Source organism: Variovorax sp. 10L421 (assembly GCF_056395365.1).
The window spans coordinates 56,006-112,126 of the sequence record NZ_JBFTJJ010000014.1 but is presented as its reverse complement, the minus strand read 5'-3'; the positions used below and the strand labels follow the sequence as shown (position 1 = coordinate 112,126).

Sequence of the window (56,121 nt, the reverse complement as noted above, 5' to 3'; positions counted from 1 at the left end):
CGATGCCTGCCGGCGCCCCGGCGCGGGCGATATAGCTCGGTGCGGCGATCAGGCACATGGCTGCGTCCTCGAGCTTGCGCGCGACCAGTCCGCTGTCCGGCAGGCTGCCCATCCGGATGGCCAGGTCGTAGCCCTCTGCCACGAGGTCTACGTTGCGGTTGGTGATGTTCAACTCGATGCGCACCTGTGGATGCTGTGCCGAGAAGTGCTGCAGCAACGCAGGCAATCGATGATGGGCATAGGTGGTGGGGGCGCTCAACCGTACGCTGCCCTTCAACTCATCGCCCTGTCCCTGCACCGTGCGCTCGGCCTCGTCGATCAGCGCGAAGGCCGCGCGCGAGTGCTCCAGGTACAGCCGCCCCTGCTCGGTCAGGCTCAGGCGCCGGGTGGTTCGCCGCAGCAATTGCACGCCCAAGCGCGCCTCGAGGCGCGTGATCGCCCGGCTGAGCACTGATGGCGTCGTGGCCAGCGCAACCGCGGCCGTCGTCATCGATCCCTTCTCGACCACCGTGACGAAGGCCTCCACATCACCGAGGTGATCGAATCTGCGACTCATTTGGTCCTTTCAAGAATAAATATTTTCCTCGAAGGCCAGTTTATCCCCGCGAATGCAATCAATACATTCAAGTCATCGCTGCGACCGCGAGCTCGCCACGGGCCAGAACCCTGCCTCGGCGGTTGGCGTGGCCAACGAAATGCCCAAGCGCCTCAAGTAATAGCCAACAGGAACCCCACCATGGACATGCAACTCAAGGGCAAGACCGCCATCCCGAGATCACCGACGAAGACTGGCTTCGGATGCTCGACGTCAACGTGATGTCGGGCGTGCGCCTGTCGCGCCACTATTTCCCGCGCATGCTCCAGAAGAACTGGGGCCGGGTGATCTTCATGTCGAGCGAGGTCGGCGCTTTCACGCCGCCGGACATGGTGCACTACGGCGTCAGCAAGTCGGCACAGCTCGCGGTGTCGCGCGGCATGGCCGAACTGACAAAGGGCACCGGCGTCACCGTCAACAGCGTGCTGCCTTCCGCCACCCGCTCGGAAGGCATCGTGGATTACCTGCGGCAGACAGCGCCGCGGGCCGGCATGACCGACACCGAGATCGAGGCCCACTTCTTCCAGACCTATCGGCCCAGTTCCCTGATCGCACGAATGATCGAAGCCGACGAGATCGCGGCCATGGTGACACTGCTTGCGAGCCCCTTGGGCGCGGCGTCGAACGGCGCCGCCGTGCGCGTCGAAGGCGGAACCTTCCGCTCGATCCTTTGAACAGGAAGCCCAGCATGCCCAACGATCTCGTCATCGTCGCACTCGTTCAAGCCAAGCCAGGTCACGAAAGAGCGCTCGTCCAGGCCCAGGCGAAGTTGGTTCAGGTCGTACGCGAGCAGCCGGGCTGCATCAGCTACGAACTCCATGAGGCCATCGATCAACCTGGAAGGGTCGTGTTCTTCGAACGGTGGCTCGACCGGACATCCTGGGAGCGCCATATGCGCGGGGGCCACATGGACGCGTTCCGCGCCAATGCGGGTCCTTTGATCGGGGCCTTTGAACTTCTGCAGCTGCGCCAGGTGGCTTGACAGCGGCTTGCCCAGCCATTTCTTTTCACATCAGGTTTCATCATGCGCCATCATTCATTTCGATTCGCGGCCCTCGCGCTGGCCGCCCTCCTCCATCACCAGCAAGCCGCCCACGCGGCGGACGGCCTTCCGCTCGAGCGCTGGCGCAGCTACGCCGGCGTGAGCTGGGAGCCCTCGAAGGATGGCAAGGACCCGGCCCCGTTCGCCACCTCGGTCAGCGCGCCCATCGCCGGCCTGCACTTCGATGCAAGAGGCACCGCCTACGTGAGCACGCCACGCCTCGTGTCGGCGTCTGCGCCTGCAACACTCAGCAGGCTCGACACCCGGGCGGAGACCGGTCCCGCACGGCTGACCGCATTTCCTTCGATTTCGGGCAATGCCGTGGCTGCTGCGCCGCAGGACAGCCTGCGCAACGTGCTCGGTTTCCATGTCGACCGCAGGAACGGCTGGCTGTGGGCGCTCGACATGGGTTTCGTCGCCGGTGAGGCCGAGGCTCCCGCAGGTGCCCAGAAAGTGCTGGTGCTTGACCTGAAGTCGGGGCGCACCGTGAAGCGCATCGCGCTGGACGGCGTGGCCGACCGCAAGGGCAGCTTCCTCAACGACATCGCCGTGGACGAGCGCCGCCGCATCGCCTACATCTCCGACAGCGGCATGCGCAGCGCACCCGCCAACATGGTGGGCCTGATCGTCGTGGACTTCGCCTCAGGCGAGGCCCGACGCGTGCTCGACAGGCACCCGAGCCTGCAGATCGAACCCGGCGTCAAGGTCGTCTCCCACGGCGCGGAAGTCTGGCCGGGCAACCCGCTGCTGCTCGGCATCAATGGCATCACGCTGTCGCCCGATGCGCGCACGCTGTACTGGACAGTGACGACGGGAACGCGCGCGCGCTCGGTCCCGACATCGGTCTTGCGCGATGCGGCGTCGAGCGATGAACAGATCGCCTCAGCCATCCGCGATCTCGGCGCAGTAGGCGGCAACACCGACGGGATCGTGACCGACACCAAGGGCAGGCTCTACATCACGGACGTCACCCGCAACGGCATCGTGAAGTACGACCCACGCAGCCGCACGATGTCGCTGATCGCATCCGACGACGGCGTTCAGTGGCCGGATACGCCCGCGATCCTTCCGGATGGAGACCTGGTCTTCACTTCGAGCGCACTGAACAATCACTTCGCCGGTTCGGTCAAGAGCGGCGAGGAGCGCTATGAGTTGTGGCGTCTACCGCTCAACGGCCGGAAGACCAAGGCCAACTGAAAGTACGGCGGCTTGGAGGTGCCGGATGCGAGGCGCCTGCGTGAAGGCTGCCCATGAGGAACGAACTACTGGACCAGAAGACGCGTAAGTCGTTGATCACACAGTGCGGCAAAGAGCGGGCAAAAAAACAAAGTCGTGGACTTGCCCCCTCCAGGTGTGGAGCGACAAGTCCGTCGGCAGGCGCTTCACGGTGATGCCCAAGCGCGCGTAATAAGCCACCGCATTGCGCAGGAACAGGACCGCCTGCGCCTGTTTCTCGTCTCAGTGCGTGTGTCGATGATGAACATCGGGATAGTGCGTATGAGCGTGCACCACCGGCTCATGCCGGTGCCAGTGCGCGTGCTTCGCCGCAACCGGTGTGCCGTCGGCATGGGCGTGCTGGTGGTGCTCATCGTGCTCGTGCTCGTGAGCGTGCTCCAGTGGCTCATGCATGTGGAGGTGGCCATGGCTTTCGGTCAGATGCAGCCAGACACCGATTGCCATCAGTACGCCGGCCAGCGCGAGCTGAAGGGTGAACGGTTCGCCCAGCAGCCCGATCGCCACAACGGCGCCGAAGAAAGGTGCCACCGAGAAGTACGCGCCGGTCCGCGCGGTTCCAAGGTGTCGCAGTGCGATCACGAACAGGACCAGACTCGTGCCGTAGCTCAGCAGGCCCAGGACGCCGGCGCTTGCGAGAACAACTGCAGAGGGCCAACTGGCCCCGGTGGCCACTGCGAGCGCGAGGTTCGTAGCTCCCGCCACCAGTCCTTTGGTCATGGCGATGAACGAGGCGTCGGTCACCGACACCTTGCGCGTCAGGTTGTTGTCCAAGGCCCAGGCAAGGCAGGCGCCGAGCACCGCCAGCGATGGCCAGAGGGCGCCCGCACGGGCTTCGCTCGGCCAACTGAGGACCATGGCCCCAGCGACGATGGCGACCATGCCCCAGGCAATGCGACGATCAAAGTTCTCCTTGAAAGCAAACCAGGCGATCAGCGCGGTCAGCACCCCTTCGGCGTTGAGCAGCAGGGATGCATCGGCGGCCGCCATGCCTGCCAGGCCCGTCATGAGCAGCAGCGGCCCCAGCATGCCGCCTGCAATCATGGCGCCGGCAAGCCAGCCCGCTTCCGCACGCTGGAGCCGCACGGCCGGGGCACGCGACGCAAGCCGCCAGATCAACAGACCGATACCCGAGCCCAAATAGAGCACCCCGGCGAGCAGCCAAGGGCTGGCATGCGCTAGCAACAGCTTCGCGAAAGGTGTACCGGCGCCAAAGAGCGCTGCCGCGCCAAGGGCGGCGCTGACGCCGCGGTGAAACAGGATGCTCATGCTGCGTTTGTAGCGGATTGAGGGGCCTCGTGGCCATTCAGTCCAGAGATTGCTGTAGCCCAGCACGATGCCAGACGGTGGCGCCCAAGGCGCAGATGCATCGCCCGCCGTATCGAACCACGCCACCATACCACCGCCAAACGGCCTCGGTGGCTACCTCACGATGCTGGGGTCGGGTGTGGCAAAGCCCCCGGTTAGATGCCTCCCGCGCCTGCAGTCCACCGCTTTCCCCCGTCCAGCACTTTGTTCCCCGGTCCACGACTTAATTCCCCGTGGGCAAAGGCTTGTGCCCGGGAATACCCTCTGTCCCCCCGAAGTCTTCTTGCCTACATTTCTTGTATGCAAGAAATGGCATTGCTTGCATGCAAATCTTGACAAAACAGACAGGAGACTTCCATGCCCCGCTTCGCCAAATCGCTTTTCGGTCAGGTGGTCATCGCGCTGGTGCTCGGCGTGCTCGCGGGGCTCCTGGCGCCCGAGTACGCCGTCAAGCTCAAGCCGCTCGGTGACGGTTTCATCAAGCTGATCAAGATGATCATCCCGGTGCTGGTGTTCTGCGTGGTGGTGCATGGCATCGCCGGCGCGGGAGACCTCAAGCGCGTGGGCCGGGTGGGCGTGAAGTCGCTCATCTACTTCGAGGTGCTAACCACCATCGCGCTGGCCATGGGCCTGGTGCTGGCCTTCGTGTTCCAGCCCGGCGCGGGCATGAACGTCGATCCCTCCAAGCTCGATGCGACCGCGATGAGCGCCTATGCGTCGAACGCCGACAAGCTCACGAGCGGCGGCACGGTCGACTTCCTGATGAAGCTCATTCCGACCACGGTGGTCAATGCCTTCGCCACGGGCGACGTGCTGCAGGTGCTGCTGTTCGCGGTGCTGTTCGGCTGCGCGCTCACGCTGCTGGGCGATCGCGGCAAGCCGGTGGCGGTGGTGGTCGATGCGCTTTCGCTGGTGCTGTTCAAGATCATGGGGATCATCATCAAGCTGGCGCCGCTGGGCGTGCTGGGCGCCATCGCGTTCACCGTGGGGCAGTACGGCATCGGCTCGCTCAAGCAGCTGGGCATGCTGGTCGCGCTCTTCTACGGCGCGGTGCTGATCTTCGTGTTCGTGGTGCTCGGGCTCGTGATGCGCATGTCGGGCTTCAGCCTGATCAAGCTGCTGCGCTACCTGCGCGAGGAACTCACCATCGTCTTCGCCACCACCTCGTCGGACAGCGTGCTGCCGCAGATCATGGCCAAGCTGCGCCGCATGGGCATCCGCGATTCGACCGTCGGCCTCGTGATCCCGACCGGCTACTCGTTCAACCTCGACGCTTTCTCGATCTACATCACGCTGGCGGCCGTGTTCATCGCGCAGGCCACCAACACGCCGATCTCGATGGCCGACCTGCTGACCATTTTGGCGATCGCGCTGGTCACCTCCAAGGGCGCGCACGGCGTGCCGGGTTCGGCCATCGTGGTGCTGGCGGCCACGCTGCACGCGATTCCTGCCATTCCCGCCATCGGTCTGGTGCTGGTGCTGTCGGTCGACTGGTTCATGGGCATCGCCCGCGCGCTGGGCAACCTGATCGGCAACTGCGTGGCGACCGTGGCCATCGCCGCCTGGGAAGGCGACATCGACCGCGAACGCGCCCATGCGGTGCTCAACGGCAGCTATTCGCCTGATGACGAGCCGCTGGCTGAAGCAGAGGCGGCGCCCGTGGTAAATACCGCGAGCCACTGAAAAAAGAGACAACGAGAAAGATCAGGACCACCGACATGCCCGCCCCCGACGTCAGCCCCACCGTCATCGCCGAACGCGTCGTCGAGGCCATCCTCGCGCAGAAGCTCGCGCCGGGCGAGCGGCTCGGCGAGCAGGCGCTGGCGGAGAACTTCTCGGTGAGCCGCACCATGGTGCGCGAGGCGCTGATGCAGCTGCAGGCGCGCGGTTTTGTCGAGGTGCAATCGCGCCGCGGCTGGTACGTGGTGGAGCCTTCGGCCGAAGAGGCACGCGACGCCTTCTCGGCGCGGCGCATCGTCGAAGCCGGCATCCTTGAGGCCAGCGAGGGCCGGCCGCTCGCGAAGGTGATCCGCAAGCTGCGCGACCACATCGCCGACGAACAGCGCGCCATTGAAGGCGCCGACGCCGCAACACGCGCCTTCCTGCTGGCCGATTTCCACGTCTGCCTCGCCGAGCAGATGGGGCACCAGCTGCTGGTCGACGTGCTGCGCGACCTTACGGCGCGCACCACCCTGGCGGCCACGCTCTACCAGTCGAAGCACGAGGCCGGGCAGTCCTGTGCGGAGCACGGGGCGATCGTCGCGGCGCTCGAGGCCGGGGATACGGCCGGGGCGCGGCGACTGATGCTGGAGCACATCGGCAATGTCGAGCGGGCGCTGGAGGTGGATGCGGCGGCGGAGCCGGATGCGACGAGCAGGCTGAAGGCTACGCTGGCGCCGGTGGCGTTGCCGCGGGCGCGGCGGTGAGTCGCGGGGGCTTGCGCCTCGCAATGCGGGTGCAGTTGATACCGCCGCTTGGCGTGCAGTGATCCGTGAGCCGCCAGGCAATGCGCATTCGATGATTCGTCGCTCCATGGGAGCAGCAATCAGATCCACGCTCGCCGAAGAGATTCGGTGGTGATGGCCTGGGCTTCCGCTAAACGCAATTGGACATCGGGTCTCTATTGCCTGACGCAGGCCCTATGTGCCCCGACGGTATCGACAAACTTCACATCCGAACCGAGTCTCGCGCCTGGGGGCTACTCGCATAAGTCGATGCCAGGCGGGTTGATGGTGGAGACTACCTACACATCAGAGCCGAAGTCGTACATCGGCGGCACCTGACCCGACAGGCTCTCGCACAGAACGCGGAGGTAAGCAGGCTTATCTTCGACATCGTCCAAAGATACTGACTTTGAGACCACGTAGTCCAGAACTGTTCGAATTGGCCGGACGACAAGATGAGCCCGATGGCTTCCAGCCCCCTCTGCTTGCTCACTGGACCAAACCGATCATAGTCTGCCTTCATTGCCTGGAAGAGTCCGGAACGACAGTTCTCTTCGTTTATATAAAACTCATCCAGATCGTCATCGCTCATCGTCAAAAAAAAGGCAAACCAATTCAGACATGTATTTGAGCGAGAATTTTCTTTTTCATCAGGGTCGAATTTCAGTAGGCAGCATCGCTGAAAATGAAATCTTCAGTCAAATTTCAACCCTGAAACGCCACTTTAAAAGAAATACCATCCTTCATAATTTGAAGATCGGAAATCGCACGCGCAGGGCCTTCATGACCCACGGGAACCACAAAAAATCCCAAGCCTGCAATATTCAACTCCATCTTATCAATCGCAGAAAATTGCTGAGATTCAACAAGCATTTCATACTCTAAAAATATATTCTTATATTTTTCAAATAGACTGCTTGGTGAAAATTTTCCTCTACATACCTCATTCTCCAGCGACTCGATCGACACCACCCCCAAGTTGGTGAAACTAGAATCCAAGAGATCAAAAATCATTTCTTTAAAAGACATGATATTTGACTCCAAGTGCGAAATAAGATGTTGAAGATTTTTTGCCATTAAACCCCTCGCCCCCATTCGGATGCACAATTCGCGCAGATTCTGGAATTTTTCTGTTGAACCGGAGATCACATTGAAATTGGAATTTTTATTTGATCTGAATTTCCAGGGACTTCGATGCCGGTAGATTGCTGCAACCGTGTTGCGTTGAAAAAGGATTCTCTTATCTGAGTTGGCGCCGTGCACGGGAAGCAGTTCTGGAGCAGCAAAGTTTCTGGTGGGTTAGCTTTTTTCACCTACCTCTAGCCGTGCACTCGTGCATTCGGCGCGAGAAATCAATCAAGTTTTCCATCTTCGAAATGCATGTGTTCTTGCGCTGCGCTCGAGAACTTTCCTATCAACTCTGGCGTTGAATCCCTATCCGATTTGATTTTGAAATTACCACTTTCAATCACCCAATCATAAACCGAAATACCTAGTGGATATTTGATTAAAACTCCAGTCAATTGATGGTTTTCTATCCAGCCCAAAGCATCTTCTTTGCTCGCGAATACTGCCGAAGGAAACTTTTCATTAGCTCCATTGAAAATCCAAACTTCCTTAATGTCAGTCATTCACATTCCTCAGGTAAATTTCCATATCGATGCCATCACTGGATTTTATCGACAGAAGACCTTAATTTAGGTTTGTTGTTTTGAATAGAATCCCGCTGCACAGCGGTCAACTCTTCGGATCGATTAATCGGCTTTCCATTTTGGCCGATCCGAATGTTCAAACCTCCCTCGCCTCTCAAATGAAAATGAGCAGGCGCATGATCACCGCTTCAAAAATAGTGCTCCAAACGTAGTACGCCATCTTGCGCAATGACTTTTTCAGGCAACTTCGGTTCAGTAGAACTTTTTTTGCTTTGACGTGATGTTTGGATTTTTTGATCATTTCGGGCTAGGCCGAGCGGATCCACCCATTGACAGGGGTTTGGCGCATATTGGTAAATATTATTCCCGCCATCAAGCCCGATCGGGTCTCGACTAAGGTATCTAGCGCTGAAGGGGTCGTAGTAACGGTAACGGTTGTAATGCAGCCCCGTCTCTTCATCCCAATACTGCCCCTGGAACCGAATCGGATTCCGAAACCCCGCTTCCCTCCCCGTCTCACTGATCGCCTGCCTAGCTTCCCCCCAAGCCCTGGAGCTCGCCGACCACGCCACGCGCCCCTCATGATCCGTCAGCTCCTGCGGCGTGCCCAGATGGTCACACTGGTAGAGGGCGACCTCTTCCTTGAAGAATAGCGCAGACGTTCGGCTTTGTTCTCCGTTTCATAGCAGGTCTTGCTCGATGCTGTAGCACCCGCCGTTATTGGCCATCAACGCCTTCACATCCGTGATCTCGCTCAATCTGACGGCTTGGCTGATGCTGCGGGGAAACTGATTTGTGCACTCGATCTTTGGTTTGTAATGCCGCCGACTTGTCCAGCCTTTGCCAATCCCAGCAGACGGCCCATTCATTCCAGCAAATTTGGCGCGTGCCATTTCTTATTGATCTTGCCAGCCATGAAATCGGAACGCTCCTGGCAAAGCGACTACTCACAGGCAGAAATACCAACACTGACTGCTGCACCTTTTTTCTTAACTCATCATTGGGCTCGAAATCCAATATCTCCGAGAATTCATAACATTTTCCGTTTGAATTAAATTTGCCTCCCACCTTTAATGCGAAACACCTCCTTCAAACTCACTTCGTCATTTACATCCCCGTCCTCGTAGCACTTTACGCCCCCTCCGCCCAACGCTTTTTGAAATAAATCATATAACCCCATTGATCTGAAGTTCACCTCCAACCATACGGACAAATTGCCTTCCAAAGTCAACTTGACGTCATATTGAGCCACAGACTGCAGCAATTGGTCTTTTAGATAAATTTCCCGTCCTTCAACTTTAATGCAAGCCTCACTGGACTTCAGCGAACCTATGACACACTGCATCAAATATGAATCATCAAACACCAACCTATATTCATAGCTCATGATCCATGCGGCCTTCCTCGAACAAATGGTAAGTCAATAGGATTGCGAATCCCAATATGTGTCTCCTTGGGATCCAGCGAAACAATTCCGCGATCATTTAATTGATTTCCGACAGAATCTTCCTTGTGGACATGCGCATTATTTCCAGATTTATACGGGCAAACGCATTTGTTTCCATATTTATGAATCCGAACTTCGGACCCATCCGCATGCGTCCAAGTTTCATTAACACCGTTGTCTTTCTTTTTGGAAAAGCCCGAACTATTCAGCGTCGACCCAACATTCGGCACGCTTAACCCCTTCATCCGAGGCAAATCAGATGCAGCCGAAAGTCCCAATGGGTCAACCCATTCAATCGCGTTGCTTGCGTACTCGAATACATTGATGCCGCCAGCTAGCCCGATCGGATCCTTTGATGCGAAGCGCCCCGTCTGCGGGTCGTAGTACCGATACCGGTTGTAGTGCAGTCCCGTCTCTTCATCCCAATACTGACCTTGGAAGCGAATCGGATTCCTGAAGCCAGCCTTTCGTCCCACCTCACTGATCGCCTGCTTCGCCTCTCCCCAAGCCTTGTAGCTCGCAGACCACGCCACACGCCCCGCATGATCCGTCAGCTCTTGCGGCGTGCCCAGATGGTCGCACTGGTAGAAGGCGACCTCTTCCCTGGCGAACGGCGCAGGCGTTCGACTTTGTTCACCGTTCCATAGCGGATCAAGTTCGATGTCGTAGCGACCGCCGTTGTCGGCCATCAGTGCCTTCACATCTGTCGTCCGGCTCAACACGACTGCCTGTGCCTGCCGGATCTGTACCAGCGGCACGAACGACCCGGGTTCATGGATGTAGTGAACGCTGTCACCACGCCAAGCGTGCTCCCGCCAACCCTCTGTGCTTTGCGTGCTCTCGAACGCCAGCGTGTCCCCGTCCCAGCCGAACAAGGTGCAGGCGTGCCTCGTGCGCTTGGCGATGCGCCGGCCAAGCGGGTCGTAGCTAAAGGTCGTGGTTTCGCCGAAGGTCTCGGCGCTGCGCATTCGGTTGTGGCCGTCCCAGGTGAACACCGTCTTTTCGCCGTTACGGCTGCGCTCGATGAGGTTGCCGCGCTCGTCCCACTTGTAGCGGGTGCCGGCGTAGTCCTTCAGGAGGTTGTCCATCAGCTTGCCGACCGAGCCGCGACCGTCAGCGCCCGCGCGAACGGCGACGCGATTGGTGATGCGGCCTGCCGGCTCCGCTGTGCCTTCCGCTTCTGAAGAAGGGTTGCCGATGTTCCCTGCCGGATCGAACGCGAACGTCTCCCGTCCCAAGCGGCCGTTGGCTTCGAGCAGTCGCCCTACCGGGTCATAGCGGTAGCTGAGGTTGCCACGCCGGCTGTCGCCGATGGCGATCAACTGGCCAGCCTTGTCGTATTGGTAGCTGCGGCGAATGCCGGTGGCTCCGAGGGCGCCGCGCCCGGTCTGGGATATCTGCTGCTCCAGCAATCGGCCGGCCGGATCGTAGTGCTGCTCCTGTGTGAGTCCGTTGCCCTGCTCGCGCGCAATCTCGCGGTGCAGGTCGTCGCGCTCGAAGCCCAGGATGTCCTGCCCGTCGACAACCAATCCGTGCACGTGGCCAGAGCCATAGGTGAGCCATCGAGTGACGTGACCGTCTGGGCGGATGGTCGCGATGCGCTGGTTGAGTTCGTCGTAGCCGTGCTGCCAGACCGCGGTGCGAGCGCCCTCCAGGTAGTGCTGATGCTCGCGTGTCAGGTTGCCCGCGGGGTCGTAGAACCATTGCAGCTTGGCGTCGCTGTTGCCGGCCTCGACCAATCGGCCGTTTCGATCGTAGGCAAAGCTCTCGGCAACGCCGCCGGCGCTGCGCTCGGTCAGGCGGCCGATAGGGTCGAATTGCAGCAGCGTGTTGTGTTCGCCCTCGACCACTTCCGACAGCACGCCCGTGGATTCGTCATAGCGGTACCGTGTGGTCTTGCGGTCGAAGCCGGTTTCTTCCAGCAACCGGCCCACGGGGTCGTAGCGGAAGTCGTAACTGCTGCCGTTCTCGTTATGCAGTTCGCTCAAGCGTCCCAGCAGGTCCCAGCGGTATTTGAGCGTGTGCCCGGCCGCATCGGTGCGCCTGGACACGAGACCGGAGCGCGTGTAGTCATAGCTCGTCCTGCGCCCCAGCGCATCGGTGTGCGCAAGCAGGCGTCCCTCGGCGTCGTGCACGAAATGCTCGCTGCTGTTGTCTGGCAGGGTGATTTCCTCGAGTTGGCCCGGACGGTTGGCGTTCGCTGCGGCGGTGGCCTTCCCCGGTTCGTCCGCCGTCGTGTAGCGATACCGCGTGCTCTGGCCCATGGCATCGGTCGCCTTGACCAGGCGTCCCTGCTCGTCGTATTCCCACCGCGTGGTCTTGCCCGAGCAATCGGTGTGGCTGGCAAGTTGACCAGCGTGCGTGTAAGTCAGCAACTTGATGCCGCCCTTCGCATCGGTGATGCGCACGGGCCGGCCGGCCTTGTCGTAGGCGTATTCGGTCTTGTGCCCCAGGGGGTCGATCTCTTCGACGAGGTTGCCGTCGGCGTCGTAGTCGCGCTTCCAGACACCGCCCTCGGCGTCGCGCAGGCCCGTCATGCGTCCGCGCTTGTCGTGCGCGAAGTGCACCTGAGTGCCATCGGCCCGCGTGTGGGTCCGCAGGTTGCCGTCGGCGTCGTAGCTGAAGTCGTCCGTGCCGCCGTCGGTGTGGACATGGCGGGTGATGTTCTTTGCTTCATCGCGAAAGAACCACTCCTGGCGCTTGTCGGGATGGATGATCCGGTAGGTGTAGCCGAGGATGTCGTAGTAGTACCAGGTCTCGCCGCCGAGCGCGTCGGTCGCATAGGTCAACCGGATGTTCCTGTCCCACTCCAGCCTGAGGGCAAAGCTTCCGTCGTCGCTCCACTCACGCAAGGCCTTGGCATCGACACCGGTGCCGTCGTATTCAAGGTTCATGCTGCGGCCCGTGCGGTCGGTGTATCGGGTCACGAGGTGGTGGCTGTACCTGTAGTTCCAGCTCTCGCCGTTCTCGTCCTGGGCCGAGACCAGGTCGCCTTCGGCATCGTGGACATAGGCGGCGAGCTGGCGGACGACCTGTCCGCCCTTGATCTCCCACAGGCTGGTGATCAATCCGCTTTGCGCATCGGGGCGGGTGCCCACATGGGCAATCGTGAGATCGCCTTGCTTGCTGATGATGTCGCTCAAGACCTGTTCGCCCGTCGTTGCGATCACATGGTCGTAACGCAGGCCGATGCTGGCGTCCTTGCCGGCATGCAACGCAACGAGACGAAAGTGCTGCCTGCCCTGCGTAGAGACCTTGCGAGCCGCGGTATCCACGAGCTCGTAGACCTCTCGCCAGTCGCTGGCCTCGCCGGCCGACACGGCCTTGCCGAAATCCACGGTCAACAGCGTCTCGCTCAGCCGTGTGAGCGTCGCTTCTTCGATGGCATCGCGGTAGCTCTGGCCCACGGCCAGCGGCGGGTAGGCATGGCTGCGGCCGTCCGCGCCGTGATAGATCAGGCTGAGCTGGCCGGTCCGCGGCCCCTGGGCCGGCGTGGCGATGTCCACGCGAGTGCTGTAGGGCGTGAGCCATCTCGCACCGAGGCTGCCCTGATCGAACGCGCCAAGATTGCTGCGGTAGGTGCGCGCCCAGGTGATGGGCAATGGTGCGACCAGCGTGAAATCGATGTGAGTGAAGCTTTCGCAGCCGGTGGCAAGACTGATGGCGAACTTGCTTGTCGAGGGGACCGGTGCGCCGGAAATCGGACAGTTCTTGCATCCGGGGTCGCCGTTGACCGGAGCCTGCACACGGAGGTGCTCGACCCGCGTGTCTGGCCTGCTTTTTGTTGCTTCGGCACCGGCACCTGGCGACACGATTGCCGCGCGCGGGCTCTTCTTCCGCGTCATGGCCGACAGCAGCTTGCGCAGCAGCCACATGATGCTGCCCTCCAGTTCCTGGTTGGCGAGATCCGTCAGTTGCTTGCGGAAATCCGCCTTCAAGGTGCTCAGACTCGCGATCACCTCGTTGACCTTTGCCTTTACGCTTTCAGGCAGGTAGCCGGCTGCCTTCCTGGCGGCGTAGTTGGCGGCCCGTTTGGCAGTGCCCTCGGAGTACTTCAGCGCCCGGCGCCACATGCCGCTCCATGTGCTTTGGGTCTTGGGGTCGTAGTCGTTGGCCTCCGCGGCACCCGGCCTGGCGACGGTGAAGAGGTCCTGCCCGCCGAGCGCGCGCTGCAGGATGCCGATCAGGTTGTCCAGGATGCTGTCGGAGAGCTTTGCGCAGTCCTCCAGAATGCCCGAGAGCCTGGCGATGGCCCCGTCGATGAAGGTCTCCAGCTCACCGACGATGGACGCATTCAGGTGTCCCACGAGCGTGGTGACGATGGTCTCGCCAAGATTCCTGGCCCCATGCATGAGTTCCTGCTTCACCAGGTGCAGCGTGGGCCGCAGGCTCATGCGCGCTGCGGCCATGGTGGGTGGTGCAGGAATCAGGCCGATGAGATTGATGCCCAGGCTGGCCCAGTTCAGGAACCTGGTGACGGCATCGGTCGACTTCTTCTCGAGGATGGTGACGATGTCGAGAAACACATCCACCAGCGCCATGATGTTGCCCACGATGGGGATGCTGCCCAGCACCGTGGTCAGCCGATCGAGCGTGACGTAGCCGCCGGTGAAGGACCGTAGCCATTCGTCCACCACCTTGCTCGCGGCGGCGATATCTTCCTTGGCGATGGTGTTCAGCGGGGCGACGGCCGTCTGAGGCTCGCGCTCGGCAATCGATGTCGGTGCGGGCTGGCCTTGATGTGTGCCCGATGGTGGCCGCTGCGGCGTGCCTGGTCCCATTGTCCAGTCTCCCTGACTGCGTCTGTTTATGTCGTGAAAATCAATTGGGAAAGAAAAGAGGCTCGGCCGCGCCTGCGCGGAACCGGCTGTGCAATCGGGCTGCCGGCTTGCGGAGTTACGGCGCCTCTGCCGACGGGATCGGAGTCCGGACGTGCAGGACCATTGCCGAATCAATGCATGCAGACGCGACAAAGATCCAGGGGCAATTCGTTCTGCACGAATAGCAATTGCAAATTGAGCTCACGCTCACCTCCCTCTCTTATTCCTTGCAGGCAATCCTAGAACTCAAGCCGACGCGAATGCGGCCATCTGAAATAAACGAGCGAGCTTTGGTGCGATTTATCTCGATATTCCCAACGCAAGAAAGCAGATCCTCGATGGATCGAGCGAGCCGCAGCTGGCGGACGGCTTCTGCCGCCGCTGCGCTCGGCTACAGTCCGAGACACCTATGAACTCACCCCAACTCCAGCGCGGCGTGTTCCTCGCCCTGCTCGCCGCCGTGACCGTCGCCTTCCTCTGGGTGCTGATGCCGTTCTTCGGCGCGGTGCTGTGGGGCGTGGCGCTGGCGATCCTGTTCACGCCGCTCTACAAATGGCTGCTGAAGAAGATGCGCGGCAAACCCAATTTCGCGGCGCTGTCGACGCTGGCCATCTGCCTGTTCATCGTGATCCTGCCGCTGGCCATGGTGGGCGTTTCGCTGGTGCAGGAGATCGCGCTGGTCACGCAAAGCATCCGTTCCGGGCAGCTCAACTTCGCGGCCTACTTCCAGCAGATCCTGGACGCCTCGCCGCAGTGGCTGCTGAACCTGGTCGAACGCTTCAACCTCGGCGACATGGCGGCCTGGCAGGCGCGCATCTCGGCCGCCGCCGGGCAGGCCAGCCAGGTCATCGCGAGCCAGGCGCTCGCCATCGGCCAGAACACCTTCGACTTCATCGTCAGCTTCTTCGTGATGCTGTACCTGCTGTACTTCCTGGTGCGCGACGGCACAACGCTGTCGAAGACGATGCGCGACGCGGTGCCGCTGGCCAAGCCGCACACGCACTACCTGCTCAACAAGTTCACCACCGTGATCCGCGCCACCGTGAAGGGCAACGTGGCGGTGGCCGTCGCGCAGGGCGCGCTCGGCGGGCTGGCGTTCTGGTTCCTCGGCGTGCAGGGTGCACTGCTGTGGGCGGTGCTGATGGCCTTCCTGTCGCTGCTGCCCGCCGTGGGCGCGGCGCTGATCTGGGGGCCGGTGGCCATCTACTTCCTGGCCACGGGCCATTTCTGGCAGGGCGGCGTGCTGATCTTCGTGGGCGTGTTCGTAATCGGCCTGGTCGACAATATCCTGCGCCCCGTGCTGGTGGGCAAGGACACGCAGATGCCCGACTACATCGTGCTGATGTCGACCATCGGCGGCATGGCGATCTTCGGCATCAACGGCTTCGTGATCGGGCCGGTGATCGCGGCGCTGTTCATGGCGGCGTGGAGCCTGTTCGCCGATTCGGGGCACGTGGGCAACGGCCACGAGGCGGCCGAAGGCGCGGAAGGCGCCGAAAACAGCGGCAAGAAGAAGGGCTGAGGCAGGCGCGGGCACCCGCCCGCTCCTCCGTTCGGCCCCGTTCCGCTCCCGTTTCATCCTCACCGCGCGCATTTCGCGCGCGCAATCCTGCGTTTCGTCACATGGCGCTGGGCACCGTGCCCGGCCTGCGAGATCGTCGGACCTCCAACTTCCAACGAGGCCCGCCATGCAACTTCCCGCATTCATGTCCCGCCCGGCCGTGCACTCCCTGTGCGCCGTCGCGATCCTCCTGCCCGCCGCCGCCGTCGCCGCCGACCTGAGCCTGAGCGTCGCCGACGGCCCCACTGCCAACGCCACGCTCTACGTCGCGCTGTACAGCGACGCCGCCAGCTACGCCGACAGCAAGGCCGTGGCTTCGCAGACCGCGCCGATGCAGGACGGCAAGGCCCGCCTCGTGTTCGCGGGGCTGGCGCCCGGACGCTACGCGCTGCGCGCATTCGCCGACGAGAACGGCAACGGCAAGCTCGACACCAACCTCATGGGCATGCCGATCGAGCGCTACGGCTTCTCGAACGACGCCAAGGGCAACCGCGCCGCGCCCGACTTCGAGGCCGCCGCGATCGCTGTCGACGCGGACCTGCAGGCCGTCATCCACCTGCGCTGAGGAGCAGGACGCCATGGAACGACGCGAACTCCTGCGCCTGCTGGTTTCGGCCGGTGCCCTGCCCCTGCTGGCACCGCTGGCGCGCGCAGCCGGCACGGACGATTGGCAGACTCAGTTCGAAGCTGCCGGCGCCCCCTGGAAGACAGGCTTCGCCACGCCTGCCGACGACTTCCCGCTCACCCGCGCCACGGTGCGCGGACGCTTCCCCGATGCCGTGGCGGGCACGCTGTTCCGTATCGGCCCGGCCGGCCACGACCTGGGCGGCGAGCGCTACCACCACTGGTTCGACGGCGACGGCATGGTGCACCGCTTCGTGATCGAGGGTGCCGACGTGCGGCACCAGGGCCGCTATGTCGCCACGCCCAAGCGCGTGGCCGAAGTGAAGGCCGGCCGCCGCCTGTTCGAGGCCTTCGGCACCATGCCGCCGGGCGTGGAGCCGCCGACCTCTGCCGACAGCATCAACGTCGCCAACACCAGCGTGCTGCCGATGCGCGGCGAGGTGCTGGCGCTATGGGAAGGCGGTTCGGCCACGCGCATCGACGCGCTCACGCTCGACACGCTGGGCGTGAAGACCTGGCGCGCCGACCTCGCGGGCATGCCGTTCTCGGCCCACCCCAAGGTCGATCCGGACGGCACGGTGTGGAATTTCGGCGTGAGTTCGGGCCAGGGCCTGCTGGCGCTGTACGAGATCGCACCCGAAGGCGCGCTGCGGCGCGCGGCCGTGGTGCCGGTGGCCGACATGCCGATGGTCCACGACTTCGCCGTCACCGAGCGGCACCTGGTGTTCCTGCTGCCGCCGCTGGTCTACGACAGCAAACGCAAGGCCGCCGGCGCGAGCTTTCTCGACGCCCACGTCTGGCGGCCGGAGCTCGGCATGCGCGCGCTGGTCATCGACAAGCGGAACTGGGAGCGCCGCCAGGTGCTCGCGCTGCCGGCCGGCTTCCTGTTCCACGTCGGCAACGCCTGGGAGGAAGACACGCCGCGCGGCACGCATATCCACATCGACTACGTGCGCTCGGACAATGCCGGCTCGGTGTTCGTCACCAGCCGCGAACTGATGCGCGCTCGCCGCGTGAAGACCACCGAGCCGCACCTGACCGTGGCCACGCTGAACCTGTCCACGGAGCGCGCCACGCAGGAGACGCTGGCGCAGGAAGCCGAGTTCCCGCGCATCGACCCGCGCCGCGTCGGCCTGCGCCATCGCCAGGTGGTGCACGCCACGCAGATCCGGCGCGACCTGCCCGGCTTCGGCTCGATCGCGCGCACCGACGTCGAGACCGGCCGCAGCCAGCGCTACAGCTACGGCGCGCAGGCCATGGTGGAAGAACACGTCTTCGTACCCGACGGCTCGAAGCCGGGTTGGGTGCTGGGCACAGTGCTCGACTTCGGCAGGCAGAAGACGGTGCTGTCGTGCTTCGCGGCCGACAACCTCGCGGCGGGACCGGTGGCGCAGGCCACGCTGCCCTACGCCCTGCCGCTGGGCCTGCACGGTGCCTTCGTGGCGACGTGAAGCGTGCCGGTGGGCCTGGTGCTCAGGCCGCCGCCCACCAGCCTTCGTCGAAGCGCCCCTGCAGGAAGGCCACGAAGCCCGACACCTTGCCCGGCACCAGCTTGGGCGACGGGAAGACGGCGTGTATCTCCTGCTCGGGCAGCGCATGGTCGCCGAGCACCTCGCGCACCTTGCCGGCGGCCAGCGAGTCGCTGGCCACGTAGCGCGGCATCAGCGCGATGCCCAGGCCGTCGCGCGCCGCCGCCAGCACGGCCGAGAGGTTGTTCGAGCGGAAGCGGCCCGATACCGGCACCGTGACCGGCTCGCCCCTGGGCGTGTGCATGCGCCAGAACTCGTCGCCCACCACGCTGCTGTAGATGAGAGCCACGTGCGCGCTGAGGTCCTGCGCGCGCTTCGGCGTGCCGTGCTTCTTCAGGTAGGCGGGCGAGGCGACCATCACCCACGGATTGGCGCCCAGGTAGCGTGCGCCCAATGACGAGTCGGCCAGCTTGCCCATGCGGATGGCCACGTCGATGCCCTGCGCGATGAGGTCGACGTAGCGGTCCTCGAAGCTCAGGTCGAGCTGCACCTGCGGATGCCGGCGCATGTACTCGAGCGCCAGCGGCACCACCACGCGCCGCCCGAACGCCACCGAGGTGCCCACGCGCAGCAGCCCCTGCGCCTGGTTCTGCCGCAGCTGCACGATGCTGTCGGCCTCCTCGGCCTCGCGCACGATGGTCTTGCACTTCTCGTAGTAGAGCGCGCCCGGCTCGGTGAGGCTCACGCCGCGCGTGTTGCGGTTGAGCAGGCGCACCTTCAGCCGCTCCTCGGTGGCCGCGATCTGCTTGGTCACCGTGGGCTGCGTGGTGTTGAACTCGCGCGCGGCCTTCGAGAAGCTGCCCGTCTCGACAACGCGCACGAACATTTCCATTGCAAGCAATCTGTCCATGGGCCGGATGGTAGTCACTTATTCCAGCCTGGAATAGGTTTTATGGTCCGCAGCCGTCTTCTTGGAAACAGCCCCGCTTCCTACAGTCAGCCTACCGATCCGAGAACACCGAGGAACCGGCTCCGCCGGGCCTCCGGTGTTGCCCCCAGCAAGGGGGTTGGCGAAGCGACACGAAGTGCGCGAAGCCTGGGGGTTTATTCATTCTGGAGACTCAAATGGCAAAGATGACAGCGGTGCAAGCCGCGGTTCTGGTGATGGAGAAGGAAGGCGTGACGCAGGCCTTCGGCGTGCCGGGCGCGGCGATCAACCCGATGTATTCGGCCCTGCGCCAGCGCGGCAGCATCGCGCACATCCTCGCGCGGCACGTGGAAGGCGCCTCGCACATGGCCGAGGGCTACACCCGTGCGGTGGCCGGCAACATCGGCGTGTGCATCGGCACCTCGGGCCCGGCGGGCACGGACATGATCACGGGCCTGTACTCGGCCTGGGCCGATTCGATTCCCATCCTCTGCATCACCGGCCAGGCGCCGCGCGCACGGCTCTACAAGGAAGACTTCCAGGCGGTCGACATCGAGTCGATCTCCAAGCCCGTCACCAAGTGGTCGGTCACGGTGCGCGAGCCCGGCCAGGTGCCGCAGGTGTTCCAGCAGGCCTTCCACCTGATGCGCTCGGGCCGCCCGGGCCCGGTGCTGATCGACCTGCCCTTCGACGTGCAGATGGCGCAGATCGAGTTCGATATCGACAGCTACGAACCGCTCAAGCCCTACAAGCCGGCCGCCACGCGTGCCCAGATCGAGAAGGCCATCGGCATGCTCAACGCGGCCGAGCGCCCGCTGATCGTGGCCGGCGGCGGCGTCATCAACGCCGATGCGGCCGACCTGCTGGTGCGCTTTGCCGAAGCCACCGGCGTGCCGGTGATTCCCACGCTGATGGCCTGGGGGGCAATTCCCGACGACCATCCACTGATGGCCGGCATGTGCGGCCTGCAGACCAGCCACCGCTACGGCAACGCGACGATGCTCGCGAGCGACTTCGTGCTCGGCATCGGCAACCGCTGGGCCAACCGCCACACCGGGTCGGTCGATGTCTACACCAAGGGGCGCAAGTTCGTGCACGTGGACATCGAGCCCACGCAGATCGGCCGCGTGTTCACGCCCGACTTCGGCATCGTCTCCGACGCCAAGGCCGCGCTGCAGCTCTTTGTCGAAGTGGCCGAGGAAATGAAGGCCGCCGACCGCCTGCCCGACCGCCGCGACTGGGCCAGGCAATGCATCGAGCGCAAGAAGACCATGCTGCGCAAGACCAACTTCGACGAAGTGCCGATGAAGCCGCAGCGCGTGTACCAGTGCATGAACAACAACTTCAGCAACGACACCTGCTACGTGAGCACCATCGGGCTCTCGCAGATCGCCGCCGCGCAGTTCCTGCACGTGTACAACCCGCGCCACTGGATCAACTGCGGCCAGGCCGGCCCGCTGGGCTGGACCATTCCGGCCGCGCTGGGCGTGCGCGCCGCCGACCCGGCGCGCAAGATCGTCGCGCTCTCGGGCGACTACGACTTCCAGTTCATGATCGAAGAGCTGGCCGTGGGTGCGCAGTTCAAGCTGCCGTACATCCACATCGTGGTCAACAACTCCTACCTCGGCCTGATCCGCCAGGCGCAGCGCGGCTTCGAGATGGACTACTGCGTGCAGCTCGCGTTCGACAACATCAACGCCGGCCCTGACGCCGGCATCGAGAGCACCTACGGCGTGGACCACCTGAAGGTGGTCGAAGGCCTGGGCTGCAAGGCGATCCGCGTGAACCGGCAGGAAGAGATCGCACCGGCCATCCGCCGCGCCGAAGCGCTGATGGCGGAGTTCAGCGTGCCGGTGGTGATCGAGGTGATGCTGGAGCGCGTGACCAACATCGCGATGGGCACCGAGATCGACAACATCACCGAGTTCGAGCCGCTGGCCGAGACGCTGGCCGATGCGCCGACCGCCGTCGCGGCCCTGCTCGACTGAAAAGAAGGAAGAGAAAAGACATGCCCAAGTTCGCAGCCAACCTCACGATGCTCTTCACCGAGCTGCCTTTCATGCAACGCTTCGAGGCCGCCGCCAAGGCGGGTTTCGAAGGCGTGGAGTACCTCTTCCCCTACCCCTTCGAGAAGAAGGAACTCGCTGCCGCCCTGCGCGACAACGGCCTGCAGCAGGTGCTGCACAACCTGCCGGCCGGCGACTGGGACAAGGGCGAGCGCGGCATCGCCTGCCACCCCGACCGCACCGGCGAGTTCGCCGAGGGCATCGCCATGGCGATCGACTACGCGACCGCGCTCGGCTGCCCGCAGGTCAACTGCCTCGTCGGCAAGGTGCCCGCGGGCGTGACCACCGAGGCCGCGCACAAGACGGTGGTCGCGAACCTGCGCCTCGCCGCACGCGAACTCGAAGCGGCCAGCCTGCGCCTGCTGATCGAGCCCATCAACACCTTCGATATTCCGGGCTTCTTCCTCACGCGCACCGACCAGGCGCTGGCGCTGATCGACGAAGTCGGTTCGTCCAACCTGCGCGTGCAGTACGACATCTACCACGCGCAGCGCATGGAAGGCGAACTGGGCAACACGCTCACGAAGAATTTGCCGCGCATCGGCCATATCCAGCTGGCCGACAACCCGGGCCGCGGCGAGCCGGGCACGGGCGAGATCAACTACCCGTGGCTCTTCCGGCACATCGATTCGCTCGGCTACGACGGCTGGATCGGGTGCGAATACAAGCCCCGCGCCACTACCGTCGAAGGCCTCGGATGGCGCCAGGCACTCACCCAACAGCAATAAGCATCGGACAAGGAAACAGAGACATGACAACCCAGCAAAAAATCGGATTCATCGGCCTCGGCATCATGGGCGCGCCCATGGCGGGGCACCTGCTCGACGCGGGCCACCAGCTCTTCGTGAACACGCATGGCAACACGCCCGAGCCCTTCATCTCGAAGGCCACGATCTGCGCCTCGGCCGCCGAGGTGGCGCGCCAGGCCGACGTCATCTTCATCATGGTGCCCGACACGCCCGACGTGGAGAAAGTGCTGTTCGGCGAGCCGGGAACACACGGCGTGGCCGAAGGCCTGAAGGATTCGCGCGGCAAGATCGTGGTGGACTGCAGCTCCATCGACCCGATCGCCACCAAGGACTTCGCTAGGCGCATCGTCGCGCTCGGCGCCGGCTACATCGACGCGCCGGTCTCGGGCGGCGAAGTGGGCGCCAAGGCCGCGAGCCTCACGATCATGTGCGGCGGCGACGAAGGCACCTTCGAGCGCGTGAAGCCGCTGCTCGACAGGATGGGCAAGAACGTGACGCTGGTGGGCGGCGCGGGCGACGGCCAGGTCTGCAAGGTGGCCAACCAGATCATCGTGGCGCTGAACATCGCGGCCGTGGGCGAGGCGCTGGTGTTCGCCTCCAAGGCCGGCGCCGATCCGGCCAAGGTTCGCCAGGCGCTGATGGGCGGCTTCGCCAGCTCGCGCATCCTCGAAGTGCACGGCGAGCGGATGATCAAGCGCACCTTCGCCCCGGGCTTTCGCATCGCGCTGCACCAGAAGGACCTGAACCTCGCGATGCAGAGCGCGCGCTCGCTGGGCGTGGCGCTGCCGCAGACGGCCGGCGCGGCGCAGCTCATGAACGCCTGCGCTGCACTGGGCTACGGCCAGCTCGACCACTCGGCGCTGGTGCGCGCGCTGGAGGCGCTGGCGCAGCACACGGTGACCCCGGACTGACCAGGCTCTCCCCCAGGCTTCGCGCACTTCGTGTCGCTTCGCCAACCCCCTCGCCGGGGGCAACACCTGCGGCCCGGCAAAGCCGGTTCCGCGGTGTTCCTGGAAAGAATCAGGTCTTTGCGGCTTCCAGCGACTCCTTCAGGTTGCGCCGGCGCCATGCCCAGGTCTTCACGGCCTGCGGCAGGATGCCGAGGCACGACGCGTAGTAGGTCACCTTGAAGCCCCAGAAGCGCGGCCCGATGGGCGTGTCTCGGAACAGGTCGCCGGCCAGGATGGACAGCATCGCCTCCTGCATGCGCCAGACGTTGCGCGGGTTCATGAACAGGCGGCGGATGGCCGGCGAGGTGATGCGGTAGATGAACCACGAGAACATCCTGGGTCCGCGCTTCATCACTTTCTCGTAGTGGCGGAAGGCCTTCTCGGCCTCCTTCGCCTCGCCCTTGAGCCAGTGGTCGGCCGCGGTGGCGGCCTCGAAGCCGCTGTTCATCGCCAGGTACACGCCTGAAGAGAACATCGGGTCGACGAAGGCGTAGGCGTCGCCCACCATCATGAAGCGGTCGCCGCGGCAGAACTTGGAGTCGTAGGCGTAGTTGCCGGTGGAGGTGGCGCCTTCCATCAGCGTGGCGTTCTTCAGGCGCGCGGCCAGCTTGGGCGCGAGCGCGATGGTTTCCATCAGGAACTCTTCGAGCGAGCCCTTGCGGCGCTTGAAGTAGGCCGGCGAAGCCACAGCGCCAACGCTCACGGTACCGTCCTTCAGCGGGATGTACCAGAACCAGCCGTGATCGAACCAGAACAGCGTGATGTTGCCCTCGAAGCGGCCCGGCCGGCGCTCGGCGTTGGCGAAGTGGCCGTACAGGGCCGCGCTGGCGTGCTTGCGGTTGCGCTGCTTCACATCGAACTGGTTCGACAGCAGGGTGTCGCGCCCGCTGGCGTCAATCACGAAACGCGGGCGCCAGGTGGTTTCGGTGCCGTCGTCGGCCTTGACCTTGACCAGCGGGCGCTTCTCGCCGCCGGTGTCGGCGTCCATGTCCACGCCGGTGACGCGCCGGCCCTCGAAGGTGCGCGCGCCGCGCGCGGCGGCATGGCGGAACAGCAGCTCGTCGAACTCCGAGCGGCGCACGTGCACCGCGTACGGAAAGCTCTTGTCCATCGCCTCGCCGAAGTTGAAGTGGCTGCTGTGGTCGTGCCAGGGCGAAACGAACTCGGCGCCGTGCTTGCGGATGCCGATGGCCTCGACCTCGGTGCGCACGCCCAGCCGGTCGAACAGTGGCATGTTCATCGGCAGCAGCGACTCGCCGATGTGAAAGCGCGGATGCTGCGCCTTCTCGATCAGCACCACGTCGTGGCCCTTGTCCGCGAGCAAGGCGGCCACCGTGGAGCCCGAAGGGCCCCCGCCAATGACCACGACATCGGGGTCGTTGCCGGTGAAAGGTCCTGATGTCATGCGTTGTTGCCCCTCGTTGTGGTTTTATCGCTGTTGGCGCTACCCCGGGGCCAGCACCGGCCAATCGCAAGCCGTGAGCCCCCGCAGGTAACGATCGCGCAGTTTAGCCAACCGCCGGCCAACTCCATCACGCCGAAGATATGGATTCAGGCGTTTTCGGCATTCCCCCTGTACAAAGGGGCTGCGCTTTTGCGGTAGCCTCATTGCCCGTCAGAAACAAGGAGACTTTCATGGCTGCACCCCTTTCCCCCGCAGAAGAAGCACTTCGCGAGGCAGCGCGCGAATACCACCGCTCACCCGTCAAGGGCAAGATCTCGATCACCCCGACCAAGCCCCTGCTGAACCAGCGCGACCTGTCGCTGGCCTATTCGCCGGGCGTGGCCTATCCGTGTCTCGACATCGCCGCAGACCCCGCCACGGCCTCCGAATACACCGCGCGCGGCAATCTGGTGGGCGTGATCACCAACGGTACCGCGGTGCTCGGGCTGGGCGACATCGGCCCGCTGGCCGCCAAGCCGGTGATGGAAGGCAAGGGCTGCCTGTTCAAGAAATTCGCCGGCATCGACGTGTTCGACATCGAACTGGCCGAGCGCGATCCCGACAAGCTGGTCGAGATCATCGCAGCGCTGGAGCCCACGCTGGGCGGCATCAACCTCGAGGACATCAAGGCGCCCGAGTGCTTCTACATCGAGAAGAAGCTGCGCGAGCGCATGAACATCCCGGTGTTCCATGACGACCAGCACGGCACGGCCATCATCTCGGCCGCAGCCCTCCTCAACGGCCTGGAGCTGGTCGGCAAGAAGATCGAGGACGTGAAGATCGCCGTCTCGGGCGCGGGCGCCGCAGCCATCGCCTGCCTCGACGTGATGGTCGGCCTGGGCGCCAAGCCGGCCAACATCCACGCCTGCGACTCCAAGGGCCTGATCTACATGGGCCGCGCGGGCGGTTTCGACGAATCCAAGGCACGCTACGCCCAGAAAGACACCGGCGCCCGCACCCTGGCCGACGTGGTCAGGGACGCCGATGTGTTCCTGGGCTGCTCGGCCCCGGGCGTGATGACCGCCGAGATGGTCAAGACCATGGGCACGCAGCCCATCATCCTGGCGCTGGCCAACCCCGAGCCCGAGATCCGCCCCGAGCTGGCCAAGGCCGTGCGGCCGGACTGCATCATTGCCACCGGCCGTTCGGACTACCCGAACCAGGTCAACAACGTGCTGTGCTTCCCGTATATCTTCCGCGGCGCGCTGGACTGCGGCGCCAGCAAGATCACGGAAGAGATGAAGCTGGCCTGCGTGCGCGAGATCGCCGAGCTGACCAAGGCCGACATCAGCGAAGAGGTGGCCACCGCCTACGCCGGCCAGGAGCTGGCCTTCGGCCCCGACTACATCATTCCGAAGCCCTTCGACTCGCGCCTGATCCTGCGCATCGCGCCGGCCGTGGCCAAGGCCGCTGCCGCCTCGGGCGTCGCGACGCGTCCGATCGAGGACATGGACGCCTACCGCCAGCACCTGACGCGCTTCGTCTACCAGACCGGCATGTTCATGCGCCCGGTGTTCAGCGCCGCCAAGATTGCCACCGCCAAGCGCGTGGCCTACGCGGAAGGCGAAGACGAGCGCGTGCTGCGCGCCGCGCAGTGGGCGATGGACGAAGGCGTGGCCAAGCCGATCCTGGTGGGCCGCCCCGCCGTGATCGAGGCGCGCATCAAGAAGGCCGGCCTGCACATCCGCGCGGGCACCGACTTCGAGATCGTCAACCCCGAGGACGATCCGCGCTTTCGCACCTACTGGGAGAGCTTCCACAAGATCATGGGCCGCCGCGGCGTGACGCCGGAGGCCGCCAAGACCATGGTGCGCCGCTCGAACACCACCATCGCCGCGCTGATGCTGCACCTGGGCGACGCCGACGCGATGATCTGCGGCCTGGTCGGTCGCTTCGACGTGCACCTGGAGCACATCCGCAACCTGATCGGCCTGAAGCGCGACGCGCCCGGCTTCGCCACGCTGAACGCGCTGACGCTCGACAAGGGCACGATCTTCATCACCGACACCAACGTGAACGAAGACCCGAGCGCCGAGATGCTGGCGAGCATCGCGGTGATGGCGGCCGAGGAAGTGCGCCGCTTCGGCCTGCCGCCGAAGGTGGCCTTCCTGTCGCACTCGAACTACGGCACCTCGAGCCGCGCCTCGGCCCGCAAGATGCGGCTGGCACGCGACCTGTTCGCGCAGATGGCACCCGACATCGAATGCGACGGCGAGATGCACGGCGACGCGGCGCTGTCGGAAGACGTCCGCCGCACCGCCCTGCCCGAGACCACGCTGAGCGGCGAAGCCAACCTGCTGGTGTGCCCGAACCTCGATTCGGCGCACATCCTCTACAACGTGCTGAAGATGACCGGTGCCAACGGCATCACGGTCGGCCCGGTGCTGCTGGGCGCCGCGAGCTCGGCGCACGTGCTCACGCCGTCGTCGACGGTGCGCCGCATCATCAACATGACGGCGCTGGCGGTGGCGAAAGTGACCGTCGACAAGTAATCACCGGGCCATCCGGCGGGCGAATTGCCCGCCTTCGGTGCCAAAAACGCGGCAATGCCGCGTTTTTGCATTTGGGGGTGCAGATGGCGCACCGTATCGACCCACCGGGAGGGTTCGCACCAATCGCGTGCGGGCACCGTTTTTGCTTGAATGCCGAAGCATTCACATCACGGATAACGCATGAACAAGCGCCAACTGCTCCAGTCCTTCCTCGCCGCCTCGGCCCTCTGCTTCGGCCTCTCACCGGCCCTTGCCCAGAGCCCGACGCCGATCAAGTTCCAGCTCGACTGGCGCTTCGAGGGACCGGCCGCGCTGTTCCTGCATCCCGCCGCCAAGGGCTACTTCAAGGCCGCCGGGCTCGACGTGAGCATCGACGCGGGCAACGGCTCGGGTGGTACCGTCACGCGCGTGGCCTCGGGCGCCTACGACATGGGCTTTGCCGACCTCGCGGCGCTGATGGAGTTCCACGCCAACAACCCCGACAGCCCGAACAAGCCGGTCGCGGTGATGATGGTCTACAACAACACGCCGGCCTCGGTCATGGCGCTCAAGAAGAGCGGCATCACCAAGCCCACCGACCTCGCCGGCAAGAAGCTCGGCGCGCCGGTGTTCGATGCCGGCCGGCGCGCCTTTCCGATCTTCGCGAAGGCCAACAACATCGGTGCCGTCAACTGGACCGCCATGGACCCGACGCTGCGCGAGACCATGCTGATGCGCGGCGACATCGACGCCATCACCGGCTTCACCTTCACCTCGCTGCTCAACCTCGAGGCGCGCGGCGCCAAGGCGGCCGACATCGTCGTGCTGCCCTACCCCGACTACGGCGTGAAGCTCTACGGCAACGTGATCATCGCCTCGCCCAAGCTCATCAAGGAGAACCCGGCGGCGGTGAAGAAATTCCTCTCGGCCTTTGCCAAGGGGGCGAAGGAAGTCATCGCCAACCCGGCAGTGGCCATCGAATCGGTGAAGGCGCGCGACGGCATCATCGACAGCAAGCTCGAAACGCGCCGCCTGCAGCTGGCCATCGATACCGTCATCAACAGCGCCGACGCGCGCGCCGAAGGCTTCGGCACGGTCAACGCAGGCCGCATGTCGCTGATGGCCTCGCAGGTGTCGGACGCGTTCGGCACCAAGACGCGCGTGAGCCCCGACGCGGTGTGGACCGCCTCGCTGCTGCCGCCGTCGGCCGAACTGAACATCCTGTCGAAGAAGTGATGGTGGACGCATCGCAGGACGCGGCCGCCCCCTTCGTCGACTTCCAGGACGTCTGGCTCGCCTACAACGAGGAGCTTCTTCGCGCCAACCACTTCGCGGTCGAGGCCATCGACCTGAAGGTCAGGCGCGGCGAATTCATCGCCATCGTCGGCCCCTCGGGTTGCGGCAAGTCGACCTTCATGAAGCTCACGACCGGGCTGAAGATGCCGTCGATGGGCAAGATCCGCATCGACGGGCAGAACGTGACCGGGCCGCTGAAGATCTCGGGCATGGCCTTCCAGGCGCCTTCGCTGCTGCCGTGGCGCACCACGGTCAACAACGTGCTGCTGCCGCTGGAGATCGTCGAGCCCTACCGCTCGAACTTCAAGGCCAAGCGCAAGGAGTACGTCGAGCGCGCACGCAAGCTGCTGCAGAAGGTGGGCCTCGCGGGCTATGAGGACAAGTTCCCATGGCAGCTCTCGGGCGGCATGCAGCAGCGCGCGAGCATTTGCCGTGCGCTCATCCACGAGCCCAAGATGCTGCTGCTCGACGAGCCCTTCGGCGCGCTCGACGCCTTCACGCGCGAAGAGCTGTGGTGCATCCTGCGCGACCTGTGGACCGAGCAGCAGTTCAACGTGATCCTGGTGACGCACGACCTGCGCGAATCGGTGTTCCTGGCCGACACGGTGTACGTGATGAGCAAGAGCCCGGGGCGCTTCGTGGTGAAGCGCGACATCGAGCTGCCGCGTCCGCGCGAGCTCGAACTCACCTACACCAAGGAGTTCACCGACATCGTGCTGGAGCTGCGCGGGCACGTCGGCGCGATCCGCGGCAATGCCGCCGGCGCCACGGCGGCGGCGCACTGAGGAACGCGCGTGAAGAACACCAAGCAAATCGAACGCTGGTCGCCATGGCTGCTGCTCGTGGCGGTGATCCTGCTGTGGCAGGTGATCTGCGCGGGCTTCGAGGTTTCGGACTTCATCTTTCCGAGCCCGCTGCGCATCTGGAACCAGTTCTGGGAATTCAAGGAAATCATCGCAGGCCACGCCTGGCGCACCTTCTGGGTCACGATGGCGGGCTTCGGCCTGGCGATCGTGGTGGGCGTGCTGCTGGGCTTCGTGATCGGCAGCTCGCGCATTGCGTACGCGGCCATCTACCCGCTGATGACGGCGTTCAACGCGCTGCCCAAGGCAGCCTTCGTGCCCATCCTCGTGGTGTGGTTCGGCATCGGCGCGGGGCCGGCGATCCTCACGGCCTTTTTGATCAGCTTCTTCCCGATCATGGTGAACATCGCGACCGGCCTCGCCACGCTCGAGCCCGAGCTGGAAGACGTGCTGCGCGTGCTGGGCGCCAGGCGCTGGGACGTGCTCATGAAGATCGGCCTGCCGCGTTCCATGCCGTACTTCTTCGGCTCTCTGAAGGTCGCCATCACGCTGGCTTTCGTCGGCACCACCGTCAGCGAGATGACGGCCGCCAACGAAGGCATCGGCTACCTGCTGATCTCCGCCGGCTCGGCCATGCAGATGGGCCTGGCCTTCGCGGGCCTGATGGTGGTTGGGGCGATGGCGATGCTGATGTATGAGCTGTTCAGCGTGGTCGAGAAGCACACGACAGGCTGGGCGCATCGCGGATCGCAGAACCAGTAGGCCGCACCGGATCCGGCATCGGTGCCTGCGACGGATCAGGCGACGAGGCGCGCGGTGGCGCCGCGCAGCAATTCGAAAAGCGCGCGCTGCGAAGCCGGCTACCCGCTCCGGTCGTCCGGCCGGGCACCAGGGTGATCGTGCAAAAAATTGGTCACCGCACGCGTGGCCCAGGACTACTATTCAATCGTTCACGTGCGGCTTGGCACGAGGCTGCCGCGAACCAGTTGCTCACTTCGTGCAAGGAGAGTAGCGATGGCAAGTCCAATGAATGTCAACAAGCTTCAGACGAAATCCCATGACGAACCGGACGAGGTTCGGGAGCCTGAAAAGACCCGGGTCGAAGTGGTCCGCCTCGAGGGGTACACGCTCGGACGCTTCAAGTTCGAGCCCGGGTGGCGCTGGTCGAAGTGCATCAAGCCGGTCGTGGGCACGGACAGTTGCCAGGTGGCTCACGTCGGGTATGCGGTTTCCGGTCGAATCACCGTGCAAATGAATGACGGCTCGCAGGCCGTCATCAAGGAAGGCATGTCGTACACCATCCCGCCGGGTCACGACGCGTGGGTCGAAGGCAACGACTCGTTCGTCGGCCTCGAGGTGATGAGCGCAGAGGAATACGCAAAGCCCAAGAGCTGACCCAGGGCGGGAGGCCTCAGGGGCAGAAATCTTCGGGATGATCGAACGGGGATGCGATCGCGAGCGCCCCTTGCCGCCGCCAGGGGCGCCATGTCCGAGCCTTCAACCGAGCATCAGCGAGGCCTCGTCGCGCCAGTAGGCCACGGCGGCAAGCCAGCCCTCCCACACACAGCCGTTGCAGCCGCGACCGCAGCAGGTGGTGGGTTCGGACGGCGGCGCACGCATCGCAAGCCCCGCAGCATCGAGCAATGCCTGCACGCGCGCGATGAGCGCTTGCGCGCCCGCGAGGTTCGTGGGTTCGGGCAGCCGGTCGATGGCGTTCACGGGCGGCAGATCTTCATGCGTCGGGGTTCGATTCGAGCCGAGAGGAAGGCCAATCCTTCACCGCCTTTGGCGTTCAGCAAAGGCCGCGAGAGGCCGGCCCTGGTGGCCCTACCAGAAGATCCAGAGCGCCAGGCCGCCGAAGATGGCCCACTTCACGAGGTAGTACGCCCGCTTGTCCCACGCCTTCAGGCGCTTGCCGATCACGCGGATCTGGTAGATGTATTTGAACGCGCGGTTGATGCCGCCGGTCTTGTCACCCACGTCGTTGGGCGAACTCGCGGCGGCCAGCAGGTTCTTGGCGAACCAGCGGTTCACGGCGCTGGCCCAGCGGTACTTCAGCGGGCGCTCGATGTCGCAGAACAGGATCACGCGGTCGTGGTCGGTGGTGTTCTCGGCGTAGTGGATGAAGGTCTCGTCGAACACCACGGCCTCGCCGTCGCGCCAGTGGTAGCGCTGGCCGTCCACGTCGATGTAGCAGCCTTCGACGCCCGGCGTCCACAGGCCCAGGTGGTAGCGCAGCGAACCGGCGAAGGGATCGCGGTGGCGCACCAGGCGGCTGCCCGGGGGCAGTTCGGCGAACATGGCGGCCTTGATGGTGCCGATGCCCTTCAGCAGTTCGGTGGTGCGCGGGCAAAGCACGGCGGCCGAGGGATGCGCCTCGTCGTACCACTTCAGGTAGAAGCGCTTCCAGCCGCTCTTGAAGAAGGAGTTGAAGCCCACGTCGTTGAACTGGCTCGATGCCTTGATGCTGCCGCCGTTGCGCATGGCCAGCGCTTCCTCGCGGATGACCTCCCAGTTCTCTTCGAGCACGCGCATCTCGGGGAACTGCGCGGGCGACAGGTACGGTGTACCCGGCACCTTCGAGAAAAGGTACATGAAGACGTTCAGCGGAGCGAGGAAGGTCGAGTGGTCGGAGAGCTGCCTGAAGAAGCGATGCCGCACCTGGCCGCGGAAATGAACGTAGAGCGCACTGAGCGCGAAGATGGCGAGAATGACCCACTTCATTGTTGAAAGTGTCCTGTAAACGGCACCGGCTAGTGTAAATCCTTGCCCCAAAACGGACCTGACCACGCCTTTTGGCCGTGCGGCACCTGGCGCTCAGTCCGCCCAGCCGGTCTCGATCTCGGTCTTCACCTCGGTCATGAGCTTGTGCACCGGGCACTTGCCCGCCACGCGCAGCAGTTCGTCGCGCTGCGCTTCGCTCAGGTCGCCGCTCAGGCGCAGGCCCGACTTGAGGCGGTAGACGCCCTTGCGCTCCTCGCTGGCGTCGCGGTCGACCACGACCTCGATGTCTTCCACCGGGATGCCCTTGCGGCGCGCGTAGATCAGCACCGTGAGCGCCTTGCATGCGGCGAGCGAAGCGTCGTACAGGTCATGCGGCTCGGGGCCCGCGTCGCTGCCGCCGCCCGCGGGCGAGGCGTCGACCGGAATCTCGTGGTTGCGGATCTTGAGGATGTGGCGCGTGCCGGTGGTGCCGTCGCGGCGAATCGAAATGGTCATGCCTGTCCTTGAATGAGGTGTGTGCTCAGCGGTCGACCGCCAGCATCAGCGTTTCCTTGATCTCTTCCATCACCACGTAGCTGTGCGACTCGGCCGCCACCGGCAGCTTCTTCAGGATGTCGCCCAGCAGGTGCCGGTACTCGCTCATGCCGCTCAGGCGCGCCTTCACGAGGTAGTCGAAGCTGCCCGACACCAGATGGCATTCGAGCACCTCGGGCATGTGCAGCAGCTCCTTGCGCACCTTGTCGAACACGTCGCCCGACTTGGCGGAGAGCTTGATCTCGACGAACACCAGCAGCGTCTTGCCCAGTGCCTCGGGCGACACGTGCGCGTGGTAGCCGGTGATGACGCCGTCGCGCTCCATGCGCTTCACGCGCTCGGCGCAGGGCGAGGCCGACAGGCCGATGTGCTCGGCCAACTCGGTCATGGAAACGCGGCCCTGGCGCTGCAAAAGGTCGAGGATGCGGCGGTCGATTCGGTCGAGTTCGGGCATTTCACTTCTGGCGCGGCGTTGGACGATGAGTCTCAGTGAATTTCGCTGCCAATTCACTGAAAACGATGGAATCCACTGCATTGTGCACTTTAGATTCCACTCATTCCATCTGAATCGGCGAATACACCATGAAAGTCATCGTTCTCGGCGGCGGCGTGATCGGCACCACCACGGCCTACTACCTCGCGCGCTCGGGCGCCGAGGTCACCCTGCTCGACCGGCAGGCCGGCCCCGCCGAGGAAACCAGCTTCGGCAACGCCGGCCAGGTGTCGCCGGGCTACTCCACGCCGTGGGCCGCGCCGGGCATTCCGCTGAAGGCGATCAAGTGGATGTTCAAGAAGCACGCGCCGCTGTCGATCCGCCCCGACGGCACGCTGTTCCAGCTGCGCTGGATGGCCGCGATGCTGCGCAACTGCTCGCCCGAGGCCTATGCCGTGAACAAGGAACGCATGATGCGCGTGGCCGAATACAGCCGCGGCTGCCTGCAGCAATTGCGCGCCGACACCGGCCTGCAGTACGAGCAGCGCACCGGCGGCACGCTGCAGCTGTTCCGTACGCAGGCCCAGCTCGACGCGGTGCAGCGCGACATCGCGGTGCTCGAGGAATGCGGCGTGCCCTACGAACTGCTCGACCCCGATGCGCTTGCCCGCGTCGAGCCCGCATTGGCCGGCGCGCGCGACCGCCTCACGGGCGGCCTGCGCCTGCCCAACGACGAAACCGGCGACTGCCACCTGTTCACGCGCGGCCTCGCCGAGATCGCCCGCGGCCTGGGCGTCGACTTCCGCTTCGGCCAGACCATCGACGCGCTGGAAAGCGACGGCGGCCGCATCACCGGCGTGCGCACCACCGCCGGCAAGATCCTCACGGCCGACCGCTACGTGATGGCCTTCGGCAGCTACTCGCGCGCCGCCATCGCCTCGCTGGGCCTCGACATCCCGGTGTACCCGGTCAAGGGCTATTCGCTGACCGTGCCGCTGCTCGACGAATCGCTCGCGCCGCAATCGACGGTGCTCGACGAGACCTACAAGGTGGCCGTCACGCGTTTTGACAACCGCATCCGCGTGGGCGGCATGGCCGAGCTCGGCGGCTTCGACCTGCGCCTGAACCCCGCACGCCGCGCCACGCTCGAGAAGGTGGTGACCGACCTGTTCCCCGGCGGCGACGTGCCCCGCGCCAGCTTCTGGACCGGCCTGCGCCCGATGACGCCCGACAGCACGCCCATCGTCGGCGGCACGCGCTATGCCAACCTGTTCCTCAACACCGGCCACGGCACGCTGGGCTGGACCATGGCCTGCGGCTCGGGCAAGCTCATCTCCGACATGGTGATGGGCCAGCGCCCGGAGATCCGCACCGATGGCCTGGCGATGGACCGCTACGAACAGGGCTCGTCGCACGCAACGCGCCCGAACCCGGCGACTGCCCCGGCTTGATGCGGAGGCCGCTCAGGCGGCCTTTGCAATCGGAATCACGGCACTGCTCATGCCGCGATAAACCTCCGCCTCGCCATGCTTCGCCAGCAGCTGCATCAGGTGCTTGCGAATCAGCATGCCGGGCCGATCCGATTCCATCGAATACTCCACGCCGCGCCGCCGCGTATCGACCAGCGCATCGGGGTCGGTCGATTCGAGGATGTCCTTGTCCTCGCGCGTCACCGCGTCGTCGAAGTCGATCAGCATCTGCGCCGTGCAGTCAGCCTCTGTGTCGTTGCGGAACAGCCATTGGCACAGCTGCATGCGGCCGTCGTCAATGGGCGTGAAGCAGTTGATGATGATGTGGCGCACGCCGCTCGGGTACTCGATGTCGAGCCGGCGCGAGAACGGCAGGTAATACGCGTTGCGCATGTGGCGCGTGGTGATCGGGTCGGTCACGCCGCTGATCGCATGGAACTTCACCGGGTTGGCCGCATCGATGACCGTCTCCGCGTAGAAGCCCGACTCGTTCTCCACCAGTTCGTACTTGCTCGGCTTCGGGCTCGCGGCCACGCCGAAGGTGGCACGGTGCACGAAGCTGAAGTGCGAGTTGTCGAAGGAATTCTCCAGCGCGCGCATCGGGCTGGTCTGCCACTCTTCGTAGAACTGGAAGATCGTGCGGTAGCCCGGGTCGTCGAACTCCGCAATGGCCGGGATGTCGGCAATGGGCTCCTCGAGCGCCACCCACGCATAGCCATAGCGCGCCGTGCAGCGGTAGGCCGTGGTGCGGTACTCGGGCGAGATCTTGCGGTCGGGCTCGTACTGCGGAATGCGGATGACCTGGCCGCTGCGGTCGTAGGTCCAGCCGTGGTAGCCGCACTGGATGGCGCCGGTGCCGCAGGTCCGGCCCTCTCCGTCCACGCACCAGCCCTTCGAGAGCTTCGCGGTGCGGTGGCAGCAGCGGTCCCGCAGCGCCGCGGGCTGGCCGTCGGCGTCGATGAAGAGAACGATGTCTTCGCCCAGCAGCCTGAAAGACTTCGGGCCGCCGGCCAGTTCGGTGAGCGGCATGACGGCATGCCAGAACTTGCGGAAGACGGGTTGTTGGGTGACGAGCATGCGCGGACTCCTTCGGTGGTCGTGTGGGGGACGAACTGAAAGAGCAATTTCCCGCCATCGACGGGAACCGTCGCGTGGCTGAACGCTTCTACTCTGCGCAACCTGCCTTGCAAATTGCGCGCCCGGATTGTGGCGCGGCTTCCTGGTCGGCGCACGTTTTCCCTTGCAATGCCCGAGCAAAATCCCTTGGCATGCGTCGTGCATGACCCACCGCAAGAGTAGAAGCGTTCAGCAGCGCACGCACCACAAACGTGCACCCGCCCGGAAATTGCTCTTGAAACGCCCGCCGCATTTTTGCGGAGGGATTCAAGAACCGAAGCTTCCGAGGCCCCACATGCAACGTCGATCCTTCCTCGCGGCCAGCGCCGCCACCCTTGCCGCTCCCGCCGTCTTCGCGCAGGGCGGCGCCAGGCTCACCCCGCTCAAGTTCACGCTCGACTTCCGCATCAACGGCCAGACCGCGCCCTTCTTCCTCGCGCAGACCAAGGGCTACTACAGGGACGAGGGGCTCGACGTGAGCATCGACACCGGCGCCGGCTCGGTGGCCTCCATCACCCGCATCGCCAGCGGCGTCTACCAGCTCGGCCTGGGCGACATCAGTTCGCTGGTCGAGTTCAATGCGCAGAACCCCGGCACACCGATGGTGCAGGCCGTGTACCAGTACTACAACCGCGCACCGTTCGCGATCATCGGCCGCAAGGACCGCGGCGTGACCGGCGATTTCAAGAGCCTCGCGGGCAAGAAGGTGGCGGCCGCCGCCGTCGAATCGACCCGCCGTGCATGGCCCCTGGTCGCGCGCAAGCAGGGTATGCGGGCCGACGCCTTCCAGTGGCAGACCACCGACTTCAGCGCGCGCGACAACGTGATGGTGCGTGGCGACGTCGATGCCGCCACCTACTTCCACGACTCGGCCGTGTCGCTGTTCGCGCGCATGAAGCCCGAGGAACTGTCGGTGCTCAAGTACGCCGACGCTGGCGTCAACCTGTACGGCAACGCGATCCTTGCAGGCAGCAATCTCATCGCGCAGAACCCGAAGGTGGTCGCGGCCTTCCTGCGCGCGAGCAACCGCGCCATCGTCGAGACTTTTTCCAATCCGGCGCCGAGCATCGCGGCCATGCGCCAGCGCGAGCCCATCCTCGATGAGAAAATCGAACTCGAGCGCTGGGGCATCACCGCGCAGTACGTGGGTGCGGCCGACACGCGCGATCATGGCCTCGGCGACATCCGGAAGCTCTTGCTCGAACAGCAGGTCGACGAAGTGGCCGATGTCTTCGGCCTCAAGATCAAGCCCGCGTCCGACGCCATCTTCAATACTTCGATGCTTCCATTGCGCATCGAACGCTCCCTTCCCAAAGCATGAATTTCCACAGCGACACCCACACCGTCATCTATCCCGCCGAAACAGCACTCGATGAACGCGACGGCCGCTATCTGCGCAAGGCCATCGTCTGGTCGCACGCGGCGCGCCGCCGGGGCAACCGCCCCTTCGGCTGCGTCATCGTCTCGGCCGCCGGCGAAGTGCTGGCCGAAGCCGGCAACAGCAATGCCGAGACCGGCGACTGCACGGCGCATGCAGAAATCAATGCGCTGCGCGCGCTGGCCGAGCGCAAGCTCCCGCGCGAGGAACTCGCGGGCGCCACGCTCTATGCCTCGGGCGAACCCTGTGTGATGTGCGCCGGCGCGATCTTCTGGTCGAACATCGGCCGCGTGGTGTTCGGCATCGATGCCGAGCGCCTGCGCGTGTTCCGCGGCGAGCGGCAGGACCAGCGCGATGCCGAGCTGTCGTGCCGCGATGTGTTCCGCGCCTCGCCACACCCGATCGAATGCATCGGGCCGGCACTCGTCGACGAAGCGAGTGCCGCGCACGACGGCGCCTGGAAGTAGGGCTCGCCCCCAGGCTTCGCGCACTTCGTGTCGCTTCGCCAACCCCCTACCGGGGGCAACACCGGCGGCCCGGCGAAGCCGGTTCCGCGGTGTTCCACGAAAACACCCCGACTAGACTCCGCGAATGCCCTGGCACGCCCGTCTCCATCTCTCCTACCAGCGGGAATCCGCCCGCACCGTCGCCCGCTTCCGCCATGACGGCCCGCTGCGCATCCTGCAGAGTCTGTACCCCGAGGGCGACGCCGTCTGCCACAACGTGCTCGTGCATCCGCCGGGCGGTCTGGTGGGTGGAGACACGCTCGACCTCGGCATCGAGGCCGCCGACGGCAGCCATGGCCTGATCACCACGCCCGGCGCCTCGCGCTTCTACCGCTCCGAAGGCGAGCTGGCGCTGCAGCGCACGCGCATCCGCCTCGCGGCCGGCGCGCGGCTCGAATGGCTGCCGCTCGAAGCCATCTGCTACAGCGGCTGCCAGGCAGAGAACCGGCTTTCCATCGAGATCGAGCCCGGCGCCGAGCTGATCGGCTGGGACATCACTGCGCTCGGCCTGCCGAATGCCAACCAGCCCTTCGAGCGCGGCAGCTACCTGCAGCACATCGAGGTGCCCGGCGTGTGGCTGGAGCGCGGACGCATCGACGCGGCCGACCACCGGCTGCTGCAAAGCCCCATTGGCCTCAACGGCCACCGCTGCCTGGCCTCGCTGTTCTTCGTGGCGGGCTCGCCGGTAGCGCGCGCCCGGCGCGAGGCCCTGCTGGCGCACGCACGCTCACTGCTCGAAGCGAGCCCGCTGTTCGGCAGCGCAGGTGCCACCAGCCCGCATGCCGAAGTGGTCGTGCTGCGCGTGCTCGCGCCCGTGGTCGAGCCCGCGATGCAGTTGCTGCGGCAAGTCTGGCAGGCATGGCGCGGCGAGCTGTGGCAGCTGCCTGCGGCCACGCCGCGCATCTGGGCGACCTGAGCCCGATCTTCGCCCCTGGGGCCAATCTGTAGGCGCCGTCTGACGGACAGCCGCTTTGCAAAGGCGCACGCTGCCTCTTTTGCCCAGCGGATGACGAGGATCGGCCATGTCTCCAGACAACGCCCCGAACGCCCACACCCATGCGGAAACGCAGCTTCATCGGCATCTGGCGCACTTCAACGCCGCACGGCTGAAGTTCGGCAGCCCGTCGCCCCACTGGCAGGATGAGCTCGCCCGAGAGCATGAATGCCGCCTGATCGAAGGCAGGTACCTCGAAGCCCTGCGCACCACGGTGCAGGTGGCGGCATCGGCCTCGGCCGGCAATGCGGACCATTTCGCCAACTGGTTCGCGTCGCTCGCGCGCACGGGCCCCGGCCAGCATCACCCGCTGTTCGACTGGCTGGCTCAGGAAGCCACCCTGCCGCAGATGCGCTGGTTCCTCACGCAGGAGGCCGCAGGCGAAGCGGGCTTCGAAGACCTGCTGGCCTGCACCCAGGTCAAGCTGCCGCCGCAGCCCAAGCTCGAATGCGCGCGCAACTTCTGGGACGAGATGGGCCATGGCAAGCGCAGCGCCATGCACGGCCAGATGCTGGAGCACATGGTGCGCGAACTCGACCTGCATCCGGCCATCGACACCACCGTATGGGAGTCGCTCGCGCTGGCCAACACCATGGTCGGGCTGGCGACCACGCGGCGCTACGCGTACCACGCCATCGGCGCGCTCGGCGTCATCGAGCTCACGGCCCCCGGGCGGGTGAAGCAGGTGGCGGCCGGCATGCGCCGCCTGGGCTTGAGCGGCCGTGCGCGCGCCTACTTCGACCTGCATGCGGCGCTCGACGTGTCGCACTCGCGCGCGTGGATACGCGAGGTGATCCGGCCGCTGGTCGAGGCCGATCCGTCCTGCGGGCAGTTCATCGCCGAGGGCGCGCTGATGCGGCTCGTTTGCGGAGAGCGCTGCTTCGCGCGCTACACCGCCGAACTGCAACAAGCCGAGGAGGTCGCCGCATGATGAACGCAGCCGGCGTGCTGCGCCAGGTGGCGGCCACGGGCTATCGCTTCACGACCGTCACGCCCTTGACCCACCAGCGCGTGCTCGCGCGGCGCGGGCGCGAGCCGGGAGCGACGCTGCGCGACATCTTCGGCTGGAACCTGCCGTTCGAAGCGGGCACCGTGCCGCCGGAACTGCTGGCCGGCATGGAGCAGGCCGGCATCGTGCGCCGCACAGGGTCGCTGCTGCGCAGCACGGTGCGCATAGCCAGCCTCGGCGACGACCTGTTCTTTCACTCGGCCTACCCGACGGTCGAGGAGAACGCCGTGTTCTTCGGGCCCGACACGCATCGCTTCGGGCGTTTCATCCGCTATGCGCTGAACCCGCGCAAGACAAAGCAGCCGCTGCGCGTGCTCGACGTGGGCTGCGGCAGCGGCGCGGGCGGCATTGCGGTGGCGCGTGCGCTGGCGGCGACGGACACGCCCTGCACGATCGTGATGAACGACATCAATCCGCTGGCGCTGGAGTACACGGCCGTCAATGCGGAGGCCGCCGGCATCCCTGTGACGCTCGCGCAGGGCGATGCGCTGTCGGCGGTCGAAGGCGACTTCGACCTCATCGTGTCGAACCCGCCCTACCTCGACGATGCCGCGCAGCGCGCCTACCGCCACGGCGGCGCGCGGCTCGGGCGGGCGCTCGGCGTGCGCATCGCGGCCGAGTCGCTGAAGCGGCTGGCGCCGGGCGGGCAGCTGCTGCTCTACACCGGCGTGGCGATGGTCGATGGCGAAGACCCGTTCCTTGCCGAGATACGGCCGCTGCTCACCGCGCCGGGTTTCGAGTGGTCGTATGCCGAGATCGATCCCGACGTGTTCGGCGAGGAACTGGAACGCCCGGTGTATGCGCACATCGACCGCATCGCCGCCGTCGGGCTCGTTGCCGCGCGCACAGCGGAGGCCGCGTGATGGCCGCCGGACTCGACCTCGGCGCCGACACCGCGCGGCTCGCCGTGGTGCGCGAATGCAGCGTGCTGGAGCGCATGCCCAAGTGGCTCATCTGCGTGCCGCTGGTGGTGCAGTGGCTGTGGCTGTCGCTGCGCTACGGCGGTGCCACCTTGCCGTCGGCGGCCAACCCGCATCTCACCTCGGGCGGACTGGTGGGCGAAGGCAAGCTCGAATACTTCCGCGGCATGGGGCCGCTGGCGCGCTCGCTCACGGCCGACTACTGCGCGGTGTTCAACGATGGCACGGCGAACGAAGACTCGTTGCGGCGAATCATGGCTGAGAACGGCCTCGCATTCCCCATCGTCGCCAAGCCCGACCTGGGCCTGTGCGGCTACGGCGTCCGCCTGCTGCCCGACATGGCTGCGCTGCGGGCGTACCTGGCCGCCTTTCCTTCCGGCGAAACGGTCGTGCTGCAACGCTACCTGCCGCAGGAAGGCGAGGCAGGCATCTTCTACGCACGCGATCCCGTCACCGGCGAGGGCCGCATCATCGGCCTCGCGCTGCGCTACTTCCCGCGCGTGACGGGCGACGGCCGCAGCACCGTGGCGCAGCTCGTGGCGGCCGACGTGCGCGCGCGCCGCATCGCGCGCTCGCCGCGCCACGAATGCAGCGTGCCATCCGAGAGCGTGCCGGCCGCCGGCCAGCAGGTTCGGCTGGCCACCATCGGCTCGACCCGCGTCGGCGGGCTGTACCGCGACGGCGCGGCGCTCATCACGCCCGAGCTGGTGCGTGCCATCGACGCCATCGCGCGCGACATGCCCGACTTCCATTTCGGGCGCTTCGACGTGCGCTGCGAGAACCTGCGCGAACTCGGCGCCGGGCGCGGCTTCACCATCATGGAGATCAACGGCGCGGGATCCGAAGCCATCGAGGCCTGGGACCCCGACATCGGCGTGCTGCAGGGCTTTCGCATGGTCTTCGCCAAGCAGCGGCTGCTGTTCGCCATCGGCGCAGCGCAGCGCAAGGCCGGCGTACGGCCCATCGGCCTGCTCGCCCTCGCACGGCTCAACCGGCGGCAGAACCGCCTGGTCGACCGCTATCCGCCATCCAACTGAATTGCCGCATGCACATGGACATCACCGCTTCGCACGCCCTGCCCCGCCGTTCGCTCGCGCCGCTCGCTGCCGCGGCGCCCATGCTGGAAACCCGCTGGGCCGATTGCGAAGAGGACGTGCGCGACGCCCAGCGCCTGCGCTTTCGCGTGTTCGCGCAGGAAATGGGCGCCCGTCTCGCGCCACCCGAAGGCACGCCGCCCGGACTCGATGCCGACCGCTTCGACCCCTTCTGCGACCACCTGCTGGTGCATGCAGCGGACCCCGTGCACGGCCGCGGTCCGCTCATCGGCACCTACCGCGTGCTGACTCCGGAAGCAGCGCGCCGCGCGGGCGGTTTCTACACCGACACCGAGTTCGACCTGGCCCCGCTCGCGCCGCTGCGTGCGCGGGCGCTGGAGCTGGGCCGCTCGTGCGTGGATGCGGATTGGCGCTCGGGCAGCGTGATCATGGCGCTGTGGGCCGCGCTGGGGCAGTACATGGTCGACCACGCACTCGACACCATGATCGGCTGCGCCAGCATCGGGCTCGACGACCAGGGCCTGACTGCCGCGCGGCTGTGGCACCAGCTGTGCCGCACGCACCTGGTCGAGCAGCGCTGGCGCGTGGAGCCACGCATCGCACTGCCGCTGGACACCGATGCAGAAGCCGATGCCGACAGCGACACCGCGCCTCCCGCCGCGCCGCCGCTCATCAAGGGTTACTTGCGCTGCGGCGCGCGCCTGCTCGGCCCGCCCGCGCTCGATGTCGCGTTCAACACCGCCGACCTGCCGATGATGCTGCGCGTGGACGACGTGTCGCCGCGCTACCGCCAGCATTTCTTCGGCGTCGCCGCGTGACGTTGCGGGCGCGATCACGGCGCGCCCGGGCGCTTGGGATACAGTCCCGCACCTCACGCCCTCACGCCCCACCGCCAGAGTGAACTTCAGAAAATCCGCCAACAGCCTTGTTGTTCGCCTGCTCATGATGGGCCTTTTGATGGCGGTGGTGGGAACCGCCGGCAGCTACATCCAGCTCAGCCGCTTCCTGCGGGAGGAGCTGACCCGATCGGTGGCGGTGCAGCAAACGGCGCTGGCCGCCTACGTGGCGCGCAACGTCGACAACTACCTGGGCGAGCGGTTGTCGTTCCTCGAACGCCTGGCGGCCACCCTGCCGCCGGAACTCCTGACGCAGCCCGACCGGCTGCGGGGATGGCTGGCGGAGCGCAGCACGCTGAGCCCGGTCTTCCCGCTCGGCCTGATGGTCGCGGACGCCACCGGCAAGCGGCTCGACGGTACGGGGCAGCTCGCAACGGACGGTTCGGAATTCGCGTCCGCGCGCGCAGGGCAGTCCGCGCCGAGCCGTCCGCGGGCCACAGCCTCCCGGCACTCGGTCTTGCCCATGGCCGTGCCCGTGCGCGACGCCGCCGGGCAGGTGGCCGCCGTGTTGCTCGGCACGGCGGACCTCTCGGCCGACGGCCTGCTCGACCATTTGCAACAGGGGCGCGTGGGCGAAGCAGGCGGCATCCTGGTGGTGTCGCCGCGCGACCGCATCTTCGTGGCCTCGACGGACGTCTCGATGTCCCTCACACCCACCCCGCCCGACGGCGTGAACCCGCTGCACGACCGCGCCATGGCGGGCTATCGCGGCAGCGGGACGACGCGCAATGCCAAGGGCATCGACGAAATCTCCGCCATCGCCTCGGTGCCGAACAGCGGCTGGTTCGTGGTGGCCCGGCTGCCCGTTTCGGAATCGCTGGCCCCGGTGGGGCGCATGCAGACCTTCATCCTGCAGCAACGCGCACCCGCCGTGGCAGCGGTACTCATCGTGATCGGGCTGATCATGGCGTGGCTGCTGCGGCCGCTGCTGCGCGCCGCCGACCAGGCCGACCGGATGACCCGCGGCGAACTCGCGCTGACGCCGCTGCGGGTGGTGCGCGACGACGAGATCGGGTACCTGACGCAGGCCTTCAACCGGCTGCTGGCCAAGCTGCTGGACAACCAGGAGGCCTTGGCGCGCCTGGCCCACCACGACAGCCTGACCGGCCTGCCCAACCGCAAGCTGCTCGACGAACGGCTCCAGCAGGCGCTGCTACGGGCCAAGCGGCATGCGCGCCAGATGGCCGTGCTCTACCTCGACCTCGACGGATTCAAGAAACTCAACGACACGCTCGGCCATGAGGCGGGCGACAAGGCGTTGCTGGAAATCGCGCAACGGCTGCAGGGCCTGGTGCGGCAGACCGACACGGTGGCGCGCATCGGGGGCGACGAATTCGTGCTGCTGGCCGCCGACTTCGAAAGCTCCGCGGAACAGGGTGCGACGACCCTGGCCCAGCGCTGCATCGACGCGATCGCCCGGCCGCTGCAACTGGAGACGGGGCATTGCGACACGGTCATCGGCGTATCGATCGGCATCGCCCTGGGCAACGGCAACGAAACGCCGCAAGACCTGCTCGCCACGGCCGACGCGGCCATGTACCGGGCCAAGCAGAGCGGACGCGGCAACTATGCAGTGACGCCGACGCCGCACTGAGCGCGGCATCATCCGCTGCCGCGGCCCCTACGCCGGCATGTCGGTCCGCGGCAGCCGAAGGTGCTTCTTCAGCGTCTCGAACACCTGCCGCGTGACCGGATTCACCACGTGGCTGCGCACGTAGAGGTAGTACGCCAGGTCGGGCAGCCGCGGCATGCCGTCGCCCGCGCCGAGCACGCGCAGGCCCGCGTCGAGCTGTTCCACGCCGCGGGCCGTCACGCCCAGCCCCGCACGCAGCGCAGCCTTGATGCCGATCAGGCTCGACGAGGTGTAGCGCGGCGTCCAGGCCACGCCCGCCGCGTCGAGCGCCTCGTGGCCGATGCGGCGGAAGATGCTGGGCCCGTCCGCCATGATGAGCGGCACCGGCTTGGCCGGGTCGTGCACGTAGCCCGCGGCGCACAGCCACACGGTGGGCGAGTTGCGCAGCACCACGCCGTCGAACTGCGCGTCGGCGCGGTTGGAGATGATCATGTCGACCTCGCCGCTCTTGAGCGAGGTCATCAGGTAGGGACTGCGGCCGATGTGGATGTCCAGCTGCAGCAGCGGCGAGGTGCGCGCCACCTCGGTCAGCAGCAGCGGCAGCATGGTCTCGGCCACGTCGTGCGGCGCGCCGATGCGCAGGTTGCCTTCGAGCTGCCCCTGCCGCAGGCTGCGCAGCGCTTCGTCGTTCACCGCGAGCATGTGGTGCGCGTAGGTGAGCAGCCTCTCGCCGTGCTGCGTGAGCCGCTTCTGCCGGCCCTGCTTGGCGAACAGCGGGGGGCCGATCTGCTCCTCCAGCCGCTGCATCTGCTGCGTGATGGCCGACTGCGTGCGCCCGAGGTGCACAGCGGCGGCGGCAAAGCTCTGGTGGCTGACGACGGCCGCGAAGGAACGCAGCAGTTCGAGATCGAGCGTGGGCATGTATTAATTTTATTGAAGTGTTTCCTGCGCCAGCTGGATTGTTGCGTCACGCCCCCGTCACTACAGTGGATGCACACCGAACAGGCAACCCCACTGGAGAAAACCGCATGAGCACCCCATCCGAGCAACGCAGCCGGGCCGTCGAGGCGTCCATCGCCGACATGAAGAAGGCCATAGGCGGCGCTGAAGCCACCCGGGAAAAGCTCGACGTGGTGCTCGATTCGCTTCAAGGCCTGGCCGCGCACACCGAATACTGGGGCGCCGCCGACTTCCCGCCGCCCGAGGCGGGCGAGCACCAGGCCCGCTACCTGATCGCCGAAGACCCGGACCAGAGCTATGCGCTGTACCTGAACGTGATGCGCCCGGGCAAGAAAATCGTGCCGCACAACCACACCACCTGGGCCTGCATCGCGGCCGTGGAAGGCACCGAGCACAACCGCGTGTACGAGCGCTCCGACGACCGCAGCGTACCGGGCGTGGGCAAGCTGAAGCAGACGGCTCTGGTCGTCGTCGCGCCGGGCAAGGGCATCGCGCTGATGCCCGAGGACATCCACTCGGTCGAGATCCAGGGCGAGCAGGTCATCCGCCACCTGCACATGTACGGCCGCGCGCTCGAAACGCTGAACCAGCGCACCGCCTACGACCTCGACGCGGGCACGTACCAGACCATGGGCATCGGCGTGCAGACGCGCCGCTAGCCGCATTTTTTTTCCGCTTCGCTTTCATGCGGGCCGCGCAGCGTGGCCTCGCAGGATTTCATTCGTCCCGACGACTCGCCTCATGACTTCCTCCATCGACCCGAAGACCCTCAAATCCTGGCTGCACGACGGCGGCGAGATCGCGCTGCTCGACGTGCGCGAGCACGGCCAGTACGGCGAGGCCCATCTGTTCTACGGCATTCCCCTGCCCTTCAGCCGGCTGGAGATCGATGCGCCGCGCCTCGTGCCGCGCCGCGGCGTGCGCGTGGTGGTGTACGACGAGGGCGACGCCGACGTGGCCGAGCGCGCCGCCGCGCGCCTCGCCGTGCTGGGCTACGGCAGCGTGCATGTGCTGCAAGGGGGCACTCGTGCCTGGAAAGCCGCGGGCTACGTGCTCTTCGCGGGCGTCAACCTGCCCTCGAAGACCTTCGGCGAACTGGCCGAGGAGGTCTATCACACACCCCGCGTCAGCGCCGGCCAGCTCGCGGAGATGCTCGCTCGCAAAGACAAGGTGGTTGTGCTCGACGGCCGCCCCGCCAGCGAGTTCCACAAGATGAACATCCCGGGCGCCACCTGCTGCCCCAACGGCGAGCTGGCCTATCGCGTGCGCCGGCTGGTGCCCGACACCACCACGCCCATCGTCATCAACTGCGCGGGCCGCACGCGCAGCATCATCGGCGCGCAGACGCTCATCAACCTGGGGCTGCCCAACCCCGTCTATGCGCTGGAGAACGGCACGCAGGGCTGGTACCTTGCCGATCACACGCTGGAGCACGGCGGCACGCGGCGCTACGCCGACGACAGCGGCAACACCGACCTGCGCTCCGCCGCCAGGGCGCTGGCCGCCCGCTTCGACGTGCCGATGGTGAACGCGCAGGCCGTGCGGCAGTGGGCCGACGACGCAGAGCGCACCCTGTTCCTGTGCGACGTGCGCACGCCGGAAGAATTCGCGGCCGGCAGCCTGCCCGGTGCGCAGCACACGCCGGGCGGACAGCTGATGCAGGCGGGTGACCAGTACTTCGGCGTGCGCGGCGCACGGCTTGTACTGTTCGACAACGACGGCGTGCGTGCGCCGACCATCGCGAGCTGGCTGCGGCAGATGGGGCACGACGCGAGCGTGCTCGAAGGCGGGCTGGCGAGCGGGCTGTCGCTCGCGCCTGCCGCCGCGCCCCGTGCGCCCGCACTGGCCACCATCGATGCACAGGCGCTCGCCGCGCGCATCGAGCGCAACGAGGTGGCGGTAGTCGACCTGCGCGCCAGCATGCAGTTTCGCGCCGGCCGCATCGCGCAGGCCCGCTGGTCGATCCGCCCCCGCCTCGCCCGCGACGTGGCGAACACCGAGACGCGCCAGCTCGTGCTGGTTGCCGACGACGCCGCGCTCGCGGCATGGGCCGCGGCCTCCGAGCTCGCGGGCCTGCCGAGCGCACCGCTGCTGCTGGCAGGCGGCATGGCCGCATGGCGCGCAGCCGGCCTGCCCGTCGAGGCCACGCCCGCGCTCCCCGCCGACGGCGACTGCATCGACTACCTGTTCTTCGTGCACGACCGGCACGACGGCAACAAGGAAGCCGCGCGCCGCTACCTCGCATGGGAGACAGGCCTCGTCGCGCAGCTCGACGCGCAGGAGCGCGCCGCCTTCCGCCTGCCCGCCGCCGCATCGCACGGCTGACATCCCCGGTTCCGCTTTCCGTTCGTCCTTGTCCGTTCCTATTCCAGGAGTTCCGCCATGCCGTTCGCCAGCCGCATCCTGCACATCGCCCGTTATGCCGTCGCCGCCGCATGGCTCGCGGCGCTCGCCCTGCAGCCAGCCGCCGCCGAACCGCTGGCGCCACGCAACGGCTTCCCCTCGCAGACGGTGAAGTTCATCTCGCCCTTTCCGCCCGGTGGCGGCAACGACGCGACGGCGCGCCTCGTCACCACACGCCTGCCGGAAATCATGGGGCAGGCGGCAGTGGTCGACAACCGCGGCGGCGCGGGCGGCAACATCGGCGCCAAGGCCGTGGCCGACGCCAGGCCCGACGGCTACACCGTGCTCACCTCGCAGGTGTCGATCATGGCCGTGAACCCCACGCTGTACGCGGCGCCGGGCTTCGACCCGATCAAGAACTTCATTCCCATCACGCAGATCAACGCCGCACCGCTCGCGCTGGTGGTGGACGCCAGCTCGCCCCTCAAGAGCTTCGCCGACCTCGCGACGAAGGCCAAGGCCAGCCCCGGCAAGGTGACCTATGCGACGCCCGGCAACGGCACGCTGTCGCACCTCGTCGGCGTGGTGCTGGCCAAGGACAACGGCGTGGAGATGACGCACGTGCCCTACAAGGGCGCCGGGCCGGCACTGACCGACCTGCTCGGCGGACAGGTCGACGTGCTGGTCACGTCCACCGCCTCGGTCGCCGGCCTCGTGCAGAACGGCAAGCTGCGCGTGCTCGCCGTGACCAGCCCGCGCCGCATCGGCGTGTTCTCGAAGGTGCCGACACTGGAAGAGCTGGGCTATGCCGGTGCACGCTTCGAAGACTGGTACGGCTTCTTCGCGCCCGCCGGCACGCCGCCGGAACGCGTGGCCTACCTGAACGAAGCCATCGTGCGCACGCTGCATCTGCCCGAGGTGAGCAAGCTCGTGACCGACGGCGGCAGCGAGGTGGTGGCCAATTCGCCGGACGCCTTCGCGGCGCAGTTGCGCCAGGACATCGACCGCTGGTCGCGCATCGTCAAGCTTTCGGGTGCACGCGCCGACTGATTGACGCAACATGGCGGCCCAACCTCCCTTCGCCCCTCCCTAACCATGCCCGATTCGCACTCCGTCCCCGCCGGCCTGACACTCAATACCCGGCTCACACGCACCGGCAAGACGCCGTCATACGCCGGCGGATCGCCCGTCAACACGCCCCTGGTGCGCGCGAGCACCGTGCTGTTCGACAGCGTGGGCGCGATGCGCGACGCGCGGGCTAGGCGCGACGAGGAGCGCATCTTCAGCTATGGCGCACGCGGCACGCCGACCACCTTCGCGCTCGAGGATGCGGTGAGCGAACTCGAAGGCGCCTATCGCACACGGCTCTTTCCGACCGGCCTTGCCGCCATCGGCATGGTGCTGCTGTCGTACCTGAAGCCGGGTGACCACGTGCTGATGTCGGACAGCGTGTACGAGCCCACGCGCAATCTCGTGCATTCCTTCCTCGAGCCGTACGGTATCCGCAGCTCGTTCTTTGCAGCGGATGGCAGCGGCATCGGGGAACTGTTCGAGCCGAACACGCGGCTCGTGTATGCGGAGTGCCCCGGCTCGCTGGTCTACGAGATGTGCGACCTGCCCAAGCTCGCGGCACTGGCGCATGCGCGCGGCGCGCTGCTCGCGGTGGACAACACCTGGGGATCGGGCGTCCAATACCGCCCGCTCGCGCTGGGCGCGGACATCTCGACGATGGCCGCGACCAAGTACCTCTCGGGCCACTCGGACGTGATGATGGGCACCGTCGCCACGACCGAAGCCGCATGGCGCCCGCTCAACGAACGCTGCGATGCGTTCGGCATGACCGTAAGCCCCGACGACGCGTGGCTGGTGCTGCGCGGCATGCGCACGCTGTCGGCGCGGCTGCAGATGCACGAGCGGCATGCGCTGGAGGTGGCGCACTGGCTGCAGGAGCGGCCCGAAGTGGCGGCCGTGTTCTGCCCGGCACTGCCGCGACACCCGGGGCACGACCTCTGGAAACGCGATTGCAAGGGCACGAACGGGCTGCTGTCCATCGAGCTGCAGCCAGGCATCGAAAGCGCGGCGGTCGAGCGCTTCGTCGATGCACTCACGCTGTTCGGGCGTGGCTCGTCATGGGGCGGCTATGAAAGCCTGGTGGCGTGGACCAACATGCGTGCGGCGCGCAGCGTGACGGATTGGAGCGGGCGCGGGGCGGTGGTGCGGTTGCACATCGGATTGGAGGCGCCCTCGGATCTGATAGCCGATCTGGAGCGCGGGTTTGCTGCAATGCAAACCCGGCAGCAGCACGGCGCGGACGCTCAAGCCCGGTCCGGGCGCTTCGCGTAGGCCAGGGCCAGCGCGAGCCCCACCACCGCCGCGGCGCCCAGCAGTTTCACGGGACTGCTAGTCAGGCTGCGCACGGCTCGACCGCACGCGGCGCCCCAGCCCTCGCGCGCGGGAAACAGCAAGGCGCGTTCATGCGGCGTGAGTGCGCGCAGGGCGCTGGGGTTCTCCTCGTCCTCGAGAACGGCCTGGGACACATCGAGTTGCGTGACGTCCTCGGGATGGCGTGGGAGAGTCGTCGGCTTGCGCATGGTCAAGATCCTCGTAGCGGAATGATCGAGCCCCGAGCTTGCGCTGCCCCGCGGCCTTCGCCCATGCGCGGGCGCAGACGCTGCGAGTAGGCCAACTTCCCGCCTGCAGCGGCGAAATCTTCGCGAGCCCGTCGATGCGGGGCGCATTCATTCATTCATTCGCAGGCGCGCTTCCCCGCAGGCGAGGCGCGCAGCCGGTTCAGGAAGGTCAGCTGCACCTTCGCCGTCTCGCTGCCCTGCATTGCCGCGCGGCGCATCCACGCCCCGGCCTCGCAGCGGTCGGCCTTCACGGCCGTGCCGTACAGCGTCGGGCCGGTCAGCAGCACCATGCCGAGCATCTCCTGCGCCTCGGCGTGGCCTTCGGTGGCGGCCTGCCGCAGCTGTACGAGCATCGCGCGGTAGTCGCGGTCGGCCTGTGCTTCGAGGGCCAGCTGGAAGCGCTGTTCCGCCTGCAGTTCGACGCCCGCATCCGAAGGACGCGCGGCGCTGAGCGCGGCCACCAGCAACAGCACACCCGACAGCAGCACGCGAAAGCGCAGCGACAGGCCGGTCATCTGGTTGAGTTCGGATGGCATCGATGTTCTCCACGAATAGTGTTGTCGTGCAGGCATCGTCGCGCGGTCGCGCCGAATGGAGAAGCCGGATTTCGCGCAGGCCGCCTCAGCCGGAGACTGAGCCCGCGCCCGTGCCTCAGAACTTCGCGGTCAGCATCACCTGCAATTCGCGCCCGGCCCCCGGCATGATCAGGTTGTCCACGCTGCCATGCCCCGACACGTAGTACTTGCGGTTCGTGATGTTCTTCAGGTTCGCCGAAATCTCGTAGCGCCCGGTCTTGTAGCTCGCGGCCAGGTCTGCCGTGACATAGGAAGGCAGCGTGACGAGGTTGCTCAGCGACGCATAGCGCGCGGCCACGTAGTTGACGCCGCCGCCCGCGCTCAGGCCGTTGCCCAGGTCCTTCATGAGCCACACGAAAGCCGAGTGCCGCGGTGTGAGGGGCGCGATCTTGCCCTGCACCGGCATCGCCGCTCCAACCGGCAACTGCAGCGAACTCACCGTGGCCAGCGACTTGGTCATGCGGCCGTCGAGGTACGCATAGCCCGCGCTGATGTCCCAGCGGCCCGGCAGCTTGCCGGCCAGCGCCAGCTCCATGCCGTTGGTGCGCTGCGTGCCCACGTTGATCTGCCGCGCGGGGTTGGTCGGGTCGGTGTTCTTGATGCCCGAGCGCTCCAGGTTGAACACCGCCGCAGTGAGGTTGAGCGCGCCATCCAGGAAGTCGAGCTTGGCGCCGATCTCCTTGTTCACCGTGATCTCGGGGTCGTTGGCGGTGTTGCTGGCCGACAGCGCGAAGGTCTCGGCCGAAGGCTGGAACGAGCGGCTGTACGACACGTAGTACGACTGCGTTTCGCTCGGCTGCCAGACCACGCCCGCGCGCGGGCTGAACTTGCGATCGGTGCGCGACAACGGCGCCAGCGTGCGTTCGAACGAGGTGTCCTGCCCGAAAACGTCGTAGCGCCCGCCGACCAGCGCCTTCCACTGCGGTGCCAGGGTGATCTGGTCCTGCGCGTAGAGCGCGGCGGTCTTGAAGCGCGTGTTGCTCGGGATCGCGCTGCTGGCCGTGTAGCTCGCGAGCGGAATCGGCGCGGGTGCGGCCACCGGGTTCAGGATGCTCACGCGTTCGAAGCCGGTGGCCGACGACACGGAGTACGCCCGCTTCTCCTGCTGGCCGAACTCCGCACCCAGCAGCCATTCCTGCCTGAAGCCGCCGAGCTCGTTGCGCCATGTCAGGTCGGTCTGGTTGAACCAGCCGCTCTCGTCGCGCAGGATGAAGCCGCGCGTGCGGCCCACGGTCAGGCGAACGGGGTCGGTGGTACCGCTGGGCAGTGTGTTGTAGCGGTCGAGTCCGTAGCTGGAATAGCGCGTGGTGTTGCGCAGGCTCAGCGTGTCGCTGAAGCGGTGGTTCAGCGTGGCGGTGAACGACTGCACCTTCGTCGTGGTGGTGTCGTCGCGCTTTCCGAAGGCCGAGCCGTAGTAGGTGCCGATGGGCACGTTCACCGGGCGGCCGTTGAGCGCCGGAATGCCGAAGTCGGTGAGCCGCTGGTCGTAGGCGTTGGTGTACTGCAGCAGCAGATCGGTCTGCGGACTGAACTTGATGGCCAGCGACGGCGCGACGTTGTAGCGGTCGATGAACTGCTGGTCGCGGTAGCTGCCTGACTTCTCGCGCGCGACGTTGAGGCGAAACGCCATGTTCTCGCCGATGGGCGTGTTGAGGTCGGTGGTGAGCCGCTTGAAGTCGTGCGTGCCGAGGCCGAGCGAGACTTCGCCGAAGGCGCGGTCGAAGACCGGCTTCTTGGTCACGCGATTGATCAGGCCGCCCGAGGAGCCTCGGCCGTACAGCACTGCGGCCGGGCCCTTCAGCACCTCGATGCGTTCGGTGTCCGAGAGATCGCGGAAGTAGAGCGCGTCGTCGCGCACGCCGTCGACGAACCAGTCGGCGATGGCGGTGAAGCCGCGGATCACCACCTGGTCGCGCTGGCCGTCGCCCGCGTTGAACGACACGCCGGGCGCGTTGCGCAGCGCGTCCTGCATCGAAGTCGCGCCCTGGTCGCGCAGCAGCTGCGCCGGCACCACGTTGACCGCCTGCGGAATGTCCCGCAGGGGCGCGGAGCCCTTTGTGGCAGTGCTGCCGATGGACGGTGCATAGCCGACGTCCTGCTCGGAGCTGACGGTCACTTCCTTGAGCGTCGCATCGGCGCTCTGGGCCTGTGCCGCGCAGTGCGCGGCGGCCAGGGCGGCAACGAACAGGGACGGATGGCGCAGGCGAAAACGCGGCGCGCGAGAACGAACGGACATGGCGAAATTCCCTCAGGGCGATTTGTTTTTGAAATCGCGAAGCGCCACACCGGCTCCCCATCGCTCGGATGGAGAAACCGTGTACGCCCTGCCTGGAGGAAATCTGGGTTGGGTGCCTTCGCCGGCCCGCACCGGCTCGATGGCCGGGGCTTTGGGCGAAGGGATCGCGTCGCGCGACCGCAGGATTCTAGATGCAGCGGCGCGTCAGCAGCAACGCCCCTTGCCTGCCCCGTAGCGCGCCTCCAGCCGTTCGCGGAAGAAGGCCTCGTAGCTCATCGGCGCGCGGTCCGGGTGGGTGGCCGCCATGTGCGTCAGGTAGGCGTCGTAGTCGGGCAGCCCGACCATGAGCCGCAGAGACTGCTTGAGCGAGCGCGCAAAGTAGCGCCCGGCTTCCGGCAATGCGAGGCCCATGGCGTCAGTGCGCGGCCGTGGCAGCGGCAGCGCCCACTGGCTCGAACGGCGTTTCCTTGGTGGTCGGCCGGTTGGCCGCACGCGCTGCCAGGCAGGCCTTGATGCTGTAGACCAGCACGCTCAGCACCACGAAGATGAAGAGCGCGCACAGCGCCGCGTCGAGGCGGTCGTTGAACACGATGCGCGACATGGCCTCGGGCGTCTTGGCCGGCGCCACCAGCACGCCGCTGGCGATGCCGTCGGTGTACTTGGCCGCATGCGAGAGGAAGCCGATCTTCGGGTCGGCCGAGAAGATCTTCTGCCAGCCCGCCGTGAGCGTGCACGCCAGCAGCCACGCAGCAGGCGCAATCGCCACCCACGCATAGCGCTCGCGCTTCATGCGGAACAGCACGACCACGCCCAGCATCAGCGCCACCGCGGCCAGCATCTGGTTGGAGATGCCGAACAGTGGCCACAGCGTGTTGATCCCACCCAGCGGATCGACCACCCCCTGATACAGGAAGTAGCCCCAGGCCGCGACGCACAGCGCCGTGGCGACGAGGTTGGCCGGCAGCGAATCGGTGCGCTTGAGCGCGGGCACGAAGCTGCCCAGCAGGTCCTGCAGCATGAAGCGGCCGGCGCGCGTGCCGGCATCCACAGCCGTGAGGATGAACAGCGCCTCGAACAGGATCGCGAAGTGGTACCAGAAGGCCATCATGGCCTGCCCGCCGATCACCTGATGAAGGATGTGGGCCATGCCCACGGCCAGCGTCGGCGCACCGCCTGCGCGGCCGAGGATCGTCGTCTCGCCCACGTCCTTGGCGGTCTGCAGCAGCATCTCGGGCGTGATCACGAAGCCCCAGCTCGACACCGTGGCCGCCACCTGCTGCGCGGTCGTGCCGACCAGCGCGCCGGGGCTGTTCATCGCGAAGTAGATGCCGGGCTCGATGCACGAGGCCGCGACCAGCGCCATCACCGCGACGAAGGACTCGGCCAGCATGCCGCCGTAGCCGATGAAGCGCGCATGGCGCTCGTTGTCGAGCATCTTGGGCGTGGTGCCCGAGGAGATCAGCGCATGAAAGCCCGAGACGGCGCCGCAGGCGATGGTGATGAACAGGAACGGGAACAGGCTGCCCGCCCACACCGGGCCGTTGCCCTGCGCGAACTGCGTGACGGACGGCATCTGCAGCGTAGGCATCACGAACACGATGCCGATGGCCAGCGCGATGATGGTGCCGATCTTCAGGAAGGTCGACAGGTAGTCGCGCGGCGCCAGCAGCAGCCACACCGGCAGGCTCGCGGCGATGAAGCCGTAGCCCACCAGCATCCACGTGAGCGCCTTGCCGTCGAAGGTGAAGAGCGGGGCCCACTCGGGGTTCTGGCTCACGGCCTGGCCGCCGAAGATGGCCAGCATCAGCAGCACGAAGCCGATCAGCGACACCTCGCCGATGCGCCCCGGGCGGATGTAGCGCAGGTACACGCCCATGAACAATGCCACCGGAATCGTCGCTGCCACCGTGAAGGTGCCCCACGGCGATTCAGCCAGCGCCTTCACCACGATCAGCGCCAGCACCGCGAGGATGATGATCATGATCATGAAGGTGCCGAACAGCGCGATCATGCCGGGCACCACGCCCATCTCCTGCTTGACGAGGTCGCCGAGCGAGCGGCCGTCGCGCCGCGTGGAGATGAACAGAATGATGAAGTCCTGCACCGCGCCGGCGAACACCACGCCCGCCAGGATCCACAGCAGCCCGGGCAGGTAGCCCATTTGCGCCGCCAGCACCGGACCCACCAGCGGGCCCGCACCGGCGATGGCCGCGAAGTGGTGGCCGAACAGCACGTTCTTGTCGGTCGGCACATAGTCCAGGCCGTCGTTGTGGCGGTGTGCCGGCGTCTTGCGGTTGCCGTCCAGGCCCAGCACCTTGTCGGCGATGAACAGGCTGTAGTAGCGGTAGGCGATCAGGTAGGTGCAGATCGCGGCGGCCACCACCCAGAGGGCGTTGACGCTTTCGCCTCGGGTCAGGGCCACGGTGCCGAGCGCGAATGCGCCGACCACGGCCACGACCAGCCACACCAGATGGCGTCGGATGCTGTGCATGCGGATGTCTCCTCTATATTGAACCCGAGGAGTTTTGCCGGGCTTCGGCGCGGGCGCATCCGTCGGACTGCGCGGAGTGCATGCGTGGCTTTGCGTAATGGAAAACCCGGGTACGGCAGGCGCCGTCCCGCAGTGCAATGCCTGCGGGCCTACACGCAGGAACCGGACCAGGCGCGAACATGTGAGCCCTCATCAGGACGCGATCAGGGGGCGAAAGAATCGAAGCCATGGACACACAACCACGCTGCTGCATCGCAGGTGGCGGTCCTGCCGGCATGGTGCTGGGCCTTCTGCTGGCCCGGGCCGGCGTGCCCGTCGTCGTGCTGGAAAAGCATCTCGACTTCCTGCGCGACTTTCGCGGCGACACCGTGCACCCGTCGACGCTCGAGATCCTGCACGAGCTGGGCCTGCTCGACGTCTTCCTGCAGCGCCCGCACGACCGCATCGAGGAACTGCGCGTCACCTTCGAAGGCCGCTGCATCCCGGTGGCCGATTTCACGCACCTGCCCTCGCACAGCAAGTTCCTGGTGTTGATGCCGCAATGGGAGTTCCTCGATTTCATGTGCGACGAGGCCCGGCGCTATCCGGGCTTCGAGCTGTGGACCGATGCCGAGGTCATCGGCCTGCTGCAGGACAAGGGACGCGTCAACGGCGTGAAGGTGCGGCGCGGCGCCCGCGCGGGCCAGCCGCAGGATGTCGAGCTGCATGCTTCGCTGGTGGTGGCGGCCGATGGCCGGCATTCCGCGCTGCGCGATGCCGCGGCGCTGCCGCACATCAGCTACGGCGCACCCATCGACGCGCTGTGGATGGCCATTCCCAAGCAGGCCGGCGACCCCTCCACCACCGGGGGCTACATCGCGCGCGGGCGCTTCCTGGCGATGCTGAACCGCGGCGACTACTGGCAATGCGCCTTCGTGATTCCCAAGGGCGGCCACGCTGCGCTGCAGGCCCGGGGCATCGAGGCGTTCCATGAAGAGATCGGAAAGGTCGCTCCCTTTCTCGCCGCCCGGCTGCCATCGGCCCTGCCCGGCTGGGACGCGGTGAAGCTGCTCGAGGTGACGGTCGACCGCCTCGAGGCCTGGTCGTGCCGCGGGCTGCTGTGCATCGGCGACGCGGCCCATGCGATGTCGCCGGTGGGCGGCGTCGGCATCAATCTCGCCGTACAGGACGCCGTGGCCGCCGCGAACCTGCTGGCCCAGGCCTTGGCCGGCGCCGCGAGCGAGAAGGAGATCGACGCCCTGCTGCCCCAGCTCCAGCGCCGCCGGGAATGGCCGGTGCGCGTGACGCAGGCGGCGCAGCGCCTGATACAGGACCGCGTGCTGGTGCCCGTGCTCGGCGGCGAGCTGGCGTCCGGTTCCGGGCAACTGCCCTGGCCGC

At 66.0% G+C, this 56,121-nt stretch carries 50 protein-coding genes and 1 pseudogene (2 of these 51 only partly in view); 30 read left to right on the top strand and 21 right to left on the bottom strand.

Going from position 1 to position 56,121, the window contains the following annotated elements; all coding sequences use genetic code 11:
• Window positions 1-556: the 5' portion of a LysR family transcriptional regulator gene (locus AC1DFC_RS18735; protein ID WP_007839034.1), read on the bottom strand. 350 nt of this gene lie to the left of the window's left edge; only the first 556 of its 906 coding nucleotides appear in the window; its start codon is at window positions 554-556; its stop codon lies off the left edge, out of view.
• 122 nt (window positions 557-678) lie between these two features.
• Between AC1DFC_RS18735 and AC1DFC_RS18730 the strand changes: the two genes are divergently transcribed.
• The 3 genes from AC1DFC_RS18730 to AC1DFC_RS18720 are packed head-to-tail and all read left to right on the top strand — an operon-like array spanning window position 679 to window position 2,834.
• Complete coding sequence (locus AC1DFC_RS18730; protein ID WP_413332956.1) at window positions 679-1,269, top strand: SDR family NAD(P)-dependent oxidoreductase; 591 nt, start codon at window positions 679-681, stop codon at window positions 1,267-1,269.
• Window positions 1,270-1,283: 14 nt separating this feature from the next.
• Entirely contained in the window at window positions 1,284-1,577 is a 294-nt protein-coding gene (locus AC1DFC_RS18725) for a putative quinol monooxygenase (RefSeq protein WP_413313746.1), read from the top strand.
• A gap of 42 nt (window positions 1,578-1,619) precedes the next feature.
• Window positions 1,620-2,834: an L-dopachrome tautomerase-related protein gene (locus AC1DFC_RS18720; RefSeq protein WP_413332954.1), complete on the top strand. Its 1,215-nt coding sequence runs from the start codon at window positions 1,620-1,622 to the stop codon at window positions 2,832-2,834.
• Between the two features lie 261 nt (window positions 2,835-3,095).
• Here AC1DFC_RS18720 and AC1DFC_RS18715 read toward each other — a convergent pair whose 3' ends face one another.
• Window positions 3,096-4,139 (bottom strand): DMT family transporter, encoded by a 1,044-nt coding sequence (locus tag AC1DFC_RS18715; RefSeq protein ID WP_413332952.1) that lies wholly within the window; start codon window positions 4,137-4,139, stop codon window positions 3,096-3,098.
• Between the two features lie 396 nt (window positions 4,140-4,535).
• Between AC1DFC_RS18715 and AC1DFC_RS18710 the strand changes: the two genes are divergently transcribed.
• The gene (locus AC1DFC_RS18710) at window positions 4,536-5,861 is read left to right on the top strand and encodes a C4-dicarboxylate transporter DctA (protein WP_413332951.1); all 1,326 of its coding nucleotides are present in this window, start codon (window positions 4,536-4,538) and stop codon (window positions 5,859-5,861) included.
• Between the two features lie 35 nt (window positions 5,862-5,896).
• Entirely contained in the window at window positions 5,897-6,604 is a 708-nt protein-coding gene (locus AC1DFC_RS18705) for a GntR family transcriptional regulator (RefSeq protein WP_413332949.1), read from the top strand.
• A 723-nt stretch (window positions 6,605-7,327) separates the two neighbouring features.
• Here AC1DFC_RS18705 and AC1DFC_RS18700 read toward each other — a convergent pair.
• The 6 genes and pseudogenes from AC1DFC_RS18700 to AC1DFC_RS18675 all read right to left on the bottom strand — a co-directional run bounded on the left by AC1DFC_RS18700 (window position 7,328) and on the right by AC1DFC_RS18675 (window position 14,502).
• Window positions 7,328-7,885 (bottom strand): hypothetical protein, encoded by a 558-nt coding sequence (locus AC1DFC_RS18700; protein WP_413332948.1) that lies wholly within the window; start codon window positions 7,883-7,885, stop codon window positions 7,328-7,330.
• An 89-nt stretch (window positions 7,886-7,974) separates the two neighbouring features.
• On the bottom strand, window positions 7,975-8,253 hold the full coding sequence (locus AC1DFC_RS18695; protein ID WP_413332946.1) for a DUF7710 domain-containing protein: 279 nt from the start codon (window positions 8,251-8,253) through the stop codon (window positions 7,975-7,977).
• Window positions 8,254-8,462: 209 nt separating this feature from the next.
• Window positions 8,463-8,897, bottom strand: a pseudogene (locus AC1DFC_RS18690) (RHS repeat domain-containing protein); the annotation flags it as partial.
• A 57-nt stretch (window positions 8,898-8,954) separates the two neighbouring features.
• Complete coding sequence (locus tag AC1DFC_RS18685) at window positions 8,955-9,167, bottom strand: hypothetical protein (RefSeq protein ID WP_413332945.1); 213 nt, start codon at window positions 9,165-9,167, stop codon at window positions 8,955-8,957.
• A 158-nt stretch (window positions 9,168-9,325) separates the two neighbouring features.
• Window positions 9,326-9,661 (bottom strand): hypothetical protein, encoded by a 336-nt coding sequence (locus AC1DFC_RS18680; protein WP_413332943.1) that lies wholly within the window; start codon window positions 9,659-9,661, stop codon window positions 9,326-9,328.
• A complete protein-coding gene (locus tag AC1DFC_RS18675) occupies window positions 9,658-14,502 on the bottom strand; it encodes an RHS repeat-associated core domain-containing protein (RefSeq protein WP_413332941.1) in 4,845 nt (1,614 codons plus the stop codon). Before AC1DFC_RS18675 ends, AC1DFC_RS18680 begins: the two co-directional genes overlap by 4 nt.
• Window positions 14,503-14,950: 448 nt before the next feature.
• Between AC1DFC_RS18675 and AC1DFC_RS18670 the strand changes: the two genes are divergently transcribed.
• The 3 genes from AC1DFC_RS18670 (at window position 14,951) to AC1DFC_RS18660 (ending at window position 18,177) form a co-directional block, all read left to right on the top strand.
• Entirely contained in the window at window positions 14,951-16,063 is a 1,113-nt protein-coding gene (locus tag AC1DFC_RS18670; RefSeq protein ID WP_413332939.1) for an AI-2E family transporter, read from the top strand.
• Between the two features lie 166 nt (window positions 16,064-16,229).
• Complete coding sequence (locus AC1DFC_RS18665) at window positions 16,230-16,667, top strand: DUF2141 domain-containing protein (protein ID WP_413332938.1); 438 nt, start codon at window positions 16,230-16,232, stop codon at window positions 16,665-16,667.
• Between the two features lie 13 nt (window positions 16,668-16,680).
• Entirely contained in the window at window positions 16,681-18,177 is a 1,497-nt protein-coding gene (locus AC1DFC_RS18660; RefSeq protein ID WP_413332936.1) for a carotenoid oxygenase family protein, read from the top strand.
• A gap of 22 nt (window positions 18,178-18,199) precedes the next feature.
• On the opposite strand, the gene AC1DFC_RS18655 is transcribed toward AC1DFC_RS18660, so the two are convergent.
• Window positions 18,200-19,105 carry a LysR family transcriptional regulator gene (locus AC1DFC_RS18655; protein ID WP_413332934.1) on the bottom strand — a complete coding sequence of 302 codons (906 nt, stop codon included), beginning with the start codon at window positions 19,103-19,105 and terminating at the stop codon, window positions 18,200-18,202.
• Window positions 19,106-19,320: 215 nt separating this feature from the next.
• Between AC1DFC_RS18655 and gcl the strand changes: the two genes are divergently transcribed.
• Genes gcl through AC1DFC_RS18640 form a run of 3 tightly spaced genes read left to right on the top strand, consistent with a single transcriptional unit; the run spans window position 19,321 to window position 22,849 of the window.
• The gene (gcl, locus tag AC1DFC_RS18650; protein ID WP_413332932.1) at window positions 19,321-21,111 is read left to right on the top strand and encodes a glyoxylate carboligase; all 1,791 of its coding nucleotides are present in this window, start codon (window positions 19,321-19,323) and stop codon (window positions 21,109-21,111) included.
• A 20-nt stretch (window positions 21,112-21,131) separates the two neighbouring features.
• The gene (gene hyi / locus AC1DFC_RS18645) at window positions 21,132-21,917 is read left to right on the top strand and encodes a hydroxypyruvate isomerase (protein ID WP_413332930.1); all 786 of its coding nucleotides are present in this window, start codon (window positions 21,132-21,134) and stop codon (window positions 21,915-21,917) included.
• A 23-nt stretch (window positions 21,918-21,940) separates the two neighbouring features.
• On the top strand, window positions 21,941-22,849 hold the full coding sequence (locus AC1DFC_RS18640) for a 2-hydroxy-3-oxopropionate reductase (RefSeq protein ID WP_478179771.1): 909 nt from the start codon (window positions 21,941-21,943) through the stop codon (window positions 22,847-22,849).
• Window positions 22,850-22,958: 109 nt separating this feature from the next.
• Here AC1DFC_RS18640 and AC1DFC_RS18635 read toward each other — a convergent pair whose 3' ends face one another.
• The gene (locus AC1DFC_RS18635) at window positions 22,959-24,293 is read right to left on the bottom strand and encodes an NAD(P)/FAD-dependent oxidoreductase (protein WP_413313737.1); all 1,335 of its coding nucleotides are present in this window, start codon (window positions 24,291-24,293) and stop codon (window positions 22,959-22,961) included.
• 230 nt (window positions 24,294-24,523) lie between these two features.
• Here AC1DFC_RS18635 and AC1DFC_RS18630 point away from each other — a divergent pair, with 230 nt between their 5' ends.
• From AC1DFC_RS18630 to AC1DFC_RS18610, 5 genes are all read left to right on the top strand, one after another.
• Window positions 24,524-26,824 carry an NADP-dependent malic enzyme gene (locus AC1DFC_RS18630; protein WP_007838480.1) on the top strand — a complete coding sequence of 767 codons (2,301 nt, stop codon included), beginning with the start codon at window positions 24,524-24,526 and terminating at the stop codon, window positions 26,822-26,824.
• Window positions 26,825-27,004: 180 nt separating this feature from the next.
• A complete protein-coding gene (locus AC1DFC_RS18625) occupies window positions 27,005-28,039 on the top strand; it encodes an ABC transporter substrate-binding protein (protein ID WP_007838478.1) in 1,035 nt (344 codons plus the stop codon).
• The gene (locus tag AC1DFC_RS18620; protein ID WP_478179770.1) at window positions 28,039-28,884 is read left to right on the top strand and encodes an ABC transporter ATP-binding protein; all 846 of its coding nucleotides are present in this window, start codon (window positions 28,039-28,041) and stop codon (window positions 28,882-28,884) included. The genes AC1DFC_RS18625 and AC1DFC_RS18620 overlap by 1 nt, the downstream gene beginning before the upstream one ends.
• A gap of 9 nt (window positions 28,885-28,893) precedes the next feature.
• Window positions 28,894-29,664 (top strand): ABC transporter permease, encoded by a 771-nt coding sequence (locus tag AC1DFC_RS18615; RefSeq protein ID WP_478179769.1) that lies wholly within the window; start codon window positions 28,894-28,896, stop codon window positions 29,662-29,664.
• Between the two features lie 252 nt (window positions 29,665-29,916).
• Entirely contained in the window at window positions 29,917-30,297 is a 381-nt protein-coding gene (locus tag AC1DFC_RS18610; protein ID WP_007836096.1) for a cupin domain-containing protein, read from the top strand.
• 102 nt (window positions 30,298-30,399) lie between these two features.
• Here the strand turns inward: AC1DFC_RS18610 and AC1DFC_RS18605 are convergent, their stop codons facing one another.
• The 4 genes from AC1DFC_RS18605 to AC1DFC_RS18590 all read right to left on the bottom strand — a co-directional run bounded on the left by AC1DFC_RS18605 (window position 30,400) and on the right by AC1DFC_RS18590 (window position 32,614).
• The gene (locus AC1DFC_RS18605; protein WP_007836097.1) at window positions 30,400-30,621 is read right to left on the bottom strand and encodes an oxidoreductase-like domain-containing protein; all 222 of its coding nucleotides are present in this window, start codon (window positions 30,619-30,621) and stop codon (window positions 30,400-30,402) included.
• A 108-nt stretch (window positions 30,622-30,729) separates the two neighbouring features.
• Window positions 30,730-31,626 carry a lipid A hydroxylase LpxO gene (gene lpxO / locus AC1DFC_RS18600; RefSeq protein WP_007836098.1) on the bottom strand — a complete coding sequence of 299 codons (897 nt, stop codon included), beginning with the start codon at window positions 31,624-31,626 and terminating at the stop codon, window positions 30,730-30,732.
• Window positions 31,627-31,719: 93 nt separating this feature from the next.
• On the bottom strand, window positions 31,720-32,121 hold the full coding sequence (locus AC1DFC_RS18595; protein WP_007836099.1) for an OsmC family protein: 402 nt from the start codon (window positions 32,119-32,121) through the stop codon (window positions 31,720-31,722).
• A gap of 25 nt (window positions 32,122-32,146) precedes the next feature.
• Window positions 32,147-32,614 carry a winged helix-turn-helix transcriptional regulator gene (locus AC1DFC_RS18590; RefSeq protein WP_007836101.1) on the bottom strand — a complete coding sequence of 156 codons (468 nt, stop codon included), beginning with the start codon at window positions 32,612-32,614 and terminating at the stop codon, window positions 32,147-32,149.
• A 128-nt stretch (window positions 32,615-32,742) separates the two neighbouring features.
• On the opposite strand from AC1DFC_RS18590, the gene AC1DFC_RS18585 reads away from it, so the two are divergent.
• Window positions 32,743-34,044 carry a D-amino acid dehydrogenase gene (locus AC1DFC_RS18585; RefSeq protein WP_478179768.1) on the top strand — a complete coding sequence of 434 codons (1,302 nt, stop codon included), beginning with the start codon at window positions 32,743-32,745 and terminating at the stop codon, window positions 34,042-34,044.
• Between the two features lie 12 nt (window positions 34,045-34,056).
• Here the strand turns inward: AC1DFC_RS18585 and AC1DFC_RS18580 are convergent, their stop codons facing one another.
• Window positions 34,057-35,139, bottom strand: a complete 1,083-nt coding sequence (locus AC1DFC_RS18580) for an aromatic ring-hydroxylating dioxygenase subunit alpha (RefSeq protein ID WP_478179767.1) — start codon at window positions 35,137-35,139, stop codon at window positions 34,057-34,059.
• A 334-nt stretch (window positions 35,140-35,473) separates the two neighbouring features.
• Here AC1DFC_RS18580 and AC1DFC_RS18575 point away from each other — a divergent pair, with 334 nt between their 5' ends.
• The 8 genes from AC1DFC_RS18575 (at window position 35,474) to AC1DFC_RS18540 (ending at window position 43,530) form a co-directional block, all read left to right on the top strand.
• Window positions 35,474-36,499, top strand: a complete 1,026-nt coding sequence (locus tag AC1DFC_RS18575) for an ABC transporter substrate-binding protein (protein ID WP_007836107.1) — start codon at window positions 35,474-35,476, stop codon at window positions 36,497-36,499.
• Window positions 36,496-37,023 carry a nucleoside deaminase gene (locus AC1DFC_RS18570; protein ID WP_007836108.1) on the top strand — a complete coding sequence of 176 codons (528 nt, stop codon included), beginning with the start codon at window positions 36,496-36,498 and terminating at the stop codon, window positions 37,021-37,023. Before AC1DFC_RS18575 ends, AC1DFC_RS18570 begins: the two co-directional genes overlap by 4 nt.
• Window positions 37,024-37,147: 124 nt before the next feature.
• Window positions 37,148-37,978 carry an urease accessory protein UreD gene (locus AC1DFC_RS18565; protein WP_007837292.1) on the top strand — a complete coding sequence of 277 codons (831 nt, stop codon included), beginning with the start codon at window positions 37,148-37,150 and terminating at the stop codon, window positions 37,976-37,978.
• Between the two features lie 106 nt (window positions 37,979-38,084).
• The gene (locus AC1DFC_RS18560; protein WP_413332919.1) at window positions 38,085-38,987 is read left to right on the top strand and encodes an iron-containing redox enzyme family protein; all 903 of its coding nucleotides are present in this window, start codon (window positions 38,085-38,087) and stop codon (window positions 38,985-38,987) included.
• A complete protein-coding gene (locus tag AC1DFC_RS18555; protein WP_478179766.1) occupies window positions 38,984-39,928 on the top strand; it encodes a methyltransferase in 945 nt (314 codons plus the stop codon). The genes AC1DFC_RS18560 and AC1DFC_RS18555 overlap by 4 nt, the downstream gene beginning before the upstream one ends.
• Window positions 39,928-41,022: a hypothetical protein gene (locus AC1DFC_RS18550; protein ID WP_007837288.1), complete on the top strand. Its 1,095-nt coding sequence runs from the start codon at window positions 39,928-39,930 to the stop codon at window positions 41,020-41,022. The genes AC1DFC_RS18555 and AC1DFC_RS18550 overlap by 1 nt, the downstream gene beginning before the upstream one ends.
• Window positions 41,023-41,030: 8 nt before the next feature.
• The gene (locus tag AC1DFC_RS18545; RefSeq protein WP_478179765.1) at window positions 41,031-41,858 is read left to right on the top strand and encodes a GNAT family N-acetyltransferase; all 828 of its coding nucleotides are present in this window, start codon (window positions 41,031-41,033) and stop codon (window positions 41,856-41,858) included.
• 79 nt (window positions 41,859-41,937) lie between these two features.
• Window positions 41,938-43,530: a diguanylate cyclase domain-containing protein gene (locus AC1DFC_RS18540; protein ID WP_478179764.1), complete on the top strand. Its 1,593-nt coding sequence runs from the start codon at window positions 41,938-41,940 to the stop codon at window positions 43,528-43,530.
• A 27-nt stretch (window positions 43,531-43,557) separates the two neighbouring features.
• Here the strand turns inward: AC1DFC_RS18540 and AC1DFC_RS18535 are convergent, their stop codons facing one another.
• Entirely contained in the window at window positions 43,558-44,430 is an 873-nt protein-coding gene (locus tag AC1DFC_RS18535) for a LysR substrate-binding domain-containing protein (protein ID WP_007837283.1), read from the bottom strand.
• Between the two features lie 107 nt (window positions 44,431-44,537).
• On the opposite strand from AC1DFC_RS18535, the gene AC1DFC_RS18530 reads away from it, so the two are divergent.
• From AC1DFC_RS18530 to metC, 4 genes are all read left to right on the top strand, one after another.
• Window positions 44,538-45,128, top strand: a complete 591-nt coding sequence (locus AC1DFC_RS18530) for a cysteine dioxygenase family protein (RefSeq protein ID WP_478179763.1) — start codon at window positions 44,538-44,540, stop codon at window positions 45,126-45,128.
• A gap of 82 nt (window positions 45,129-45,210) precedes the next feature.
• A complete protein-coding gene (locus tag AC1DFC_RS18525; protein WP_478179762.1) occupies window positions 45,211-46,794 on the top strand; it encodes a rhodanese-like domain-containing protein in 1,584 nt (527 codons plus the stop codon).
• A 57-nt stretch (window positions 46,795-46,851) separates the two neighbouring features.
• Window positions 46,852-47,862 (top strand): Bug family tripartite tricarboxylate transporter substrate binding protein, encoded by a 1,011-nt coding sequence (locus AC1DFC_RS18520; RefSeq protein ID WP_413335443.1) that lies wholly within the window; start codon window positions 46,852-46,854, stop codon window positions 47,860-47,862.
• A 45-nt stretch (window positions 47,863-47,907) separates the two neighbouring features.
• Window positions 47,908-49,155 carry a cystathionine beta-lyase gene (gene metC, locus AC1DFC_RS18515; protein ID WP_413335441.1) on the top strand — a complete coding sequence of 416 codons (1,248 nt, stop codon included), beginning with the start codon at window positions 47,908-47,910 and terminating at the stop codon, window positions 49,153-49,155.
• Here metC and AC1DFC_RS18510 read toward each other — a convergent pair.
• The 5 genes from AC1DFC_RS18510 to AC1DFC_RS18490 form a co-directional block, all read right to left on the bottom strand.
• Window positions 49,128-49,403, bottom strand: coding sequence for a hypothetical protein (locus AC1DFC_RS18510; protein ID WP_056593515.1), 276 nt, complete (start codon window positions 49,401-49,403; stop codon window positions 49,128-49,130). The genes metC and AC1DFC_RS18510 overlap by 28 nt on opposite strands.
• 155 nt (window positions 49,404-49,558) lie before the next feature.
• The gene (locus tag AC1DFC_RS18505; protein WP_413313715.1) at window positions 49,559-49,978 is read right to left on the bottom strand and encodes an SEL1-like repeat protein; all 420 of its coding nucleotides are present in this window, start codon (window positions 49,976-49,978) and stop codon (window positions 49,559-49,561) included.
• Between the two features lie 115 nt (window positions 49,979-50,093).
• Window positions 50,094-52,253: a TonB-dependent receptor gene (locus tag AC1DFC_RS18500; protein WP_413335438.1), complete on the bottom strand. Its 2,160-nt coding sequence runs from the start codon at window positions 52,251-52,253 to the stop codon at window positions 50,094-50,096.
• A 204-nt stretch (window positions 52,254-52,457) separates the two neighbouring features.
• Window positions 52,458-52,664 carry a YbdD/YjiX family protein gene (locus AC1DFC_RS18495; RefSeq protein WP_007837269.1) on the bottom strand — a complete coding sequence of 69 codons (207 nt, stop codon included), beginning with the start codon at window positions 52,662-52,664 and terminating at the stop codon, window positions 52,458-52,460.
• Between the two features lie 4 nt (window positions 52,665-52,668).
• Window positions 52,669-54,744: a carbon starvation CstA family protein gene (locus tag AC1DFC_RS18490; protein WP_413335436.1), complete on the bottom strand. Its 2,076-nt coding sequence runs from the start codon at window positions 54,742-54,744 to the stop codon at window positions 52,669-52,671.
• 227 nt (window positions 54,745-54,971) lie between these two features.
• Between AC1DFC_RS18490 and AC1DFC_RS18485 the strand changes: the two genes are divergently transcribed.
• Window positions 54,972-56,121, top strand: partial view of an FAD-dependent oxidoreductase gene (locus AC1DFC_RS18485; RefSeq protein ID WP_413335435.1) — the 5' portion only. The gene runs 98 nt beyond the window's last position; 1,150 of the gene's 1,248 nt are visible here — the first part of the coding sequence; the start codon lies at window positions 54,972-54,974; the stop codon falls past the right edge of the window.

Excerpts from the sequence above, each read along its gene's own strand:
- AC1DFC_RS18630 (WP_007838480.1), top strand. The coding sequence starts at position 24,524 with ATGGCTGCACCCCTTTCCCCCGCAGAAGAAGCACTTCGCGAGGCAGCG.
- AC1DFC_RS18635 (WP_413313737.1), bottom strand. The coding sequence starts at position 24,293 with ATGACATCAGGACCTTTCACCGGCAACGACCCCGATGTCGTGGTCATT.
- AC1DFC_RS18560 (WP_413332919.1), top strand. The coding sequence starts at position 38,085 with ATGTCTCCAGACAACGCCCCGAACGCCCACACCCATGCGGAAACGCAG.
- AC1DFC_RS18500 (WP_413335438.1), bottom strand. The coding sequence starts at position 52,253 with ATGTCCGTTCGTTCTCGCGCGCCGCGTTTTCGCCTGCGCCATCCGTCC.
- metC (WP_413335441.1), top strand. The coding sequence starts at position 47,908 with ATGCCCGATTCGCACTCCGTCCCCGCCGGCCTGACACTCAATACCCGG.
- AC1DFC_RS18725 (WP_413313746.1), top strand. The coding sequence starts at position 1,284 with ATGCCCAACGATCTCGTCATCGTCGCACTCGTTCAAGCCAAGCCAGGT.
- AC1DFC_RS18715 (WP_413332952.1), bottom strand. The coding sequence starts at position 4,139 with ATGAGCATCCTGTTTCACCGCGGCGTCAGCGCCGCCCTTGGCGCGGCA.
- AC1DFC_RS18670 (WP_413332939.1), top strand. The coding sequence starts at position 14,951 with ATGAACTCACCCCAACTCCAGCGCGGCGTGTTCCTCGCCCTGCTCGCC.
- AC1DFC_RS18495 (WP_007837269.1), bottom strand. The coding sequence starts at position 52,664 with ATGGGCCTCGCATTGCCGGAAGCCGGGCGCTACTTTGCGCGCTCGCTC.
- AC1DFC_RS18640 (WP_478179771.1), top strand. The coding sequence starts at position 21,941 with ATGACAACCCAGCAAAAAATCGGATTCATCGGCCTCGGCATCATGGGC.
- AC1DFC_RS18580 (WP_478179767.1), bottom strand. The coding sequence starts at position 35,139 with ATGCTCGTCACCCAACAACCCGTCTTCCGCAAGTTCTGGCATGCCGTC.
- AC1DFC_RS18570 (WP_007836108.1), top strand. The coding sequence starts at position 36,496 with ATGAATTTCCACAGCGACACCCACACCGTCATCTATCCCGCCGAAACA.
- AC1DFC_RS18695 (WP_413332946.1), bottom strand. The coding sequence starts at position 8,253 with ATGACTGACATTAAGGAAGTTTGGATTTTCAATGGAGCTAATGAAAAG.
- AC1DFC_RS18585 (WP_478179768.1), top strand. The coding sequence starts at position 32,743 with ATGAAAGTCATCGTTCTCGGCGGCGGCGTGATCGGCACCACCACGGCC.
- AC1DFC_RS18505 (WP_413313715.1), bottom strand. The coding sequence starts at position 49,978 with ATGCCATCCGAACTCAACCAGATGACCGGCCTGTCGCTGCGCTTTCGC.
- AC1DFC_RS18555 (WP_478179766.1), top strand. The coding sequence starts at position 38,984 with ATGATGAACGCAGCCGGCGTGCTGCGCCAGGTGGCGGCCACGGGCTAT.
- AC1DFC_RS18705 (WP_413332949.1), top strand. The coding sequence starts at position 5,897 with ATGCCCGCCCCCGACGTCAGCCCCACCGTCATCGCCGAACGCGTCGTC.
- AC1DFC_RS18720 (WP_413332954.1), top strand. The coding sequence starts at position 1,620 with ATGCGCCATCATTCATTTCGATTCGCGGCCCTCGCGCTGGCCGCCCTC.
- AC1DFC_RS18575 (WP_007836107.1), top strand. The coding sequence starts at position 35,474 with ATGCAACGTCGATCCTTCCTCGCGGCCAGCGCCGCCACCCTTGCCGCT.
- AC1DFC_RS18530 (WP_478179763.1), top strand. The coding sequence starts at position 44,538 with ATGAGCACCCCATCCGAGCAACGCAGCCGGGCCGTCGAGGCGTCCATC.
- AC1DFC_RS18710 (WP_413332951.1), top strand. The coding sequence starts at position 4,536 with ATGCCCCGCTTCGCCAAATCGCTTTTCGGTCAGGTGGTCATCGCGCTG.
- AC1DFC_RS18680 (WP_413332943.1), bottom strand. The coding sequence starts at position 9,661 with ATGAGCTATGAATATAGGTTGGTGTTTGATGATTCATATTTGATGCAG.
- AC1DFC_RS18520 (WP_413335443.1), top strand. The coding sequence starts at position 46,852 with ATGCCGTTCGCCAGCCGCATCCTGCACATCGCCCGTTATGCCGTCGCC.
- AC1DFC_RS18550 (WP_007837288.1), top strand. The coding sequence starts at position 39,928 with ATGGCCGCCGGACTCGACCTCGGCGCCGACACCGCGCGGCTCGCCGTG.
- AC1DFC_RS18490 (WP_413335436.1), bottom strand. The coding sequence starts at position 54,744 with ATGCACAGCATCCGACGCCATCTGGTGTGGCTGGTCGTGGCCGTGGTC.
- AC1DFC_RS18595 (WP_007836099.1), bottom strand. The coding sequence starts at position 32,121 with ATGACCATTTCGATTCGCCGCGACGGCACCACCGGCACGCGCCACATC.
- AC1DFC_RS18625 (WP_007838478.1), top strand. The coding sequence starts at position 27,005 with ATGAACAAGCGCCAACTGCTCCAGTCCTTCCTCGCCGCCTCGGCCCTC.
- AC1DFC_RS18675 (WP_413332941.1), bottom strand. The coding sequence starts at position 14,502 with ATGGGACCAGGCACGCCGCAGCGGCCACCATCGGGCACACATCAAGGC.
- AC1DFC_RS18610 (WP_007836096.1), top strand. The coding sequence starts at position 29,917 with ATGGCAAGTCCAATGAATGTCAACAAGCTTCAGACGAAATCCCATGAC.
- lpxO (WP_007836098.1), bottom strand. The coding sequence starts at position 31,626 with ATGAAGTGGGTCATTCTCGCCATCTTCGCGCTCAGTGCGCTCTACGTT.
- gcl (WP_413332932.1), top strand. The coding sequence starts at position 19,321 with ATGGCAAAGATGACAGCGGTGCAAGCCGCGGTTCTGGTGATGGAGAAG.
- AC1DFC_RS18510 (WP_056593515.1), bottom strand. The coding sequence starts at position 49,403 with ATGCGCAAGCCGACGACTCTCCCACGCCATCCCGAGGACGTCACGCAA.
- AC1DFC_RS18620 (WP_478179770.1), top strand. The coding sequence starts at position 28,039 with ATGGTGGACGCATCGCAGGACGCGGCCGCCCCCTTCGTCGACTTCCAG.
- hyi (WP_413332930.1), top strand. The coding sequence starts at position 21,132 with ATGCCCAAGTTCGCAGCCAACCTCACGATGCTCTTCACCGAGCTGCCT.
- AC1DFC_RS18525 (WP_478179762.1), top strand. The coding sequence starts at position 45,211 with ATGACTTCCTCCATCGACCCGAAGACCCTCAAATCCTGGCTGCACGAC.
- AC1DFC_RS18665 (WP_413332938.1), top strand. The coding sequence starts at position 16,230 with ATGCAACTTCCCGCATTCATGTCCCGCCCGGCCGTGCACTCCCTGTGC.
- AC1DFC_RS18655 (WP_413332934.1), bottom strand. The coding sequence starts at position 19,105 with ATGGACAGATTGCTTGCAATGGAAATGTTCGTGCGCGTTGTCGAGACG.
- AC1DFC_RS18590 (WP_007836101.1), bottom strand. The coding sequence starts at position 32,614 with ATGCCCGAACTCGACCGAATCGACCGCCGCATCCTCGACCTTTTGCAG.
- AC1DFC_RS18660 (WP_413332936.1), top strand. The coding sequence starts at position 16,681 with ATGGAACGACGCGAACTCCTGCGCCTGCTGGTTTCGGCCGGTGCCCTG.
- AC1DFC_RS18535 (WP_007837283.1), bottom strand. The coding sequence starts at position 44,430 with ATGCCCACGCTCGATCTCGAACTGCTGCGTTCCTTCGCGGCCGTCGTC.
- AC1DFC_RS18545 (WP_478179765.1), top strand. The coding sequence starts at position 41,031 with ATGCACATGGACATCACCGCTTCGCACGCCCTGCCCCGCCGTTCGCTC.
- AC1DFC_RS18565 (WP_007837292.1), top strand. The coding sequence starts at position 37,148 with ATGCCCTGGCACGCCCGTCTCCATCTCTCCTACCAGCGGGAATCCGCC.
- AC1DFC_RS18685 (WP_413332945.1), bottom strand. The coding sequence starts at position 9,167 with ATGGCACGCGCCAAATTTGCTGGAATGAATGGGCCGTCTGCTGGGATT.